At 60.2% G+C, this 53859-nt stretch carries 61 protein-coding genes (2 of these 61 only partly in view); 31 read left to right on the top strand and 30 right to left on the bottom strand.

Translation table 11 applies throughout. From position 1 onward, the window contains the following. Together Q1A44_RS11780 and Q1A44_RS11775 are read left to right on the top strand one after the other, a co-directional pair. Positions 1-881, top strand: partial view of a tetratricopeptide repeat protein gene (locus Q1A44_RS11780; RefSeq protein ID WP_299624868.1) — the 3' portion only. It extends 847 nt beyond the left edge of the window; 881 of the gene's 1728 nt are visible here — the last part of the coding sequence; the start codon falls outside the window, past its left edge; it ends in the stop codon at positions 879-881. After that, positions 868-1791 (top strand): 4-(cytidine 5'-diphospho)-2-C-methyl-D-erythritol kinase, encoded by a 924-nt coding sequence (locus Q1A44_RS11775; protein ID WP_299624865.1) that lies wholly within the window; start codon positions 868-870, stop codon positions 1789-1791. The genes Q1A44_RS11780 and Q1A44_RS11775 overlap by 14 nt, the downstream gene beginning before the upstream one ends. On the opposite strand, the gene Q1A44_RS11770 is transcribed toward Q1A44_RS11775, so the two are convergent. Continuing rightward, positions 1767-2771: a polyprenyl synthetase family protein gene (locus Q1A44_RS11770; RefSeq protein WP_299624862.1), complete on the bottom strand. Its 1005-nt coding sequence runs from the start codon at positions 2769-2771 to the stop codon at positions 1767-1769. The two genes, Q1A44_RS11775 and Q1A44_RS11770, sit on opposite strands and share 25 nt — an antisense overlap. Positions 2772-2821: 50 nt before the next feature. Between Q1A44_RS11770 and Q1A44_RS11765 the strand changes: the two genes are divergently transcribed. The 3 genes from Q1A44_RS11765 to Q1A44_RS11755 all read left to right on the top strand — a co-directional run bounded on the left by Q1A44_RS11765 (position 2822) and on the right by Q1A44_RS11755 (position 4034). Continuing rightward, a complete protein-coding gene (locus Q1A44_RS11765) occupies positions 2822-3037 on the top strand; it encodes a DUF2007 domain-containing protein (protein WP_299624859.1) in 216 nt (71 codons plus the stop codon). Then, a complete protein-coding gene (locus tag Q1A44_RS11760; protein WP_299624856.1) occupies positions 3015-3758 on the top strand; it encodes a methyltransferase in 744 nt (247 codons plus the stop codon). Before Q1A44_RS11765 ends, Q1A44_RS11760 begins: the two co-directional genes overlap by 23 nt. Positions 3759-3869: 111 nt before the next feature. After that, on the top strand, positions 3870-4034 hold the full coding sequence (locus Q1A44_RS11755; protein WP_299624853.1) for a DUF465 domain-containing protein: 165 nt from the start codon (positions 3870-3872) through the stop codon (positions 4032-4034). On the opposite strand, the gene Q1A44_RS11750 is transcribed toward Q1A44_RS11755, so the two are convergent. The 5 genes from Q1A44_RS11750 to Q1A44_RS11730 all read right to left on the bottom strand — a co-directional run bounded on the left by Q1A44_RS11750 (position 4035) and on the right by Q1A44_RS11730 (position 9220). After that, the gene (locus tag Q1A44_RS11750; RefSeq protein WP_299624850.1) at positions 4035-4901 is read right to left on the bottom strand and encodes an EamA family transporter; all 867 of its coding nucleotides are present in this window, start codon (positions 4899-4901) and stop codon (positions 4035-4037) included. Beyond that, positions 4898-5845, bottom strand: a complete 948-nt coding sequence (locus Q1A44_RS11745; protein WP_299624847.1) for a transcriptional regulator GcvA — start codon at positions 5843-5845, stop codon at positions 4898-4900. Before Q1A44_RS11745 ends, Q1A44_RS11750 begins: the two co-directional genes overlap by 4 nt. A 353-nt stretch (positions 5846-6198) precedes the next feature. Next, the gene (phbB, locus tag Q1A44_RS11740) at positions 6199-6921 is read right to left on the bottom strand and encodes an acetoacetyl-CoA reductase (protein WP_299624844.1); all 723 of its coding nucleotides are present in this window, start codon (positions 6919-6921) and stop codon (positions 6199-6201) included. A gap of 163 nt (positions 6922-7084) precedes the next feature. Beyond that, positions 7085-8260, bottom strand: a complete 1176-nt coding sequence (locus tag Q1A44_RS11735; RefSeq protein ID WP_299624841.1) for an acetyl-CoA C-acetyltransferase — start codon at positions 8258-8260, stop codon at positions 7085-7087. A 126-nt stretch (positions 8261-8386) separates the two neighbouring features. Further along, positions 8387-9220: an EAL domain-containing protein gene (locus Q1A44_RS11730; RefSeq protein ID WP_299624838.1), complete on the bottom strand. Its 834-nt coding sequence runs from the start codon at positions 9218-9220 to the stop codon at positions 8387-8389. Positions 9221-9352: 132 nt separating this feature from the next. Between Q1A44_RS11730 and Q1A44_RS11725 the strand changes: the two genes are divergently transcribed. Both Q1A44_RS11725 and rpsD read left to right on the top strand, forming a co-directional pair. Further along, positions 9353-9928 (top strand): DNA-3-methyladenine glycosylase I, encoded by a 576-nt coding sequence (locus Q1A44_RS11725; RefSeq protein ID WP_299624836.1) that lies wholly within the window; start codon positions 9353-9355, stop codon positions 9926-9928. A 132-nt stretch (positions 9929-10060) separates the two neighbouring features. After that, the gene (gene rpsD, locus Q1A44_RS11720; protein ID WP_299624833.1) at positions 10061-10681 is read left to right on the top strand and encodes a 30S ribosomal protein S4; all 621 of its coding nucleotides are present in this window, start codon (positions 10061-10063) and stop codon (positions 10679-10681) included. 66 nt (positions 10682-10747) lie between these two features. On the opposite strand, the gene Q1A44_RS11715 is transcribed toward rpsD, so the two are convergent. Continuing rightward, on the bottom strand, positions 10748-11149 hold the full coding sequence (locus tag Q1A44_RS11715) for a phage tail protein (RefSeq protein ID WP_299624830.1): 402 nt from the start codon (positions 11147-11149) through the stop codon (positions 10748-10750). Positions 11150-11317: 168 nt separating this feature from the next. On the opposite strand from Q1A44_RS11715, the gene Q1A44_RS11710 reads away from it, so the two are divergent. Beyond that, positions 11318-11788 carry a DUF2867 domain-containing protein gene (locus Q1A44_RS11710; protein ID WP_299624827.1) on the top strand — a complete coding sequence of 157 codons (471 nt, stop codon included), beginning with the start codon at positions 11318-11320 and terminating at the stop codon, positions 11786-11788. On the opposite strand, the gene Q1A44_RS11705 is transcribed toward Q1A44_RS11710, so the two are convergent. After that, entirely contained in the window at positions 11785-12534 is a 750-nt protein-coding gene (locus Q1A44_RS11705; RefSeq protein WP_299624824.1) for a helix-turn-helix transcriptional regulator, read from the bottom strand. The two genes, Q1A44_RS11710 and Q1A44_RS11705, sit on opposite strands and share 4 nt — an antisense overlap. Before the next feature lie 111 nt (positions 12535-12645). Between Q1A44_RS11705 and Q1A44_RS11700 the strand changes: the two genes are divergently transcribed. The 4 genes from Q1A44_RS11700 (at position 12646) to Q1A44_RS11685 (ending at position 15878) form a co-directional block, all read left to right on the top strand. Beyond that, positions 12646-13065, top strand: coding sequence for a hypothetical protein (locus tag Q1A44_RS11700; RefSeq protein WP_299624821.1), 420 nt, complete (start codon positions 12646-12648; stop codon positions 13063-13065). Positions 13066-13153: 88 nt separating this feature from the next. Further along, on the top strand, positions 13154-14242 hold the full coding sequence (gene hisC, locus Q1A44_RS11695; protein ID WP_299624818.1) for a histidinol-phosphate transaminase: 1089 nt from the start codon (positions 13154-13156) through the stop codon (positions 14240-14242). Beyond that, the gene (locus Q1A44_RS11690) at positions 14239-15150 is read left to right on the top strand and encodes a prephenate/arogenate dehydrogenase family protein (RefSeq protein ID WP_299624815.1); all 912 of its coding nucleotides are present in this window, start codon (positions 14239-14241) and stop codon (positions 15148-15150) included. The genes hisC and Q1A44_RS11690 overlap by 4 nt, the downstream gene beginning before the upstream one ends. Continuing rightward, positions 15147-15878 (top strand): extensin family protein, encoded by a 732-nt coding sequence (locus tag Q1A44_RS11685; protein WP_299624812.1) that lies wholly within the window; start codon positions 15147-15149, stop codon positions 15876-15878. Before Q1A44_RS11690 ends, Q1A44_RS11685 begins: the two co-directional genes overlap by 4 nt. 83 nt (positions 15879-15961) lie before the next feature. On the opposite strand, the gene Q1A44_RS11680 is transcribed toward Q1A44_RS11685, so the two are convergent. After that, complete coding sequence (locus Q1A44_RS11680) at positions 15962-16960, bottom strand: DUF2125 domain-containing protein (protein ID WP_299624809.1); 999 nt, start codon at positions 16958-16960, stop codon at positions 15962-15964. Between the two features lie 66 nt (positions 16961-17026). Between Q1A44_RS11680 and Q1A44_RS11675 the strand changes: the two genes are divergently transcribed. The 3 genes from Q1A44_RS11675 to Q1A44_RS11665 all read left to right on the top strand — a co-directional run bounded on the left by Q1A44_RS11675 (position 17027) and on the right by Q1A44_RS11665 (position 21313). After that, complete coding sequence (locus tag Q1A44_RS11675) at positions 17027-17557, top strand: gamma-glutamylcyclotransferase (protein WP_299624806.1); 531 nt, start codon at positions 17027-17029, stop codon at positions 17555-17557. A gap of 73 nt (positions 17558-17630) precedes the next feature. Next, positions 17631-18827, top strand: a complete 1197-nt coding sequence (locus tag Q1A44_RS11670) for a biopolymer transporter ExbB (RefSeq protein WP_299624803.1) — start codon at positions 17631-17633, stop codon at positions 18825-18827. A gap of 2 nt (positions 18828-18829) precedes the next feature. Further along, a complete protein-coding gene (locus Q1A44_RS11665) occupies positions 18830-21313 on the top strand; it encodes a peptidoglycan -binding protein (RefSeq protein ID WP_299624800.1) in 2484 nt (827 codons plus the stop codon). A 3-nt stretch (positions 21314-21316) separates the two neighbouring features. Here Q1A44_RS11665 and Q1A44_RS11660 read toward each other — a convergent pair whose 3' ends face one another. The 3 genes from Q1A44_RS11660 to gloB all read right to left on the bottom strand — a co-directional run bounded on the left by Q1A44_RS11660 (position 21317) and on the right by gloB (position 25561). Continuing rightward, complete coding sequence (locus tag Q1A44_RS11660; RefSeq protein ID WP_299624797.1) at positions 21317-22276, bottom strand: M23 family metallopeptidase; 960 nt, start codon at positions 22274-22276, stop codon at positions 21317-21319. Then, positions 22276-24597: an ATP-dependent Clp protease ATP-binding subunit ClpA gene (gene clpA / locus Q1A44_RS11655; RefSeq protein ID WP_299624794.1), complete on the bottom strand. Its 2322-nt coding sequence runs from the start codon at positions 24595-24597 to the stop codon at positions 22276-22278. Before clpA ends, Q1A44_RS11660 begins: the two co-directional genes overlap by 1 nt. Before the next feature lie 196 nt (positions 24598-24793). Next, positions 24794-25561: a hydroxyacylglutathione hydrolase gene (gene gloB / locus Q1A44_RS11650; protein ID WP_299624791.1), complete on the bottom strand. Its 768-nt coding sequence runs from the start codon at positions 25559-25561 to the stop codon at positions 24794-24796. 71 nt (positions 25562-25632) lie between these two features. Between gloB and Q1A44_RS11645 the strand changes: the two genes are divergently transcribed. Beyond that, on the top strand, positions 25633-26376 hold the full coding sequence (locus tag Q1A44_RS11645) for a hypothetical protein (protein ID WP_299624788.1): 744 nt from the start codon (positions 25633-25635) through the stop codon (positions 26374-26376). Here the strand turns inward: Q1A44_RS11645 and Q1A44_RS11640 are convergent. Genes Q1A44_RS11640 through Q1A44_RS11630 form a run of 3 tightly spaced genes read right to left on the bottom strand, consistent with a single transcriptional unit; the run spans position 26373 to position 28719 of the window. Then, positions 26373-27938: a calcium-binding protein gene (locus Q1A44_RS11640; RefSeq protein ID WP_299624785.1), complete on the bottom strand. Its 1566-nt coding sequence runs from the start codon at positions 27936-27938 to the stop codon at positions 26373-26375. The two genes, Q1A44_RS11645 and Q1A44_RS11640, sit on opposite strands and share 4 nt — an antisense overlap. 55 nt (positions 27939-27993) lie before the next feature. Continuing rightward, on the bottom strand, positions 27994-28146 hold the full coding sequence (locus Q1A44_RS11635) for a hypothetical protein (RefSeq protein WP_299624782.1): 153 nt from the start codon (positions 28144-28146) through the stop codon (positions 27994-27996). A gap of 6 nt (positions 28147-28152) precedes the next feature. Continuing rightward, the gene (locus Q1A44_RS11630) at positions 28153-28719 is read right to left on the bottom strand and encodes a DUF3859 domain-containing protein (RefSeq protein WP_299624779.1); all 567 of its coding nucleotides are present in this window, start codon (positions 28717-28719) and stop codon (positions 28153-28155) included. Between the two features lie 395 nt (positions 28720-29114). Here Q1A44_RS11630 and Q1A44_RS11625 point away from each other — a divergent pair, with 395 nt between their 5' ends. The 6 genes from Q1A44_RS11625 (at position 29115) to Q1A44_RS11600 (ending at position 34529) form a co-directional block, all read left to right on the top strand. Next, positions 29115-29675, top strand: coding sequence for a F0F1 ATP synthase subunit delta (locus Q1A44_RS11625; protein WP_299624776.1), 561 nt, complete (start codon positions 29115-29117; stop codon positions 29673-29675). Then, positions 29676-31214 carry a F0F1 ATP synthase subunit alpha gene (atpA, locus tag Q1A44_RS11620; RefSeq protein ID WP_299624773.1) on the top strand — a complete coding sequence of 513 codons (1539 nt, stop codon included), beginning with the start codon at positions 29676-29678 and terminating at the stop codon, positions 31212-31214. Between the two features lie 12 nt (positions 31215-31226). After that, positions 31227-32099, top strand: coding sequence for a F0F1 ATP synthase subunit gamma (locus Q1A44_RS11615; RefSeq protein WP_299624770.1), 873 nt, complete (start codon positions 31227-31229; stop codon positions 32097-32099). A gap of 18 nt (positions 32100-32117) precedes the next feature. Then, positions 32118-33542: a F0F1 ATP synthase subunit beta gene (atpD, locus tag Q1A44_RS11610; protein WP_299624767.1), complete on the top strand. Its 1425-nt coding sequence runs from the start codon at positions 32118-32120 to the stop codon at positions 33540-33542. Between the two features lie 87 nt (positions 33543-33629). Then, positions 33630-34055 carry a F0F1 ATP synthase subunit epsilon gene (locus Q1A44_RS11605; protein WP_299624765.1) on the top strand — a complete coding sequence of 142 codons (426 nt, stop codon included), beginning with the start codon at positions 33630-33632 and terminating at the stop codon, positions 34053-34055. A 123-nt stretch (positions 34056-34178) separates the two neighbouring features. Beyond that, a complete protein-coding gene (locus Q1A44_RS11600) occupies positions 34179-34529 on the top strand; it encodes an H-type lectin domain-containing protein (RefSeq protein ID WP_299624763.1) in 351 nt (116 codons plus the stop codon). Between the two features lie 67 nt (positions 34530-34596). Here the strand turns inward: Q1A44_RS11600 and Q1A44_RS11595 are convergent, their stop codons facing one another. From Q1A44_RS11595 to Q1A44_RS11585, 3 genes are read right to left on the bottom strand one after another with little or no spacing between them, the layout of a single operon-like run. After that, entirely contained in the window at positions 34597-35334 is a 738-nt protein-coding gene (locus Q1A44_RS11595) for an amino acid ABC transporter ATP-binding protein (RefSeq protein ID WP_299624761.1), read from the bottom strand. Continuing rightward, positions 35321-36130: an amino acid ABC transporter permease gene (locus tag Q1A44_RS11590; protein ID WP_299624759.1), complete on the bottom strand. Its 810-nt coding sequence runs from the start codon at positions 36128-36130 to the stop codon at positions 35321-35323. The genes Q1A44_RS11595 and Q1A44_RS11590 overlap by 14 nt, the downstream gene beginning before the upstream one ends. Further along, the gene (locus Q1A44_RS11585; protein WP_299624757.1) at positions 36127-36945 is read right to left on the bottom strand and encodes an ABC transporter substrate-binding protein; all 819 of its coding nucleotides are present in this window, start codon (positions 36943-36945) and stop codon (positions 36127-36129) included. The genes Q1A44_RS11590 and Q1A44_RS11585 overlap by 4 nt, the downstream gene beginning before the upstream one ends. A 192-nt stretch (positions 36946-37137) precedes the next feature. Between Q1A44_RS11585 and Q1A44_RS11580 the strand changes: the two genes are divergently transcribed. Then, positions 37138-37584, top strand: coding sequence for a GFA family protein (locus Q1A44_RS11580; protein WP_299624755.1), 447 nt, complete (start codon positions 37138-37140; stop codon positions 37582-37584). Here Q1A44_RS11580 and Q1A44_RS11575 read toward each other — a convergent pair. Continuing rightward, positions 37581-38054, bottom strand: a complete 474-nt coding sequence (locus tag Q1A44_RS11575; protein ID WP_299624753.1) for a GFA family protein — start codon at positions 38052-38054, stop codon at positions 37581-37583. The two genes, Q1A44_RS11580 and Q1A44_RS11575, sit on opposite strands and share 4 nt — an antisense overlap. Beyond that, positions 38029-39048 carry a ribose-phosphate pyrophosphokinase gene (locus Q1A44_RS11570; RefSeq protein ID WP_299624751.1) on the bottom strand — a complete coding sequence of 340 codons (1020 nt, stop codon included), beginning with the start codon at positions 39046-39048 and terminating at the stop codon, positions 38029-38031. Before Q1A44_RS11570 ends, Q1A44_RS11575 begins: the two co-directional genes overlap by 26 nt. Before the next feature lie 106 nt (positions 39049-39154). On the opposite strand from Q1A44_RS11570, the gene Q1A44_RS11565 reads away from it, so the two are divergent. Next, positions 39155-39754 (top strand): 2-hydroxychromene-2-carboxylate isomerase, encoded by a 600-nt coding sequence (locus Q1A44_RS11565; protein ID WP_299624749.1) that lies wholly within the window; start codon positions 39155-39157, stop codon positions 39752-39754. Positions 39755-39909: 155 nt separating this feature from the next. Further along, positions 39910-40701, top strand: a complete 792-nt coding sequence (locus tag Q1A44_RS11560; protein WP_299624747.1) for an FkbM family methyltransferase — start codon at positions 39910-39912, stop codon at positions 40699-40701. Positions 40702-40704: 3 nt separating this feature from the next. On the opposite strand, the gene Q1A44_RS11555 is transcribed toward Q1A44_RS11560, so the two are convergent. The 6 genes from Q1A44_RS11555 to Q1A44_RS11530 form a co-directional block, all read right to left on the bottom strand. Continuing rightward, positions 40705-41742, bottom strand: a complete 1038-nt coding sequence (locus Q1A44_RS11555) for a low specificity L-threonine aldolase (protein WP_299624745.1) — start codon at positions 41740-41742, stop codon at positions 40705-40707. Further along, positions 41742-42212 carry a YcgN family cysteine cluster protein gene (locus Q1A44_RS11550; RefSeq protein WP_299624743.1) on the bottom strand — a complete coding sequence of 157 codons (471 nt, stop codon included), beginning with the start codon at positions 42210-42212 and terminating at the stop codon, positions 41742-41744. Before Q1A44_RS11550 ends, Q1A44_RS11555 begins: the two co-directional genes overlap by 1 nt. After that, a complete protein-coding gene (locus Q1A44_RS11545) occupies positions 42209-43141 on the bottom strand; it encodes a bifunctional riboflavin kinase/FAD synthetase (protein ID WP_299624740.1) in 933 nt (310 codons plus the stop codon). Before Q1A44_RS11545 ends, Q1A44_RS11550 begins: the two co-directional genes overlap by 4 nt. 117 nt (positions 43142-43258) lie before the next feature. Continuing rightward, on the bottom strand, positions 43259-43702 hold the full coding sequence (locus Q1A44_RS11540) for a MaoC family dehydratase (protein WP_299624738.1): 444 nt from the start codon (positions 43700-43702) through the stop codon (positions 43259-43261). 88 nt (positions 43703-43790) lie between these two features. Continuing rightward, positions 43791-44663, bottom strand: coding sequence for a TIGR01459 family HAD-type hydrolase (locus tag Q1A44_RS11535; protein ID WP_299624736.1), 873 nt, complete (start codon positions 44661-44663; stop codon positions 43791-43793). Positions 44664-44934: 271 nt separating this feature from the next. Continuing rightward, positions 44935-45855 (bottom strand): manganese-dependent inorganic pyrophosphatase, encoded by a 921-nt coding sequence (locus tag Q1A44_RS11530; protein WP_299624734.1) that lies wholly within the window; start codon positions 45853-45855, stop codon positions 44935-44937. 565 nt (positions 45856-46420) lie between these two features. Between Q1A44_RS11530 and Q1A44_RS11525 the strand changes: the two genes are divergently transcribed. Continuing rightward, the gene (locus Q1A44_RS11525; protein ID WP_299624732.1) at positions 46421-47095 is read left to right on the top strand and encodes a DUF2161 domain-containing phosphodiesterase; all 675 of its coding nucleotides are present in this window, start codon (positions 46421-46423) and stop codon (positions 47093-47095) included. Positions 47096-47212: 117 nt separating this feature from the next. Here Q1A44_RS11525 and Q1A44_RS11520 read toward each other — a convergent pair whose 3' ends face one another. Continuing rightward, entirely contained in the window at positions 47213-47710 is a 498-nt protein-coding gene (locus Q1A44_RS11520) for a helix-turn-helix transcriptional regulator (RefSeq protein WP_299624730.1), read from the bottom strand. Positions 47711-47773: 63 nt separating this feature from the next. After that, positions 47774-48055, bottom strand: coding sequence for a PepSY domain-containing protein (locus tag Q1A44_RS11515; RefSeq protein WP_299624728.1), 282 nt, complete (start codon positions 48053-48055; stop codon positions 47774-47776). A gap of 290 nt (positions 48056-48345) precedes the next feature. On the opposite strand from Q1A44_RS11515, the gene Q1A44_RS11510 reads away from it, so the two are divergent. The 3 genes from Q1A44_RS11510 to Q1A44_RS11500 all read left to right on the top strand — a co-directional run bounded on the left by Q1A44_RS11510 (position 48346) and on the right by Q1A44_RS11500 (position 51327). Then, positions 48346-48633 (top strand): co-chaperone GroES, encoded by a 288-nt coding sequence (locus Q1A44_RS11510; protein ID WP_039684223.1) that lies wholly within the window; start codon positions 48346-48348, stop codon positions 48631-48633. Positions 48634-48685: 52 nt separating this feature from the next. After that, positions 48686-50323, top strand: a complete 1638-nt coding sequence (groL, locus tag Q1A44_RS11505) for a chaperonin GroEL (protein ID WP_299624725.1) — start codon at positions 48686-48688, stop codon at positions 50321-50323. 155 nt (positions 50324-50478) lie between these two features. Next, complete coding sequence (locus tag Q1A44_RS11500) at positions 50479-51327, top strand: DMT family transporter (RefSeq protein ID WP_299624723.1); 849 nt, start codon at positions 50479-50481, stop codon at positions 51325-51327. Here the strand turns inward: Q1A44_RS11500 and Q1A44_RS11495 are convergent. Continuing rightward, positions 51293-51787, bottom strand: a complete 495-nt coding sequence (locus Q1A44_RS11495) for an NUDIX hydrolase (RefSeq protein ID WP_299624721.1) — start codon at positions 51785-51787, stop codon at positions 51293-51295. The genes Q1A44_RS11500 and Q1A44_RS11495 overlap by 35 nt on opposite strands. A 30-nt stretch (positions 51788-51817) precedes the next feature. Between Q1A44_RS11495 and Q1A44_RS11490 the strand changes: the two genes are divergently transcribed. Both Q1A44_RS11490 and Q1A44_RS11485 read left to right on the top strand, forming a co-directional pair. After that, positions 51818-52597 carry an alpha/beta fold hydrolase gene (locus Q1A44_RS11490; RefSeq protein ID WP_299624719.1) on the top strand — a complete coding sequence of 260 codons (780 nt, stop codon included), beginning with the start codon at positions 51818-51820 and terminating at the stop codon, positions 52595-52597. Next, positions 52584-53726, top strand: a complete 1143-nt coding sequence (locus tag Q1A44_RS11485) for an alpha-D-ribose 1-methylphosphonate 5-triphosphate diphosphatase (RefSeq protein WP_299624717.1) — start codon at positions 52584-52586, stop codon at positions 53724-53726. The genes Q1A44_RS11490 and Q1A44_RS11485 overlap by 14 nt, the downstream gene beginning before the upstream one ends. A 25-nt stretch (positions 53727-53751) precedes the next feature. Here the strand turns inward: Q1A44_RS11485 and Q1A44_RS11480 are convergent, their stop codons facing one another. Further along, on the bottom strand, positions 53752-53859 hold the 3' end of the coding sequence (locus tag Q1A44_RS11480) for a 5-(carboxyamino)imidazole ribonucleotide synthase (protein ID WP_299624715.1). The gene runs 960 nt beyond the window's last position; the window shows 108 of its 1068 coding nt (coding positions 961-1068); its start codon lies beyond the right edge, outside the window — the gene reads right to left on this strand; it ends in the stop codon at positions 53752-53754.

Below are 53859 nucleotides of genomic sequence, written 5' to 3'. Positions count from 1 at the left end.
ATGCCCGCCTTGCCCGCTATCTGCGCCCCGATCATGTGGATGCGCTTTTGCTGAGCGCCGAGTTGCTGGAATCGCTTGATCAACATGAACTGGCCAACGCTGCCTACAAGGAAGTGCCCGCCGATCACCCTGCCTTTCACGCCGCGGAACTGGGCCGGGCCGCGGCCTTGCGCCAGTCTGGCAAGCTGGATGCGGCGGTGGAAGTTTTGGAGCAACTGGCCAAGCGTTTTGGTGAGTTGCCTGTCGTCCATTCCACACTTGGCGACGTGTTGCGCCAGCAAGACCGGTTTGAGGCCGCGACTGCCGCCTATGACCGAGCCCTTGAGTTGAGCGACGAGACCAGTCAGGGCCAGTGGTTCCTGCATTATGCCCGCGCGATTTCGCTGGAACGTCTGGACGAGTGGCCGCGGGCCGAGGCGGATTTCCGCCGCGCGCTTGAACTGAACCCGGGTCAGCCACAGGTGCTGAACTACCTTGGCTATTCGCTGGTGGAAAAGCAGATCAAGCTGGACGAGGCCCTGGCCCTGATCGAAGAGGCTGTCGCGGCCAGCCCTGACAGCGGCTATATCGTCGACTCGCTGGGATGGGTGCTGTACCGCCTCGGCCGTTATGGCGAGGCCGTGGGCCATATGGAGCGCGCGGTTGAGCTGATGCCTGTCGATCCGGTGGTCAATGACCATTTGGGTGATGTCTATTGGGCTGTAGGTCGCGAACGCGAGGCCCGCTTTCAGTGGATGCGCGCCCTGAGCTTTGTCGACCCCGAGGACGTGGACGGGGAGGCCGATCCCGAACGGATGCGCCGCAAGCTTGAGGTTGGTCTGGACCAGGTGCTGGAAGAAGAAGGGTCCGCGCCTTTGAAGGTGACGGATGACGAAGGATAAGATCGGGGTCGAGGTTTTTGCCCCGGCCAAGATCAACCTTTGCCTTCATGTCACTGGCCAACGGAGTGATGGCTATCACCTTTTGGACACGCTGGTGGCCTTTGCCGATATTGGCGACACCGTCACCCTGAGTGTCGACGGCCCTGGTGGGTTGGACGTGTCCGGCCCGGAGGCCACCCCCGATCTGGCGGGAGATGGCAACATCATGTCGGCCACCGCCGCGCGGTTCTGGGGCGAGGAAGCCCTGTCCATGCATCTCGACAAGCAACTGCCCATCGCCTCTGGAATTGGCGGCGGGTCGGCGGATGCGGCGGCCACCTATCGCGGGGTTCTGGCGCTGCGCGCCGCTGTCGAAGGCAGGGACGCCCCGCGCGATCCGACCGCCGAGGATGCTGTGGCCCTGATGGAGATAGGCGCCGATGTACCTATGTGCGTCCCGAGCACCCCTGCACGCGTGCAAGGGATTGGTGAGCAGATCACGCCGATTTCCGATCTGCATCCTTACCCGATTGTGCTGGTGAACCCGCGTGTGCAGGTGTCGACGCCTACCGTGTTCAAGCGGTTGGCGCGCAAGGAAAACCCGGCCCTTGACCGGTTACCGCGTGACTTTGAGGATCGTGATCTGGTGCTCGATTGGCTGGGTGCGCAGCGCAATGATCTGCAAGCGCCTGCGCTTGAGGTCTGCCCCGAGGTCGGTGCGGTTCTGGAGGCGTTGGGGAAGGATCAGGCCTGTCGCCTGACGCGCATGTCAGGCTCTGGCGCCACCTGTTTTGGGCTGTTTATCCGGATGCATGAGGCCACCGCTGCCGCCGAGGCGATCAGCGCGACACATCCGGGTTGGTGGATCCGCGTCGGGCGGCTGAAGGGCGGTCGGCGCGCAGCGCCTCAGTTGATCCGCTCGACCACGTAATCGGCAAGCTCAATCAACGTGTCGCGCAAGTCGTGCGGTGGCAGAACGGCAAGCGAGGCTTTGGCCCTGGTGGCCCAGGTGATCGCGTCGTCCTTGGTCGCTTCAAGCGTGCCGTGGCGATGCAGCAGCGCCAAAGCATGTTCCAGATCGCCGTCGCCTTGCTGGCCCTTTTCGATGGTGCGCCACCAAAAGGCACGTTCCTCAGCGTCGGCCAATGCCACCGCCTTAATCACCGGCAGGGTCAGCTTGCGTTCGCGGAAATCGTCGCCCACGTTCTTGCCCGTAGCCGAGGATTGGCCCTGATAATCCAGCAGGTCATCGACAATCTGAAAGGCAATGCCAAGAGCGTCGCCATAATCGAACAGGGCCTGCACAGTGGCCTTGTCGGCCCCTGCGATGACACCGCCCACTTCGGTCGCGGCCGAAAACAGCGCCGCCGTCTTGCCGCGCACCACTTGCAGATAAACAGCCTCGTCGGTCGCCAGATCCTGGGCGGCTGTCATTTGCAACACCTCGCCCTCGGCAATCGTGGCGGAGGCGTCCGAAAGGATGCGCAACACGTCCATATTGCCCGTCTCGGTCATCAGCTGAAAGCTGCGGGAAAAAAGGTAATCCCCCACCAGCACGGATGATTTGTTGTCCCAGAGCAGGTTGGCAGTGGGCCGCCCCCGGCGCTGAGCGCTTTCATCCACCACATCGTCATGCAGCAGGGTCGCGGTGTGAATGAACTCGACCGTGGCGGCCAGATGCACATGATAGGGGCCGGCATAGTTGCACATGTGGGCCGTGGCCAGCGTCAGCATGGGGCGCAGACGTTTGCCGCCCGCCTCGACCAGATGGCGGGTCACTTCGGGGATGCGGGGGGCGTGTTTGGACGCCATGCGCTCGCGAATGAGGGTGTTCACGGCCTCCATGTCCGCAGCAAGCCAGGCGGCCAGACGGTCATGCGGTTTTGTGATCTCAGCTGCGTCCATGCTCATGCCCCCAAGCCCTCTCGACATTTAGGCCGCGATGCCCCTACATCCATGATATGAAGGAACTTTTGCGCAGCACCGACCCGACGATTATCGCATTCGCCTCGGCCCTTCTCGAGGGCGAGGATATAGACTGCTTTCAGATGGACGTAAACATGAGCATCCTCGAAGGCGGCATAGGTATTTTCCCGCGCCGTTTAATGGTGCGCGAAGGGGATCACGCGGCCGCGTTGCGGGTGATGACGGATAATGACATCGACCTCGGATACTGACCTGACCCGCGACGCCTTTCTGGGTGGTAAGCTGCATTTGTGGCAGCCCCGACGGGGGTATCGGGCGGGGGTTGATCCGGTTTTGCTGGCCGCCTCGGTGCCTGCAAAGGCGGGGCAATCGGTGCTGGATTTGGGCTGTGGTGTGGGGGCGGCGGCCTTGTGTCTGGGCGCGCGGGTTCCGGGCCTGCGCTTGCTGGGGGTCGAGCGGCAGGCGGGTTATGCGGCTTTGGCGGCGCGTAATGGTTTGGATGTGGTGACGGCGGATTTGAAGGGCTTGCCCTTTGCCGTGCGCGAACAGAGTTTTGACCACGTACTCGCCAATCCGCCCTATTTTGATCGTGGGGCGGGCCACAGTGCCGAGGACCCGGGGCGCGAAGGGGCATTGGGCATCGACACGCCATTGGCGGATTGGGTCGATGTGGCGGCACGGCGCCTCGCGTACAAGGGGCACCTGCACATGATCCACAGGGTGGAGCGGGTGCCTGATATTCTGGCCGCCGCCGCCGGCCGCTTGGGCAGTTTTCAAATCTGGCCGCTGTGTCCACGCGCTGGAAAACCGGCTGAGCTCGTGATTTTCCGGGCACGCAAGAGCGGGCGGGCAGAATTTCGCCTGCACGCGCCTGTCATTTTGCATCAGGGCGCGGCCCATGTGGCGGATCGCGACAGCTACCGCCCTGAAATCCAATCGGTTTTGCGCGATGGGGCACCGCTTTTTGATTAATCTGTCGTTAAGGGTCTGCGCGCTAGCCTATCCATATGCTGCGCCTGCGGCGTGACACAGCGCAAATTCTGTGGTTCGATGGAGGTGCACTTTATCAGCAAGGAGTACTGCATGAGCGTGACAGCCCATCTCGAAGAGTTGAAAAAGAAGCATCGGACCCTGAGCGAACAAGTCGATCTGGCGCAACGGTCCCCCGCAGCAGACACGATCGAAGTCGCTGCCATGAAAAAGCAAAAACTGAAGCTGAAAGAAGAAATCACCCGATTATCGGGGTGATCACCCGTTTCTGAGGCTGGCGCGCGCCGCAAGGAGCGCCCCGGCGGTGATCAGGATGGCCGCTAGGGCCAGTGTCCAACTGGGCGCGGCCACACCGGCCACCACCAGAACAAGTGTCGACAACAAGGGCGCTGCGTATGACGCGGTGCCCAACATCTGGATGTCGCCCCGTTTGACGCCGATATCCCAGACGTAAAAGGCCAAGCCGACCGGGCCGAGGCCCAAAAGCATCATACTTGCCCAGCCCAAGGCGCCTTCGGGCCATGCCGTGACTTCAAAAGCGAGGTGCAAGGGCAGTGACAGGAGCGCGCTGGCGATGCAGAACACCGCGACGGAAGCCGTTGGGACCGTCCCGAAACTGCGCGAAAGCACCGAATAGCTGGACCATGTCATGGCGCAGGCAGCGGCCAAGAGGTAGCCGCCCAAAGCGGTGGGGTCAAAGCCCGCCCCGCCTCCAGAGATGATCAAAGCCGCCCCGGCAAAGCCGACCAGCGCGCCGATGATATGGCCGCTGCGCAACTGTTCGCCCGGTGAAAGACCCGACAAAAGTACGATCAGCAAGGGCCACAGGTAGGCGATCAGGCTCGCCTCGGCTGCCGGGGCAAGGCGCAAGGCCGAAAAATAGAGTGCGTGATAGCCGAACAGGCCCAACGTGCCGAGGATATAGACGCGCGGTGGGACGTGGCGCAGTTGCCCAAGGCCGCCGGATGCTGCTGTCCAGATCAGGCCCAGTGTCCCGCCGATGAAAAAACATACGGCGTTCAGCAAGAAGGGGGGCGTCGGAGCGGCGCCCACGGTAAACAGTGCCAGCAAACCCCAGAGCAGGACAGCAATGAAACCAATCAGCGTGGCGCGATGTTTGCTCATCCCTGCGCTAAATCCGCAGCGGCGATCAGCGTCATAGCCTCTGTGATATGGGAAGTTTTGTCGATTTCGGCCATCATCCAATCCCGAAAGGCTGCGATTTGCGGGCGTTCTTCAGCGCCTTTGGCACAAAGAAAGCGAAAACGCACGCCTGTATTCAAGCCAGTGGGGAAGGGCATGACCAGACGCCCGTCGGCGATGTCTTTGACCACGAGGGCACGTCTGCCAAGTACGACACCCACGCCCGCCAATGCGGCGTCGATGGCGTGATCGGCCTGGCTGAACCTTGGACCGTGGGTCGGCGCAAAGTCGGTACCCATGGCGCGAAACCATGCCTCCCAGTCGCTGCGCGGTTCGATAAAACTGATGCTATCGTCAAAAATAAGAGGCGCTTTGGTCAGGCTTTGCGGTGTGGGATGTTGCGCGGCCATGGCCGGGGTCATGACGGGGCACACCCATTCTTCGGCCAGAGGGACGGAATAGAGCCCCTCATCCGCGCCGCGTCCAAAGCGGATGGCAACGTCAATCGCGTCCCGCCCAAAGTCCATCAATTTGAGGGACGCGGAAAAGCGCAACTCGACCTCGGGATGCGATTGGGCAAACTCGTAGAGGCGCGGGGCCAGCCACTTGGCTGTAAACGCTGGCCCTGCAGTTACGGTAAGTGTTTGATTGTCTTGCGTTCGTTCCGCGGAACGCCATGCCGCGGCCAGTGTTTGAAATCCGTCTGATGCGCCGGGGGCAAGGGCCTTGCCCGCATCCGTCAGCTCGACCGCTCTGTTCAACCTGCGAAAAAGGGGGGCACCGAGATGCTGTTCTAGTGACTTGATCTGGAACGACAAGGCCGCCGGCGTGACATGCAATTCGTCCGCTGCCTTGGCAAAGGACATATGGCGCGCGGCGGCATCAAAGGCGCGCAAGGCGGTCAGTGGGGGAAGGCGATCCGGCATATCACTTAAGTATACCTTATGTGAAGCGGTGAAAAGTCTCGTTTGTCGCAGGGCATGGAAAGGCGCATATCAGTCTCAAGACGAACAAGCGCCAAAGGATGACAACGATGATCGAAGCCACAACCAACCCCGCCGCCCGCAACGCCATGGTGAACGCACACGAAGAGCGCGCCAAAGCCATGAAAGACGCCTGGAACTGGCTGTTTGGGGCCAAGACTTCCCGCTGATGGTGGCCACCATCTTACGGGATTTGAAAAGGGCCGGTGCGTGATGCACCGGCCCTTTTTTCAACGCCTGTTTAACGTCGGTATTACGTCGGTATCGCGTCGGTGTTTTGCCCGACGCGGCACCGATTAGACAAAGAATTGCGCGCCGTTGGCCGAAATGGTCGACCCGTTGATAAAGCCCGAATCGTCCGATGCCAGAAACACCACGCAACGCGCGATTTCTTCTGGCTCGCCCAGACGGCCCGCGGGGATCTGTGCGATAATGCTTTCGCGGACCTTTTCCGGAACCGCCATCACCATGTCCGTGCCGATATAGCCGGGGCAGATCGCGTTGGCGGTGATGCCTGCGCGCGCACCTTCCTGAGCCAGCGATTTCACGATGCCCAGGTCGCCCGCTTTGGTTGCGGCATAGTTCACCTGGGCGAACTGGCCTTTCTGACCGTTGATCGACGAGATCACGATGACGCGGCCGAATTTGCGCTCGCGCATGCCGGGCCAAATGGGGTGCACTGTGTTGAAGACGCCGGTTAGGTTGGTGTCGATGACCTGGTGCCACTGCTCTGGCGTCATGCGGTGGAATGGGGCATCGCGGGTAATGCCCGCATTGGCCACAACAACGTCAATCGGGCCAAGATCGGCCTCGACTTTTTCGATGCCCGCTTTGGATTCGTCATAGTCGGCGACGTTCCATTTGTAGGTCTTGATGCCCGTCTCGTCCGTGAACTTGGCGGCGGCTTCGTCGTTGCCCGCATAGGTGGCGGCGACGGCATAGCCTGCGTCTTTGAGGGCGGTTGAGATGGCGGCGCCGATGCCTCGGCTGCCTCCGGTGACAAGGGCTGTGCGGGACATATGGAATTCCTCCGTTAGGTGTTTACACTTGTTTCGCGCATAACGGTTGTGCGCGCAACATTATTACGCGTGATTTTCGCCGATATGCTTTAGGGGGTGTTAGGCGGCGCGGGGGTGCGCCGCCTTGATCTGGATCAGTCGCGCTGAACCTCAATCCGAGCGCTTATGGGCGCTCAAGGCACATGGCAACGCCCATGCCGCCGCCGATGCAGAGCGTGGCGAGGCCTTTCTTGGCGTCGCGGCGCTTCATCTCGAAGAGCAGGGTGTTGAGGATCCGGGCGCCGGAGGCACCGATGGGGTGGCCGATTGCGATGGCGCCGCCGTTCACGTTCACGATGGCCGGGTCCCAACCCATGTCCTTGTTCACGGCACAGGCCTGGGCGGCGAACGCCTCATTGGCCTCAACCAGGTCGAGGTCTTCGGGCTTCCAACCGGCTTTTTCCAGTGCTTTGCGGCTGGCGTAGATTGGCCCGACACCCATTATGGATGGGTCGAGGCCGACGGTGGCGTAGCTTGCGATGCGCGCCAGCGGCTCGATCCCGCGTTTTTCCGCGTTCTCGGCTGTCATCATGAGGGCCGCGGCGGCCCCGTCATTCAGGCCTGAAGCGTTGGCGGCTGTGACCGAACCATCCTTGGTGAAGGCGGGGCGCATTTTTGCCATCGCCTCAAGGTTGGCGCCGTGGCGGATGTATTCGTCAGCATCGACCACAATGTCACCTTTGCGGGTCTTCACTGTGAAGGCTGTGATTTCATCCACAAATTTACCGGCTTTCTGGGCTGCTTCGGCTTTGTTCTGCGAAGCCACGGCGAATTCGTCCTGCGCTTCGCGGGTGATCTGCCATTGGTCGGCAACATTTTCAGCCGTTTGACCCATGTGATAGCCGTTGAACGCATCCCACAAACCGTCGCGGATCATGGTGTCGATATATTGCATGTCGCCCATCTTATGGCCTGCGCGCAGCGATGCGGCATGGGGGCTGAGGGTCATGTTTTCCTGGCCGCCGCCAATCACGATATCCGCATCACCCAGTTGGATGTGCTGGGCGGCAAGGGCCACGGCGCGCAGACCGGAACCGCAAACCTGGTTGATCGACCATGCGGCTGCCTCTTTGGGAAGGCCCGCGTTGATGTGCGCCTGGCGGGCAGGGTTTTGCCCTTGGGCCGCTGTCAGAACCTGACCGAGGATCGTCTCGGACACTTCGGATTTGTCGACGCCTGCGCGCTCTACCACGGCTTCGAGCACGGTGGCGCCCAGATCATGTGCGGGCGTGTTGGCGAAAGAGCCGCCAAAGCTGCCAACGGCAGTCCGGGCAGCAGAAGCGATCACGATATTGGTCATAGGGTCAGGTCCTCTGTCAGTTAAGGCGAGGACTGTCCGAGACTTGCACGTTGTGCGGGCCCCAGATTGCCCCGCGTCGCGGGACCTTTACTGCATTTGCCGCGCTGCGGCAACGGACAGGGTGTCTCAGGCGCGCATACCCGCTTTGACCGCACCTTTGCCACCGTCAAACAGCCAATCGGGTCGGATGCTGGGCGCGTCGAAGTAATAGCCCTGCAGGCAGTCGGCCCCCATAGCCGTCAGCATGTCGACATCTGCCTGTTGTTCGACCCCTTCGGCGACGATCAGCATATCGAAGTGCTGAGCGATCTGGATGATCGCTTGCGTCAGCACCTGCGTGTCGGGGTCATTTGCGATCCCGTTGCAGAACATCATGTCGATCTTGAGCACATCAAAGAGGAAATCCTTGAGATATCTCAGCGCGGTATAGCCTGCCCCGAAGTCGTCAAGCGCAAAGGAAATGCCCCTGCGGCTGAGCCGTGCCATGAAGTCGATGACGAGTTCCGGCTGATCCATCGCCGAGCTTTCGGTGATTTCGAGGATCAGGCGTTCGCCAAGCGTCGCATCCTTTTTCAGCCATCGGTTCATGACCTGCATCCAACGCTGATACCCGATGGAGCGGGCGGACATGTTGATGGAGAGGCGCACAGATGGGTTTTCGTGCAACGTCCTGAACCCCATGTTCAGCGCGACGCAGTCAATTTCGCGGCCCAGTTCGGCGCGTTCAACCACAGGCATGAAATCTTTGGCCGGAATCACCCGCCCCGTTTCGTCCATGACGCGAATCAGTCCCTCGTAAAAGCCGACGCGCCCGGGATCGCGTGCCACCACTACCGGCTGATAGGCCAGCATCGTTTGCTGATGTTTGACCGCTTGCGCCACCATGTCCAGCGTGCTGCGATCGCGCGATGATACGGCGGCGTTCAGCGGATTATCGGCCCCCGGAGGGATATTCATCATTCGTTGTTTCTGCATGGTCTGGCAGCGACCCCCTGGCACAATTCCTCTGGTCACAGTGAAACAGAAGCCGTAAAAAATCCTTAATGTTGGCATTTTGTTCTAATTTTCTGCAATCACTAAAAAGGGCCTGGTATGGATGGACGTTGTGGCTGGGCGGGGCCTGAGCAGATCTATGTGGAGTATCACGATACAGAGTGGGGCGTGCCCGAATATGATGCCCGCACCTTGTGGGAAAAGCTGATTCTGGATGGGTTTCAGGCGGGCCTCAGTTGGATTACCATATTGAAAAAGCGTGATAATTTTCGAAAAGCTTTTGCCGGATTCGATCCCGATACCATTGCGGAGTGGGGCGAGGCGGATGTGGCCCGCCTGCTGGCTGATCCGGGCATTATTCGTCATCGGGGCAAGATCGAGGCCACCATTCACAATGCCCGGGCCTATCAGGAACTGCATGCCCGCGTGGGTTTCGATCAGTTTTTATGGAAGTACTTTGACGGCGTTCCTTTACAGAACGCCTGGCCGGTTCAGGCCGACGTGCCGCCCTTCACGCCCTTATCGACCCAGATTTCGAAGGACCTCAAGAAAGCGGGCTTCAAATTTTGCGGCCCCACGATTGTGTATGCTTTCCTGGAGGCGACGGGCCTTGTGAACGATCATATCGTGACCTGTCATCGGCATGCCGAATGCGCGGCTCTTGCGAGGCGTTGACACGGCCAGCGCGACCCTTATAAGCGCGCACTCATTGGTGTTGGTGGTCCCCGCGAGGGGGTTCCTGTCGTCCCGGCAAAATCCGGGGAGAGGACAACGCCCTTTGGAAACCTGAACCGAAGGAGATCAGCCGTGACAAAACGCACGTCTGCCAAGTACAAACTCGATCGCCGCATGGGCGAAAACATTTGGGGTCGCCCCAAATCCCCCGTCAATCGTCGTGAATATGGCCCCGGCCAGCACGGTCAGCGCCGCAAGGGCAAGCTGTCGGATTTCGGCATTCAGCTGCGCGCCAAGCAGAAGCTGAAGGGCTATTACGGCGACCTGACCGAAAAGCAGTTCCGCCGCATCTATGCTGAAGCGGAACGTGTCAAAGGCGACACCGGTGAAAACCTGATCGGCCTGTTGGAGCGTCGCCTGGACGCCGTTGTCTACCGTGCCAAGTTCGTGCCGACCGTTTTTGCGGCCCGTCAGTTCGTGAACCACGGCCACGTGCGTGTGAATGGCAAGAAGGTCAACATCCCCTCGTACCGCGTCAAAGAAGGTGACGTGATCGAGGTCCGTGACCGGTCCAAGCAACTGGCTGTCGTCCTTGAAGCGACCCAACTGCCCGAGCGTGACGTGCCTGACTATATGGACGTGGATCACTCCAAACTGACAGCCACATTCGTGCGCACCCCCACATTGGGCGATGTGCCCTACCCAGTGGTGATGGAACCGAATCTGGTCGTCGAATTTTACGCCAAGAACTAAGATTTAGCGGGGTCTGCCCGCTGCCAAAGATCATGAGGTCGTCCCATTTGGGGCGGCCTTTTTCGTTCAAGCGTCGCGCGTGATGCCGTTGTGGACCATTGTAACCTCTTCGATGGCTTGGCCTCGCGTCATCGCATCAAGGGCGCCCTTGCGCATCGCAGTCGGGGCAGCGCCATTCACGGTCCAGCTTGCGATTGCCGCGCCATCTGCGCCCAGCAACTCGATTTTCAGTGCCTTGGTCTCGACTTTGCCGGCAAACACCTGATCCGCCCAGTCAAAGATCGGGTGGGACGCAGGCAAGACGCTTTTGCGCAGGTAAAACAACTGGTTTGTTTTGGGCAGCGTCAACGTCTTGGCAAGGGCGGAGCCTCTGCCGGGTTGAAGATCAAGCGGCTGGTCCGAGACGTCGAACCCCTCAACTTCAAGGAAGGACATTTCCGCGCCCTCCCAGCTTACTTTAAAAGCCATTTGGGTCGGCGGCCACGCAGCATGTGAACCTGGGGGATTGTCGTGTGTCATGAGAGGCGTCCCGTTGCCAGAATTTCGCGCATGATGCGCGCGCCGTGGCCACTTGTCACGCTGCGGGTGCAACGGCACTTCGCTAGCCTTTGCTCAGAACAACGCGGAGGGTCCACTATGCCTGTGACACTAACGTCTTTACCTGAGCAGAGCGCCCTGCACACTTATGTGGGCGAGGGCGATTTTCTGGATTGCTATTCCGTACCCAGCAATATGCCCGCGCGTCCTGCGGCGGCGATCATTACGGCCTTTCCAGGGTGGGCGCGGGCGCTTTTGCAGGTGCGACGCCTGATCACCGCGCCCTTTGGTCTGTCACAAGATGGGCCAGAGGCAGAAGACAAGCTGGGGCCCTTTCCTGTTGAGCTGGATACGGGCGATGAGGTGATTGCCGGGTTTGACGACAAGCATCTGAATTTTCGTGTCTCGGTCTGTTCGCAAGGTGGGCGGGTGTCGCTGGCCACTTGGGTGCATCCCCACAATACCGGTGGGCGCCTTTATCTGGCGACGATCATGCCCTTTCACATTCTGGTGGTTCGCAATGCGCTGGCCCGTGTGGCCCGCGCCGACCTTGGTGCGACCCCGGCCTAGTTGTCAAAAGCGCGCAGTAACGCGGCGGATGCCTCATCCGCTGGGAAATAAAGCTCGACCTTGAGATCGGCGAGGGCCACGTCCTCGGGTGTGCCGAATTGGGCGATGGTGGCAAAGATCGACAGATGCGCGTCGCCCAGGTTCAGGATTGTCGGGATGACTGGGCTGGTGGGCGCCCCTTTGGGCTGTGGCACCTGGCCCAGATGATCGGCGGCGCGGTCCAGTTCGGGCACGCCGCCTTGCGCCGCACTTTCGGTGCGCAGCCTTTGGCAAGCGTGATGGGCGACTTGAGGCCAGTTTTTGATTACTTCTGAAATATGGTCGGACATCACCAGATCCAGAAGGCTGTTTCCAACGCGCACCCCCAGCATCGCATACAGTTTTTGCGCAGGCGCGTTCATTTGCAGCACCGTCCAGAGCCGGTCGACAGCCAGCGCAGGGTAGGGGGCATGGGCCGTCAGAATATAGTCCACCGCATCCCGAATCGGTGCCATATCTGCCGCGTCCCAGGGCCTGCCCGGATAGCGCGCGGCAAAGCCCGCGTGGGTCAGCATTTGGTTACGGGCATCCAGTGGCAGCGCCAGCGCATCGCCCAAACGGCTGATCATGTCGCGGCTGGGTTGCGACCGCCCGCTTTCCAGGAAAGAGATGTGGCGGGCCGAGACATTGGCCTCTCCGGCCAGGTCAAGCTGGCTGAAACGGCGGGCTTTGCGCCAAGTGCGCAGGGTGCTGGAAAACTCGGTCATGGCCCGAGCCTAGACCTAAAAAAGCCTGCCGTCAGTTACCTGTGAAGTAATTGCCTGAATGATCCGCCTCCCGCTAGGTGCCTCGGTAACTGGAAGCAGGAGGCTCTACCGATGACACAGTCCTTTCACAAATTCTGGCTCAAGATCACTGCGATCGTTGTGGGCTCTTTCGGGCCTGTCTTTTTCCTCGGCACAATGTTGGCCACGTCAGAGCCAGCGCGCTGGTCATTGGATCTGTTGTCTTGGCCGCTGGATGGCGCACCCACCTATGACGCTTATGGCACCCGGTTTCTGTCAGCTTTGACGGGCGGGTTTTTGTTTGGCTGGGGCGTGATGATCTGGTGCTTGCAGGCCTGGGTTTATGATGCCGCACCCGAGGGCGTGCGCCGCAGCGTTCTGGTGGGTCTGGGGGCGTGGTTCGTTCTGGACAGCGCAGGGTCAATTGCGTCGGGCACGACGTCGAACGCGCTGTTCAACGTGCTGGTCCTGTTGGTGGCTGTTGGCCCGCTCTGGCGGCCCGCCAAGGGGTGAAGTTCGCCACTGGCGGCAGGCGGGTCGATTTGGCTCTGGTCAGGCGGGGGCGTGCGCCCTAAAACCGCTCTGACCTTCGGAGGCAGACATGACCCGCATCACGGCACAACCCGGCATAATGGACATCGCGCTTTATCAGGGCGGGCAGTCGCATTTGGCTGGTGTGACGGATGTGCTCAAGCTCAGCTCGAACGAAAATCCGTTGGGCGCACCGCCTTCGGCGGTCGAAGCTCTGGGTGCTGCGGCGTCAGGTCTGCACCTTTATCCTTCAACCGATCACGCAGCCCTGCGCTCGGCCATTGCCCAGACTTGGGGCCTTGAGGCGGACCGGCTGATTTGCGGCGTGGGGTCAGACGAGGTTTTGCAATTCGTGACCCAGGCCTTTGCCGGACCGGGCGACGAGATCATCTATACTGAACATGGGTTTTCCATGTATCCGATCTTGGCCAACATGGCTGGGGCTACGCGTGTGTGCGTGGCCGAGCATGAGCGGGTTGTGGACGTGGACGCGATCCTTGAGGCCGTCACCGATCGGACCCGAATAGTGTTGCTGGCGAATCCGGCGAACCCCACGGGCACCTTGTTGCCCATGGAGGAATTGGAGCGATTGGCAGATGGCTTGCCCGACTACGTGATCCTGGTCATCGACGGGGCCTATGTCGAGTTCGCGGTGGGCTACGATGGCGGCATCTCGTTGGCCCGTGACCGCGATAACGTGTTGGTGACGCGGACCTTTTCCAAGATTTACGGGTTGGGCGGGCTGCGCATCGGCTGGGGTTATGGCCCGCAAGCAATGATCGACGTAATGACGCGAATCCGGCAGCCCTTTAACCTTTCGGTGGTGCAATTGGCCGCAGCCGAGGCGGCGGTGCGCGATACCGCTTGGGTCGAGAAATGCGTGGCTTTGAATGTAGAGCAGCGAGCGCGGCTGACGGGCGCATTGCGCCAGCTTGGACTGGCCTGCGACGAGAGCCATGCAAACTTTGTGCTGGCCCGCGCCGAAACTGTGGAAGAGGCGGACGCAGCAGAGGCCGCGTTGAATGCCGATGGTATCCTGATCCGGCGCGTTGCGGGCTATGGCTTTCCCGAGGGGTTGCGGATCACAGTGGGCGATGCGGAGCAGACAGGCCGCGTGATCGCGGCGTTGACGCGCTGGCGTGAAGGGGCTGCGGCATGATCTATGAACGCGTGGCCCTGATCGGGCTGGGATTGATCGCCTCGTCGATGTTCTGGGCGATGAGGCGGGATGGGCTGGCTGGTGAGGTGACAGGCTATGCCCGAACGCAAGCCACGCGCGACACGGCCCGGCGCATTGGTTTGTGCGACCGGGTTTGTGACAGCGTGGCCGAGGCGGTTGAAGGCGCGGACCTCGTCGTTTTGTGTGTGCCCGTGGGGGCCATGGGCGCGGTCGCCGCCGAAATGGCACCGCATCTGGCACCGGGTGCAACAGTCACGGATGTGGGGTCGGTCAAGCGCGAGGTGATCGATGTGGTTGGGCCTCATTTGCCGCCGCATGTGCATTTTGTCCCGGGCCACCCGATGGCTGGCACCGAACACTCGGGGCCCGAATCGGGTTTTGCCGAACTTTTTGAAAAGCGCTGGACGCTGTTGGTGCCGGTAGAGGGCGTGGATGTGGCTGCGACCGCCAAGCTACGGCAGTTGTGGGAGGCCATGGGCGCCTTTGTCGAGGAAATGGAGCCAGAGCACCACGATCTGGTCTGCGCGGTGACCAGCCACGCGCCGCACCTGATCGCCTACACGATGGTGGGCGTGGCCGATGATCTGCGGCGTGTGACCGACAGTGAGATCATCAAATTCTCTGCCGCGGGCTTTCGCGATTTTACCCGCATTGCAGCCAGCGATCCAACCATGTGGCGCGACGTGTTCCTCACCAACAAGGATGCGACGCTGGAAATTCTGGGCCGCTTTACCGAGGAGCTGTTTGCCCTCCAGCGCGCGATCCGAATGGGCGATGGTGACCATTTGCACGACTATTTCACCCGCACGCGTGCCATTCGGCGCGGCATCATCGAAGCGGGACAGGACACGGATGCCCCCGACTTTGGGCGCGGGGCAAAACGATGAAGGGCGCGACGCTCGTACTGGCGCTTTTGGCAGGCGTGGCGACCGCGGCACCCGAGGCGTCCATCCGCCCCGTTGCCCGTGCAACGCAGGCGGTCCCAGTGGCGACCGAAGCCGCGGCACCGGCGCATTTCTTTGCCTCGCTGCGTCCGACCTTGCGTCCACGCGCGATTGTCCAGCAGGCGATGGCCCGCCGAACGGCGCGGCGCAAAGGTCAGGTCTGCGGCGATCCGGACTTGCAAGGCGAAGCTGTCGGCGCCGTTCCGGGCCGGATAAATGGCTGCGGGATCGAGGACGCGGTGCGCCTGCGCTCAGTCGCTGGCGTGAGCCTGAGCCAACCTGCCCTCATGGATTGTAACACGGCCAAGGCCCTGAAAAAATGGACGGAACGCAGCGCCAAAAAACGTTTGCGCAATGTCGGCGGTGGCCTGGTGCAATACCGTGTCGCGGCCCATTATGCCTGCCGGACCCGCAACAACCAGCCCGGCGCGCGCATTTCCGAACATGGCAAAGGACGGGCCATCGATATTTCGGGCTTTGTCATGCAAAACGGGACCCGGTTGACAGTGTTGAATGACTGGAGTTCGCGACATCGTCGCGCGTTGCGCGGTATGCACCAGGATGCCTGCGGGCCGTTTGGCACGGTTTTGGGCCCGAATTCCGACAGGTTTCACCGTGATCATTTTCACTTTGACACGGCACGCTATCGCAGTGGGCCCTATTGCCGGTAGCCTGGCCATGAGACCTTGTTTGGGTCATTGCCCCGGCCTGCAGCTCCCTACAGGAGTGCTTGCAAACGGAAGTACGGAACGCTTCAGCGCAGGACGAGCGGTGGTAGACGTGCGATCGGGATAAAGCCCAGTGCAAGCACGCCGTTTTTGACCGCCAGGGTCACGTCAAGCGTTTCGGCGTTGCCCGAAGCCCCTGCCAGGGCTTGCAGGATGCCTTCGGCCTGGCCGCGCACGCCGCGGGGCAGAGCGCCTGAGGTTTCCGCCAGATCCAGCATGCTGCGCCAGTTTTGCGCCTGAAGCGACAGAGTTCCATTGGCCAGGCCCGCGGTGTCCACCTTCAGATCAGCGGCAAAATTGAGTTGCAGGTCGCCCCATTTGGCCTCGGCCCGGTGCAGCGTGATCTGGCGCGGTTGCGGGCGTCGGGTGTCCAACGCGGTGCGGTCCCACGGAGTGTCAAAAGTTACAGCTGCCATGACCTGAAGACTGTCAAAACGGCGTGCAAAGCCATCGGGCAGGCGCAAGGCCCGGCGGGGGCCGTCGCCGGGTTCAAAGCTGGTGGCCCGCGCCACGAGGTCATAAGTCGGCCCGTCAGTTTGGGTCATGGTAAGCGTCAGATCATCTGCCGCGATCAAAGGCCCGCCTGGGTCTGCCAGCGCCCATGGCCCAGAGGTCCATCCCAGCGCCTCAAGTTCGAGGGCAGAGCCGGGGTGCAGGTTCATCTCGATTACGCTGTTCTGCATGGTCAATGTGTTGCGGCCCAGCGGGGAGGCCAGAAGGATCGGCCTATCGTTCAGCGTGACCGTCACGTCGCCAGGCCACCAGGCGGGGGCAGCGATGTCGAGGCGCTCGGTCTGGATCGCGAGGCCTGCTTCGGGATCAGCCAATGCCAGATCGACAAGGCCCGTTTGCAGCGAAAGGGGAAATCCACCGGCTTCAATCGCGGTCACATCGGCTTGCCACCCTTCGGACACGCGGGCGTCCAGCCAGGCAGCGATACCGCCGCGCAGACTGTTGGACGCAATCACCCACCAGCCGACCCAGATCAGGGCCATCACGATCACGATTCCGGTCAGTTTGCGCATGGCTTGCCCTTTCCCTCTGGTCAAAAATCGGGTCTATCGCACCGGATAGGGAAAGGACCAGCGCGAATGACGATGTGGGTGTTTGGATATGGCAGTCTGCTTTGGAACCCCGGCTTTGACGTGGCCGAAGAGGTAATGGCGCGGCTGCCCGGCTATGCCCGGTCGTTCTGCATGCGGTCGATCCACCACCGGGGGTCAGAGGCAAAGCCGGGCCTTGTGCTGGCCTTGGACGAAGTGGAAGGGGCCGAATGCCATGGTGTTGCACTGCGCGTGGCACCGGGTACAGAGGACGCGACGCTGGCTTATTTGCGCGAACGCGAGTTGGTATCGGCGGCCTATCTGGAAAAGATGCTGAATGTAACGCTGTCAAACGGTGAGGCGGTCACGGCCGTCACTTACGTCATTGATGTCGAGCATGTGCAATATTGCGGTGGTTTGCCGCTGGAAGAACAGGCTCGGATCATCGCTCATGCCCATGGGGGCCGGGGCCCGAACAGCGAATACTTATACAACACCGCCGACCATTTGCACGCATTGGGTGTGGCCGATCCCGATCTGGATTGGCTCGCGCGCCGCGTTGCAGCGATTTCGCCATAAATCCTTGGCGCTTTTGCAGAAAACCCATTAGATTAGCGCCAGAGCAGAGCAAATAAGGGGTCAGGAGCCAGATATGGCACAGGCCACACCCGAGGCGCAGCCGCACTTTTCCCAGCCGGTGCAGCAGATTTTGTTGATGATCATCGTCCTTGGCCTGTCGGGCTTTGGCGTAGTTCTGGCCTTGCCGCGCGTTTTGCCGGTGTTCGAGGCGAACCCCTACCTGAACGGGTTCATCCTGTTTGTCTTTGCCGTGGGCGTCGTTGCCTGTTTCTGGATGGTGTTTCAGCTGATCCGGTCGGTGCAGTGGATCGAGCAATTTGCCAGCGAGGGCCCCAACGCGTCGGGCAAGGCGCCGCAGCTTTTGGCGTCTTTGGCCTCGCTCTTGCGGTCGCGCGGATCGCGGATGCAATTGAACGCGACTTCAACGCGGTCGATCCTCGATTCAGTTGCCACACGGATCGACGAGGTGCGCGAAATCACGCGCTACATCGTCAACTTACTGATTTTCCTGGGTCTTCTGGGCACTTTTTATGGTCTGGCCACAACGGTGCCTGCGCTCGTCGACACAATCCGAAGCCTTGCACCGCAGGATGGCGAGGCCGGGTTTGCCGTCTTTGCCCGCTTGATGAGCGGACTGGAAGAGCAGTTGGGCGGTATGGGCGTGGCCTTTGCTTCTTCCCTTCTGGGACTTGCCGGGTCGTTGATTGTGGGTCTTTTGGAGCTTTTTGCCGGACACGGCCAGAACCGGTTTTACCGCGAATTGGAAGAATGGCTGAGCTCGATCACGCGTGTCGGATTTGCCGCCGAAGGGGAGAGCACGGGCGAGCCGAACGCCATGGCAGGCGTCATTGATCATCTGGCCGAACAGATGGAAAGCTTGCAAACCATGTTCACCCAGTCAGACATCAGCCGCTCAATGGTGGATGAAAAGCTGGGTAAATTGGCCGATTCCGTCGAACGCCTGACGCTGGAGATGCAGGGGCAAGGCAGCGGGACGGACGCGCTTGACCGGATGGTCGAGGGGCAGGAACGCCTGATTGCCACGATTGAACGGCAAGGCGTGGGCGATGGCATCGATGCCGAAAGCCGGATGCGGCTGCGGTCCATCGACGTGCAAATGCTCCGCATTCTTGAGGAAATCAGTGCAGGTCGTCAGGAAACCATGGCCGAGTTGCGCACTGACATATCCGCACTTGCCTCGGCTCTCAGCCAGCCGCGCGGCCAGAACCGCAAACGCGGTGGTGGCGGTCAGGGCGAAGGGAACGGCTGAGCATGGCACTGTCGCGGCGCACAGGGCAGCGGTTTCAGGCCTCGATCTGGCCGGGCTTTGTCGATGCGATGACGGGTCTTTTGCTGGTGCTGATGTTTGTGCTGACCATATTTATGGTCGTGCAGTTTGTTCTGCGCGAGACCATCAGCGGGCAGGAAACCGAACTGGATCAATTGGCAGGCGAAGTCGCGGCGTTGGCCCAGGCCCTTGGTCTGGAAGAGCGCCGGGCCAATCAGTTGGACGCCCGTTTGTCCGCCCTGAATACGTCGCTGAGCGATGCGCAGTCGGAGGTGGAGAGCCAGGCCGCTCAGATCGCCGCTTTGACGTCCGAGCGCGATGCGCAGGCAGCGGCCCTTGTCACGGCAGAGACGCGCATCACCAGTTTCGAAGCGCAAGTGGCGGCTTTGATCGCAGAACGGGATGGCGCATTGCAAACCGTTGCAGGTCTGGAAGAGGAGCAAAGCCGCATTCTGTCAGAGCAGGAGGCGTTGAACCTGGCTCTGGCGCAGGCGCGCACAGAAGTGGATGCAGGTCTGGAAGCGGCACGATTGGCGGCGGCCCGTACAGAGGCGTTGCAGGCGCTGATTGACGATCTGCGCAGCCGCAACGCCGATAGCGCGGATCAAGCGGCCACATTACAGGCCGATTTGGAGGCCGCGCGCGATGCGCTGACCGCCGAAGAGGCAGCGCGTTTGGCCGAGGCCGCCGCAGCGGAGGCCCTGCGGGAGAGGTTGGCGAATGCAGATGCAGAGCTGACCGCGATGACCTTGGCGCTGGAAGCGCAACGGCAGGAGGCCGAGGATACGCTGACACTGCTCGCAGCAGCCCAAGCGGCAGAGCAGGATCTGGATGCGCAACTGGCCGCCGCCCTTCTGGCGGTGGACTTGGCGGATGGAAGTGCCACTGCGGCGCAAGCTCAAATCGTTGATCTTGAGGCTCAATTGGCGACGGCCTTGGCCGACCTTGATGGTGCACGCGCCGAAAATACGGCCCTAGCGGGCGAGCGCAGCAGCCTTGAAGCACAATTGGCGGCCGCCTTGTTGGATGCCGAAGGTGGCGCGGCAGCGGCGGCTGATCTTGAGGCACAACTGACCCGCGCGCTGAATGCCTTGGACACCCGCAGCGCAGAGGCCGCGACACTGGAAGCGCGGTTGCGGGCGGTGGAGGATGCGCTTGAAGGGCGCACCGTCACGACGGCGGAATTGCAAACGGAGTTGAGCGCGGCGCAAGCAGCGTTGGAAGCACAAGGCGCAGTTGTGACCGATCTGGAGGGGCAATTGGCCGACGCCCAGGCGGGGCGCGCCGCCTCTGACGCAGAGGTGGCTGATTTGTCGGCGCGGATGACGGCCCTTGAAGCGCGGCTTGAGGCGTCGAGCCTGGAATTGAGCGAGATACGCGATCGTTTGGCCGCAGCATTGGCGGCGCGCGTGGCAGCCGAAGGGCAATTGGCTGCGCAAGGCGATGACCTTGAGGCGCTGCGCGTGCAGTTGGCCGCAGCCGTCGCGGCCCGTGACGCGGCCTTGACCGATGCCGAAGCGGCGGGCAGCAGCAATGAAGAGGTGCGCGCACAACTGGCGGCTGCGCTGGCTGCGAGATTGGCCGCTGAGACAGAGTTGGGTGCTTTGGGCGAGGACGCCGCAGATGTCCGCGCGCGGCTGGCCGCTGCCCTCGCTGAAAAGGCCGACACTGAAGCGGCTCTGGCGGCGCAAAGGAGTGAGGCGGATCGCCGGGCAGCGATGTTGGCGGCGGCGCGCGAAGCGCTGAGCGCTGAGGAAGCGGCAACGCTGGAAGCGCAGCGTCAGACGGCCCTTTTGAACCAGCAAGTTGCTGCCTTGCGCGAGCAACTGGGCCAGTTGCAGGCGTTACTTGATGATGCGGTGGCACGGGATGCGGCCCAGGATGTGCAATTGCAGTCGCTGGGCGCCGATCTGAACACTGCGCTCGCCCGCGTGGCGGCCGAAGAGCGGCGCCGCCGCGAGTTGGAAGAGGCCGAACGGTTGCGCCTTGAGGCGGAAGCGCAAGATCTGGAACGCTACCGTTCTGAATTCTTTGGGCAGCTGCGCGATGTTCTGGGCGCGCAGGAAGGCGTGCAGATTGTGGGCGACCGGTTTGTGTTCTCGTCTGAAGTCCTATTCCCACCGGGCGGGGCTGAACTGTCTGAGGCAGGCGAAGCAGAAATAGCCAAGATTGCTGGCATCCTGCGCAGCATCGCCGACGACATCCCACCCGAAATTGACTGGGTTATCCGTGTGGATGGGCATACCGACAATGTACCGCTCTCGGGCTTGGGTGAGTTTGCGGACAACTGGGAATTGAGCCAAGGGCGTGCCTTGTCGGTTGTGAAATATATGGTGAATTTCCTCGGGATTTCGCCGACCCGTCTGTCGGCAAACGGGTTTGGGCAGTATCAGCCGCTGAACCCCGCAGATACCGCTGAAGCGCGGGCCCAGAACCGGCGGATTGAGCTTAAATTTACAGAGAAATAAGCGTTACGGTGCGACCGTGACATGCGCCCAGCGGTTGGCGATTAAGACACCGTCGCGGCGTAACGTGATTTGTCCGGTATAATCGCCAGGTGCCCAGCCGCCTTGTGGAGCGCGCTTGCCAAAGGCAGGCAGCTGGCTTTTGCGTGGATCGGTCATGCGGCGGGTGTTTGTGAACACTTCGCCCTCGGGGCCCGTGGCCGTGATCGTGAGAGTGTCGCCATCCTGGGCAAAGCCGGCCTCGGCATAGACAACCATGGCATCCATGGGGCGCAGCATGTCGCGTCGGGCCGTGCCCTCGCGAAGCGCGTCATAGTCGGGGACACCATCTGAAAATCCGGCCAGCCGTAAAAGGGTGTCGTGATAGTCTGGGGTTTCTGCCCAAAGCGATGCGCCGCTTGTGCTGTCACAGGTCTCGGCACCATCGGGGCGGAACGGATCGACGCGCGCGCCGTCCTTGATGACGGTCAGGTGCAGGTGCGGATGGGTGGTTTGCCCGGATAGGCCAATCTGTCCAAGGACATCGCCAGTCGCGACCATGTCACCGGGACGGACTGATACGGAGGTTTGGCGCAAGTGGCAGTAAAGGGTCTGATAGCCACCTTCATGTTGGATCAGTACAGCATTTCCGCAAGCATTGTCCTCGGTCACGCCCGCCATGCGGAAGTCATCAGCCATGCTGTCTCGGATGCGCTGAACCCTGCCGGGGGCGGCGGCCAGCACATTGGTCGGATTGCCGGAGATATCAAAGTCGAGCGTCGCGATGTCGGTGCCGCGGTGGCTGTCGCGAGTGTTCAGCCCACAGGTATAGTCACGGGCTGTGCCGTCGCTGGCGTCACGATCCGTGTAATCTTCGATGAAACAAGTCTCACCAAGCGTACACTCAACAGGGAAGGAAAGAGAAAACTCCCCCGCCGCAGGGAATGCAGCGAGGGAGAAAAGCGCCGCCACATGGGCGGTGCGCATCAGTCTGCGGTCAGCAGCGGTGGTTTGTCGCCAGAGAGGCGCGGCTTGTCCGGGCCTTCCAGCCGCAGGTCCAACTCGCCGTCCTTGATGCCGACCTTGACCACGCCACCTTTCATCAATTTGCCAAAGAGCAACTCTTCGGCCAGCGGTTTCTTGATGTGTTCCTGGATCACACGGCCTAGAGGGCGTGCGCCCATCTTGTCGTCGTAGCCCTTGTTGGCGAGCCATTCGGCAGCCGGTTTGGTCAGCTCGATTGTCACGTTGCGGTCCATCAACTGGGCCTCAAGCTGCAACACGAACTTTTCGACCACCTGCAAGATCACCTCTTTGGGCAGCGGTGCAAAGCTGATCACCGCGTCCAGGCGGTTGCGGAATTCGGGCGTGAACGTCCGCTCGATTGCGGCGGTATCCTCGCCCTCGCGCCGGTCACGCCCAAAGCCGATGGCAGCCTTGGCCATATCTGAGGCCCCCGCATTGGACGTCATGATCAGGATCACGTTGCGGAAATCCACGGTGCGTCCGTTGTGGTCGGTCAGTTTGCCGTGGTCCATCACCTGCAACAGGATATTATAGACATCCGGGTGCGCCTTTTCCATTTCGTCCAGCAAGAGGACGCAGTGGGGGTGTTGGTCCACACCGTCGGTGAGCATGCCGCCCTGGTCAAAACCAACATAGCCGGGAGGGGCCCCGATCAGGCGCGACACCGCGTGTTTCTCCATGTATTCCGACATGTCAAAGCGCAGCATCTCGACGCCCAAAGTGTCTGCCAATTGCTTGGCCACCTCGGTTTTCCCTACACCGGTCGGCCCGGCAAACAGATAGTTGCCGATGGGCTTTTCAGGCTCTCGCAAGCCCGCACGGGCCAGCTTGATCGCAGAGGCCAACGCGTCGATGGCGTTGTCCTGGCCAAAGACGACCCGTTTCAGAGAGGCTTCAAGATCCTTGAGCGTGGCCGCATCGTCCTTGGACACGTTCTTGGGCGGGATGCGGGCGATTTTCGCGACTACATTCTCGATCTCTTTGGTACCGATGGTCTTGCGACGTTTGGCAGCGGCAACCAGATGCTGGGCCGCGCCCGCCTCGTCGATGACGTCGATGGCGCTGTCGGGCAGCTTGCGGTCGTTTATGTAACGGCTGGCCAGTTCCACGGAAGTCCTGATCGCATCAGCGGTGTATTTGACGCCGTGATGATCCTCGAAATAGGGCTTGAGCCCCCGCAGGATTTTTGTGGCATCCTCGACCGAAGGCTCGTTCACGTCGATCTTCTGGAACCGGCGGGACAGCGCGCGGTCTTTCTCGAAATGCTGGCGGAACTCTTTGTAAGTGGTGGAGCCCATGGTGCGCAGCTTGCCGCCCTGCAACGCAGGTTTCAGCAGGTTGGAGGCATCCATGGCACCGCCAGATGTCGCACCCGCACCGATCACGGTATGGATTTCGTCGATGAAGAGGACCGCGTCCTTGTGATCCTCAAGCTCGGTTACGACAGCCTTGAGCCGTTCCTCAAAGTCACCGCGATAGCGGGTGCCAGCCAGCAATGCGCCCATGTCGAGCGAATAGATCGTGGTGCCGGAGAGCACTTCGGGCGTTTCGCCCGCGACGATCTTGCGCGCGAGCCCTTCGGCAATGGCGGTTTTGCCCACACCGGGGTCGCCCACCAAAAGCGGGTTGTTCTTGCGGCGGCGGCAGAGCACCTGAATGCAGCGCTCAACCTCAGAGTCGCGTCCGATCAGCGGGTCGATGTCGCCTTCGCGGGATTTCTCGTTCAGGTCCACGCAGTATTTGGCCAGCGCGGATTCCTTTTTCTCGCCCTCGGTCACGCCTTGGGCCTCTTCCTCGCCCTCGGGCGCGCCGGAAACGGGCCGCGCCTCGCCAAAGGCGGGGTCCTTGGCCACGCCGTGGGCGATGAAGTTCACGGCGTCATAGCGGGTCATGTCCTGTTCTTGCAGGAAATAGGCGGCGTTTGATTCGCGTTCGGCAAAGATCGCGACCAGAACGTTGGCCCCGGTCACTTCGGTGCGGCCAGAGGATTGGACGTGGATCGCGGCGCGTTGGATCACGCGTTGGAATGCTGCGGTTGGCACAGCCTCGGACCCATCGATGTCCGTCACAAGATTGGACAGGTCGTCATCGACGAACTCCACCAGCGTTGACCGCAGGTCGTCGATGTCCACCGAACAGGCCTGCATCACGCGGCGGGCGTCCGGTTCCTCGACCAATGCCAGAAGCAGGTGTTCGAGAGTTGCAAATTCGTGCCGGCGTTCGTTGGCCAGCGCAAGCGCCTGATGGATCGCTTTTTCCAGTGTGGTCGAGAATGAAGGCACGGGCGTGCTCCTATCGATCGGGGTCGGGTGGGGGGCATCAAGGAATGTCGAGGCCCCATACCAACCATGGCCTCATGTACTTAAGTTTGGTTGAACAACGCGAAGCTTCAAGGATTTTCTTTGCTTTTCTGCTCACAATCTGTGTGAGCGGCGCGCGTTTGGTGGTGATTTGGGCGCGATCCGCGTCAATCCGACCCTAGAAATTATCCTTGCGGGTGCGGATTTCGGTGAACACGTCGGTGGCGTTGGCGCCGGTCATGCCCAAATGGGCCTGGATGGCGGGGTCGTGGGCGCGCAGAAACGGGTTGGTTGCCAGTTCTTCGGACAAGAGGGACGGCACAGTCGGGAGGCCAGATGCGCGTTTGTCGGTCACATCCCGGACCCGCGATATAAGGTCGGGATTGTCCGGATCAATGGTCAGGGCGAATTTGGCGTTTGCGGCAGTATATTCGTGGCCCGAACAGACTGTGGTGTCGCCGGGCAGCGCCACCAGCTTTTGCAGGCTATCCCACATCTGTGGCTTTGTCCCTTCAAACACCCGCCCGCACCCCAAGGCCATCAGGCTGTCAGCAGTGAACACCAGTTTGGAGGCGGGGAAGTGGTAGGCCACGTGGTGGATCGTGTGGCCAGAGACGTCAATGACCGATCCCGTTTCGGACCCGATTTGCACCGTGTCACCATCGTTCAGCGCCAGATCAAGCGGCGGCAGGCGGTGCGCATCGGCGGCCGCCCCGATGACCCGGGCCGGATGTGCGGCGAGGATTTCGGCCAACCCGTCAACATGGTCATAGTGATGGTGGGTGATCAGCACGTCCGACAGGGTCCAGCCCTTTTCGGCCAGGACGTCCAGTATTGGGCCGGCCTCGGGTGCATCGACCAATGCCGTCGCCCCGGTTTTGGCGTCATGGATCAGGTAGGCATAGTTGTCGGACAGGCAGGGGATCGTGGACAATTCGAAGGGCATGGCAAATCACCTCATGTACTATAGGTTAAGGCAAAGGTGACGTGGGGCAGGCCAAAGGGCAAGGGGCGGCAATGCATCTCGACGTGCAGGATTTGCGAAACTTCTATTATCGCAGTGCGCTTGGGCGGGCGGCCCAGGCCTCCATGCGTCGTCGGATGATCGAGCTTTGGCCCGAGGCCAAGGGGCAGACGGTGGCGGGCTTCGGCTTTGCCCTGCCTTTGCTGCGTCCCTATCTGGCGGATGCGCGGCGTGTGGTCGCTCTTATGCCCGGGCCTCAGGGGGTGATGCCCTGGCCGCCCGATGCCCAGAACGTGTCGGTGTTGAGCGAAGAGACGCTCTGGCCCATCGAGACAGGGCACGTGGACAAGCTGATCATGCTGCACGGGCTTGAGACATCCGAGCGGGCCTATGATTTGTTGGAGGAGGCATGGCGGGTGCTTGGGCCCGGCGGCAAGGCGCTCTTTATCGTGCCGAACCGGGCGGGCCTGTGGTCCCGGCGTGATCGAACGCCGTTTGGCTTTGGGCGGCCCTATTCGGCCAGTCAGCTTGAGACACAATTGCGCAAACATCAGTTCCTGCCCGAGCGCCATGTGGGCGCGCTCTATCAGTTTCCGTCGTCCAAGCGGGTTTGGATGAAATCGGCGGCAATGTTCGAACAGGTGGGTCGGGTGATGCCGGGGATGATCGCGGGGGGCGCGTTCATGGTCGAGGCGTCCAAGCTGGTGTATCCACCCAAGGGCAAGGTCAAGCGCAGCACCGCCAAAGCCCAAACGGCCCCGCAAGGCGTGACCGCCCCGATTGCCGGGCGGTTCTAAGAGGTCAGAACGATATCTGCTTCGGTGATGCCCGTCGTGCCGTCGAGACGGATAACTGCGGTGCCAGGCGCAAGACCGGACGGCGCGGAATAGGTCACGCGAATGTCTGTAAACGCCCCATTTTCATCCTCGACGATCTCAAGATTGGTGACGGTTTCGTTGCCAAACGACCCGATCTGCAGGACGTCCTCGCTCGGGTCAAAATCGGTAATGCTGAGATACGGTGCCTCGGACGCGCCAAAGACGTTGCGGGCCTGCACGTTGATTGTGTCTGCACCGGCCCCGCCGGTGATGGTTGCTGGCCCTTCCTCATCGTCATAAAAATTATAGACGTTGAAGAGATCGTCGCCTTCACCGCCGCCCCCAATGCCGCCTTCACCGATTTGAAGCGTGTCGTTGCCCATCCCACCAAAGCCGGTCGCACCCGCATTGACGCTCAGGACATCGTTGCCCGCGCCCCCAAAGGCTTGTGAGCCGACACCGCCAATGGTCAATTGATCATCGCCGGCCTCTCCCAACAGGGTGGCCTGACCGTCACCTGATGCATCTATCGTGTCGTTGCCGTCACCACCGCTTGCTTGGCCGCCATACATCATGACTGCGTCGTCACCCGATCCAGCATCAATGGTAGCATTGGACGTGCTAACTACGTCGTCCCCGTCACCCGCGTCGATCACGACGGCCGGTTCATCCCCGTTGATCACGAAAAAACCAGGCCCGGTTTCCCCAAAGACCCCCTCGATAGTATCGTCACCCGAACCGCCGGTCAGAGTTGCGTCTGCATGTTCCGCAACGAGAATGTCATCGCCATCCCCGCCGTCCAGAGCGAGCCCCTCTGTCCCGGTGGTCAGCCAATCCGCGCCCGCGGTGCCTGTCGTGCTTTCGGTTACAATTTGCTCGGGCACGCCATCGCGGGTCACGATATAGTCCTCGTTCAAAAAGCTGATCAATTCATCGCCATCTGTGTTGGCCTCAAGGTAGTGAACGGCCAACTCGCCATTGGTGGTTAAGGTAGGCAGCCCGTCACGCATCGTTCCCGGTTCAGGCAGCGGGCTGCCGTTGTCAGGCAAGTCAAGTGGTGCGGTACCTAGCAGTTCGAGGCCGAAATGCGCTTCGAAATCTGCCAACTCGAATTCATTGGGCGGGCCGCCATAGTCAAGCTGCCCGGGGATCGCGTCACGATTTTCGTACCCTTCATCTGACAGGTCCACGCCCTCGGGCACGAGATAGTACCGGGCCTCGTAGGTCGCATAGAAAGTGTCCGGATCTCCAGTGTCTTCGGAGTCGACATAGATGATCGAGGCGATTGTGCCGGTTTCGTCGTCGCCCAACTCAATTTCGATACCGTCCGGGGTCGTGCTGAATGTTGCACCGACATCCAAGTCTTCGTCTGGGTCGTCTGGATCGACCGGCGTGTCGGGTACTTCTGGCGTGTCGGGAGTATCAGGAACATCAGGCTCATCCGGTGTTACTGGGGCATCCACGGTCTCATCCGAACTGTTGGACACCGCCCCTAGAAAAACAGAGCCCGTAATCAATGCCAGTAACGCAAAAGGTCCCATCGTGCTACACTCCGATCAAGTTTCCCTCATATCTTGCGGTTGACGCCAATTAGAGTCAAACCCACTCAAGCATTGATGCTGGGATGTTAATGATCCGCCGAATTGCGGCAAATTGAGGAGAAAGCGGCAACAATTGATTTGATGAAACACTGAGGGTTGCGCGATCACGCAGACCGGCAAGACTTGAAACAGAGTTCAGATCAGCCATGCAACATCAGGATCGTGGAAGGGTGTCGGGAAAACAGGTGTCCATTACATGTTGGGCCTTGTCTGGCGTTACCATGGTAAAAGTCTGTTGCAGCAGCACGCGATCACCATCAGCCAGGCGAAAGGTCCAGAGACCAGGCACTTCTTCAAATTTGTCCTCCAGCCCATAGCCGAAGGCTTTTTTATCTCCACCAACGACATTCAAAGACCAAGTCTGGCGGGTTGTGCGCTGTGGGCCCATGGGCGGGTGGGTGACGCTGGCGGTCAGCGTCGTGGGCGGGGTGTCAGGTTGGACCGAAAACGCGATCATCAAGGATAACCCTACTTGGGTCGGCGCGGTCAGCGTTTCGATAAGGATCGGTGTGCCGGGGCTGGTGTTTACGATGACTTCGCCATCGACAGTGTCTTGCCCGGAAACAATTTCGCCATCTGGCAACGTGCAGTCGATGCCATGGCTCAGGTACGTCAGGGGCGGGCGCAGGATGAACTCCGGTACTTCGGCCAATGCCTGAAAAGCGACAGTGACGCAAAAGCCGGTGCTGAGGGCGCGCAAAACGCATGATCTCAAAAACATTAAAAGACTTCCGGGGCAAAGCAGGAGAAAACCGCTGGGGTGAAACGCTAGTCAGAGGGGTGTGACATGTCAAATCGCGCGCACAAAAGGCATGCTTGCGACAACCGCGCATCCGGTCGCCGCAGACAAATTGCACAGGAATCGCGCCCAAACGCCTGCGTTTTGTGACGGATTCCTGACAAAACCTGTGGTGCAAACGGTCGCACTTTGGCTAAGCTTATGAAAACGCTCAATAAGTGCCTATAACCTACATCACGAACATATGTTGCGGGGTGCGAACCCCTCTGCTACATCCCCCCTGATTTCCAAGCCTTGGCCCAAATCAAGGCGTTTCAACGCCCCCGGATCGCGCTATGTGGTGTGACCACCGGGGCCAAGACATCGAAAGGGTGGACGTGTCCGAACCAGCTTCGATTTCCACAGGTATTGCGGCCCGCTATGCGACGGCTGTGTACGAGCTTGCCAAAGAGGGCAAGGACGTCAAAGGGCTGGAGGCTGACATCTCTGTTCTGGCCACTGCCATGGCGGAAAGCGCGGATTTCAATGCGCTGATCAACTCGCCGGTCTATAGCCGCGCGGATCAGGCAGCCGCCATCACTGCAATTGCCAAGAAATCGGGGGTGAGCGCGTTGATGACCAATACGCTGGCCCTCATGGCTGACAAACGTCGCCTCTTTGTGCTGCCGCAACTGGTGCAGACCCTGCGCGAGGTGATTGCCACCGACAAAGGCGAAGTGACCGCAGACGTCACCTCCGCAAAGGCGCTGACCAAGGCGCAGTCGGACAAACTTGCCAAGACGCTCAAGGCCCGCATGGGCAAAGACGTCACTATTAATGCTTCCGTCGATGAAAGCCTCATCGGCGGTTTGATCGTAAAAGTGGGCTCGAAGATGATCGACACGTCGATCCGCTCCAAGCTCTCTTCCCTCCAGAATGCAATGAAAGAGGTCGGATAAATGGGTATCCAAGCAGCAGAGATTTCTGCAATCCTGAAAGACCAGATCAAGAACTTTGGTCAGGAAGCAGAAGTGGCCGAAGTGGGCCGCGTTTTGTCCGTGGGCGACGGTATTGCCCGCGTTTATGGCCTCGACAATGTCCAAGCCGGTGAGATGGTCGAATTCCCCGGTGGTATTCAGGGCATGGCGCTGAACCTGGAAGCCGACAACGTCGGTGTGGTTATCTTCGGGTCTGACCGCGACATTAAAGAAGGCGACACCGTCAAGCGCACCAACTCGATCGTCGACGTGCCTGCGGGTGACGAACTGCTGGGTCGTGTTGTGGACGGCCTTGGCAACCCGCTGGACGGCAAGGGCCCCATCAAGACAGCCGAGCGCCGCATCGCGGACAGCAAAGCCCCCGGCATCATCCCGCGCAAATCGGTACACGAGCCAATGGCGACCGGCCTCAAGGCCGTTGACGCTATGATCCCAATCGGTCGTGGCCAGCGCGAGCTGATTATTGGTGACCGTCAGACCGGCAAGACCGCCGTTGCTCTGGACGCGATCCTGAACCAGAAATCCTATAACGATGCGGCGGGCGATGATGAGAGCAAGAAGCTCTACTGCATCTATGTTGCCGTTGGCCAAAAGCGGTCCACAGTGGCCCAGCTGGTGAAGAAACTCGAAGAATCCGGTGCGATCGAATACACGATTGTTGTGGCTGCAACCGCGTCCGACCCGGCCCCCATGCAGTTCCTGGCGCCTTACGCCGCGACCGCCATGGCGGAACATTTCCGCGACAATGGCCGACACGCGCTGATCATCTATGATGATCTGTCCAAGCAAGCCGTCTCCTATCGCCAGATGTCCCTGCTGCTTCGCCGCCCACCCGGCCGCGAAGCGTACCCAGGCGACGTTTTCTATCTCCACTCCCGTTTGCTGGAACGGTCTTCGAAGCTGAACGAAGACAACGGGTCTGGTTCGCTGACGGCGCTGCCGATCATTGAGACCCAAGGCGGCGACGTGTCGGCCTTTATTCCGACAAACGTGATTTCGATCACAGACGGCCAGATCTTCCTTGAGACTGAACTGTTCTATCAGGGCATCCGACCTGCCGTGAACACCGGTCTGTCGGTGAGCCGCGTTGGCTCTTCGGCCCAAACCAAGGCCATGTCGTCGGTCGCGGGTCCTGTGAAACTGTCGCTGGCTCAGTACCGCGAAATGGCGGCCTTTGCGCAGTTCGGTTCCGATCTGGATGCAGCCACGCAGCAGCTGCTGGCCCGTGGTGCCCGTCTGACCGAGCTGATGAAGCAAGCTCAGTATTCGCCTCTGACCAACGCCGAGATTGTCTGCGTCATCTTTGCAGGCACCAACGGTTACCTGGACAAGGTCGACGTCAAGGACGTAGGTCGTTATGAGGCAGGCCTGCTCAAGCATCTGCGCTCGAACCATGCAGACTTGTTGGCCGACATCTCGGACAATGACCGCAAGGTGAAAGACGAACTGGCGGACAAGATCAAGGCGGCTCTCGACGCGTTTGCTTCCGATTTCGCATAAGGAGATCGGGCAATGCCAAATCTCAAGGACCTGAAAAACAGGATCGCGTCGGTCAAATCGACCCGCAAGATCACTAAGGCCATGCAAATGGTGGCCGCCGCGAAACTGCGGCGGGCACAGGAAGCGGCCGAACAGTCGCGCCCCTATGCCGAGCGGTTCAATGCCGTTATGGCTGGTTTGGCGTCGTCTGTGGGTGGTTCGGACAGCGCGCCCAAACTGCTGAGCGGTACGGGATCGGATCAAGTGCACCTGCTGGTCGTCATGACATCCGAGCGGGGACTGTGCGGTGGTTTCAACACCAACATCGCCAAGCTGGCCCGTGCCAAGGCAACCGAACTGCAAGCGTCAGGCAAGACCGTTAAAATTCTGACTGTCGGCAAAAAAGGCCGCGATCAGCTGAAACGTGATTTTGGCGATAACTTCGTCGGGCACGTAGACATGTCGGAAGTTAAACGGATGTCCTATGCGGATGCGCAGGGCGTGGCCAAAGACGTGCTGGGTCGCTTTGATGCGGGCGAGTTCGATGTGGCGACGATCTTTTTCGCGCGCTTCCAGAACGTTGTGACTCAGATCCCGACAGCACAGCAGATCATTCCGTTCGAAGTGCCCGAAGGGTATGAGGCGGCTGACACGCTCTATGATTACGAGCCCGACGAAGAGGCCATTCTGGCCGATCTTCTGCCGCGTGCGATCACCACGGCGATCTTTTCCGCGCTGCTGGAAAACGGCGCCTCGGAACAGGGCGCACGGATGTCCGCGATGGACAACGCGACACGCAATGCGGGCGACATGATTGATCAACTGACCATTCAGTACAACCGCTCGCGTCAGGCTGTGATCACCAACGAGCTGATCGAAATTATTTCTGGCGCGGAAGCGCTGTAAGAAAACCGGAGACGAAACATGGCAAACGCTAAAGGCAAAATAACACAGGTCATCGGGGCCGTCGTTGACGTGAAGTTCGATGACCACCTGCCAGAGATCCTGAACGCGCTGACCACCGACAACAACGGCAACAAACTGGTCTTGGAAGTGGCGCAGCACCTGGGTGAAAACACGGTGCGCACCATCGCGATGGACAGCTCCGAAGGTCTAGTCCGCGGCCAGGAAGTGACCGACACGGACGGCCCCATCATGGTGCCCGTCGGTCCCAAGACCCTGGGCCGCATCCTGAACGTCGTGGGCGAGCCCGTTGACGAAGGTGGCCCGGTTGATGCCGAGGAACGCCGCCCGATCCACGCGGACGCGCCTGCGTTCGCTGAACAGTCCACTGAATCCGAGATCCTGGTCACAGGCATCAAAGTGGTCGACCTGCTGGCCCCCTATTCCAAGGGTGGTAAAATTGGCCTCTTCGGCGGTGCCGGCGTGGGCAAGACCGTTCTGATCATGGAACTGATCAACAACATCGCCAAAGTGCACTCGGGCTATTCCGTGTTCGCGGGTGTGGGGGAACGGACCCGTGAGGGCAACGACCTCTACCACGAGATGATCGAATCCAACGTTATCAAGCCGGACAACCTCGAAGAGTCGCAGGTTGCCCTGGTGTACGGCCAGATGAACGAACCTCCCGGTGCACGTGCACGCGTTGCTCTGACCGGCCTGACACTGGCCGAACAGTTCCGCGATGCGTCCGGTACCGACGTTCTGTTCTTTGTCGACAACATCTTCCGCTTTACCCAAGCCGGTTCCGAAGTGTCGGCCCTGCTGGGTCGTATTCCTTCTGCTGTGGGTTACCAGCCAACGCTGGCCACCGACATGGGTGCGATGCAGGAACGGATTACATCGACAAAATCCGGTTCGATCACCTCGATCCAGGCCGTGTACGTGCCTGCGGACGACTTGACCGACCCTGCGCCTGCCACAACCTTTGCGCACTTGGACGCCACAACCGTTCTGTCGCGTGCGATTTCCGAGCTGGGTATTTACCCTGCTGTGGACCCGCTCGACTCGTCGAGCCGTCTGATGGACCCGCAGATTGTGGGTGAAGAGCACTACAAGGTGGCCTCGGACGTGCAGCAGATCCTCCAGCGCTACAAATCGCTTCAGGATATCATCGCGATCCTCGGGATGGACGAACTGTCGGAAGAAGACAAACTGACCGTGTCGCGCGCCCGTAAAATCCAGCGCTTCCTGTCGCAGCCTTTCGACGTGGCCAAGGTCTTCACAGGCTCTGACGGTATCCAGGTGCCTTTGGAAGACACGATTGCCTCGTTCAAGGCAGTTGTGGCCGGTGAATATGATCACCTGCCCGAGGGTGCGTTCTATATGGTTGGCGGTATCGACGAAGTGATTGCCAAAGCCGAGAAAATGGCTGCGGACGCTGCTTAAAACGTGCGGCGGGGTGAACCCCGCCCTACATCTTAACCTCCGGGCATGGGGCGGGGTTCACCCCGTCGGCCCGTTAAGGAGACCGATATGCAATTCGAATTGGTATCCCCCGAGCGGAGCCTTGCATCCCTGGACGCGGCATCGGTGCAGATCCCGGGTGCAGATGGTGACATGACCATCATGTCCGATCACGCGCCGACCATCACCACCTTGCGTCCCGGTGTGCTCCGGGTTGAGGCGGCAGGCACGACCCATGAATACGTCGTGACAGGCGGTTTCGCCGAAATTGGTGCGCAGGGTGTGTCGGTTCTGGCCGAACAGGCTGTGGCCAAGGGCGACATGACCCAAGACCAGATGGATGCAATGTTTGAAGAGGCCCAAGACGCCTATACCCGCACCAAAGATGCGGCTGGCAACGAACCAGGCCTGGTTGACGATGCTGCCAAATTGCTGGCTGACATGGTCGCTGTTGGCGGCGAAATTGGTCTGAGCACCAAGCAGCCCAGCCTCTAAAGCAGAAAACTCTCATCAGTTATGACGAAGGCCTTGCATTTTGCGGGGCCTTTTTCATTTTTCGGGCCTTAAATTGCCGCTTTCACGTGTTAGACCCTTAGGCGGAATGACAAAGACGGCGCAATGAAAAGACTACGCAACCACCTGATCGGCGTTGATCAGGGTGACACGGTTCTCTTCTCTGACTTTGAGGACGGCGGCGAGATGTGGACGGGCCGCGGCCAGCGCGACCGCCGCAGGCGCATTGCGTTTTCCGAGCCTTTCCGGTCTGTCCCGGTGGTGCAGGTGGGTATCTCTATGTGGGATGTGGACAATGAAACACCGCTGCGGGCAGATGTTGCGGCCGAAACCATCACTGAGGATGGATTTGATTTGGTGTTCCGTACCTGGGGTGACACCCGTGTGGCCCGTGTCCGGGTGGCGTGGATGGCAATGGGCGAATTGCGCCAGGTGGATGATTGGGATCTTTATTGATCCTTTTGATGTATTTGCCGACCGCCCCCCTTCGCGGAAGACTTTTTAAGAACAAAGACGGTGGACCCTAACGCAGGATGCTTGCCAGGAACTTGCGGGTCCGTTCTTTTTCCGGTGCTGAGAAAATCATGTCTGGCGGCCCTTCCTCGGCTATGACCCCTTGGTCCATGAAACAGACCCTGTCGGCCAGTTCGCGCGCAAAGCCCATTTCATGCGTAGCCAGCACCATTGTGATCCCTTCATCGCGCAGCTTGCGCAGTACGTCGAGGACTTCACCCACCAGCTCGGGGTCGAGGGCCGAAGTGATCTCGTCAAAAAGCATGGTTTGCGGCTTCATCGCGAGCGCCCGGATCACGGCCACCCGTTGCTGCTGCCCGCCTGACAACTGATCGGGGTATTTGCGCATATGTGCGCCCAGCCCAAACCGTTCGAACAGCGCCTCGACCCGGGGGCGCAGGCTATCCTCACGCTCGCGCAGCACGCGGCGGGGTGCGAGGCAGACATTGTCGAAATTGGTCATATGGGGAAAGAGGTTGAAGCTTTGGAAAACAATCCCGATCTGTTGGCGGATCGGGCCAAGGTCAAAGCCCGGTTCTGCAATGTCGATCCCGTCCAGCAGGACCTGGCCATCATCCACGGGCTCCAGCCCGTTCATGCAGCGTAACAGGGTAGACTTGCCAGAACCCGACGCACCGATGAGGCACAGCATTTCGCCGCGCCCCACATCGAGGTCGATGCCTTTCAGCACGGCCACATCGTCAAAGGATTTCGTTACGCCGCGCAGCGACAATCTAGGACCTGGCATTGCGATCCTTGTTCATCAGGTAGTCGGCATAGCGGGTGGCAGGCACCGTCACGCAGAGGAAAATGACGGCGGCGACAACATATGGCGTGAAATTGGCCAGGAGAGATTTGAAGATGCCGGCCTGGCGCAGGATCTCCACAGGGCCGATAAAGGACAAAAGCGCCACATCCTTTTGCAGAGCCACCAGCATGTTCATATTGGCAGGTACCACACGGCGGATCGCCTGCGGCAGAATCACATAACGCATTGTGTCCCGTTCGCTGAGCCCCAGGCAGATGGCCGCGTTGCGTTGGCTGGCATGGATGCTTTCGATGCCGGAGCGCAGCACTTCGGCTACATAGGCCGAATAGGTCAATACCAGCGCTACGGTGCCCCAGATATAGGGCGAATTCCACGGTCGCGGCAGGCCCAAGCCCGGAATGCCGAAGCCCACCAGATAGACGAGCAGGACCACCGGGATGCCGCGAAAGAGGTCAACGTAAACAGCGCCGAAGATCCGCAAAGGAAAGAGCGCAGGGTTGTTGGTGCCTCGTGCCAGTGCAATGGCCAGTCCCATGGCAAAGATCATCGGCACCGACCAGGCAAAGATCGCCACGTCCAGCAGGAAGGCTCGGGCAAGATCGGGGAAGGTGCGCAGGAAAATCTCGCCATCGAAGAACGAGGCGCGTACGGCCTCCCACCCCGGGGCGAGTGGCACCAGCACAATAACCAAAAGCAGCACAGCAACTGTGCTGCCTCCGGCAATCAGATTGGCACGGCGTCGCTGCCGTGCCTCATAGGCCGCGCGTCGGGTCACTTGATCAAGGGTACGCCTGTCGCTTCTTGCAGCCACTCGGCTTCGATCGCGGCAAGGCTTCCGTCTGCTTTCAATGCGTCGAGCGCTTCATCCACGCAGGCCTTGAGCGCGGAGCCTTCGGGCATCAGCGCACCGAACTGGTCGGGGTTTTCGGCAGCGGCGGGATCGAACTGACCCAGGATTGCGCCATTGTCCATCAGCACGGCTGATGTGAAGAGCGCGGTGGGCAGGTCAAACAGGGCGGCATCAATCTGGCCCGCCTGCATGGCCGCGATTACGTTGGCATTGTCGTCGTAGACCAGCGGGCTTTTGGTCGGTTGGATTTGTTCCATCACGACGGGCAGGGCCGTGGTCGAGGCAACGACGCCCCATTGCACCTCTTTCAGGAAGGCCATTGTGGCCGACGTGCCACCCGCGACAAAGATGTCCTGGGTGGTCAGGACGGCCTGTGGCGCTGTGTAATAAGGGGCGGAGAAATCGACGACTTTGTCCCGCTCGGCGGTGATCGAAAACTGCTGCATGTTCAGATCAAAATCTTTGGGCCCGGGCTGGATCGCCTGATCGAAGGAGGTCCGGGTCCATGTTACGTCTTCGGCGGCGAATCCCATTTCTTCGGCAAGGGCATAGGCGACGGCGGCCTCGAACCCTTCGCCCGCCTCGGGCGCGTCATTAAGAACCCAAGGGTAGTAGGCCGGGTTGCCTGTGGCTATGGTCAGCTTGCCTTCCGTCAGGGTCTTGCCCGCGGCACAGTGGCCTGCGGCCATGGCACTGCCTGCGATAAGAGTGGCGGCAACGGCGGCGATTACGGTTTTCATCAGTGAACTCCCCATTTGGTTTTGCGGGCATCATCCGCAATGGGGCGGGGGCTGTCCAGCGTGTTCGCGTGTCGCGCGGTGCATAAGATGGCGTGGCGCTTAAGAAGTACGTTCATGGATTTGGTGACGGGTTAGGGATACTCATGCCGACGCGCGCCGCCTATGCTGGATCGGTACATCACGGAGGTAGACATGGATTATCACGCAGAATGCTATTGCGGTGTCGTCAAGCTGGCGATCCAGGGGGATCCGGTTGTGCAATGCTATTGCCATTGTTCCAGCTGTCGCAAGTGGTCCGGCCAGCCGGTGACGGCCTGTATTCTTTGGCCTGAGGCGCAGGTGAATATTGTGGCGGGTCGGGATCAAATGCACCGACATTCCAATACGGATCATCCCGAAGGCGGCAAGTTCAGTTGCAAGATCTGTGGTGGTGCCATCGGGACGTTTTTACCGGGGTCACGGATGTATGACATATTCGGTGGCGTGTTGAGGGATTTTACGTTTCAGCCGTCGTCGCACATCAATTATCAGGAACGGGTGTTTGACCTAGTCGATGGCTTGCCCAAATTTCGCGACATGCCCGAGATGGCAGGCGGCAGCGGCGTGATGTTGAACGAGGCCGAGCGGCTCGCCCCTTAAGTGTCGTGATCGGGATGCTGGTGTGACTTCACAGACACATTCCAGACGTCGTCCTCAACGCGCATCGCCTCGGGTTTCACCGGAATGTCGGGCAGGGTGTCAAAGAAGTGCCGCCTGTGGCTGGGATTGACCTGCACGGTCGGGGGCGCAAGGTCGGGGTTGTCGAGCGTGCCGATGGCCACTTCGATCAGGGTCTCGTGCTCATAGGTAAGCGGCGTACCGCAAGCGCTGCAAAAGCCGCGCCAATTGGTGGTCGAGCTGTGAAAGATGGAACGGTTGCCGCGTGTCCAGACGATGTCACCGGCCTCTACCAAAGGGGCAAAAAGGCCACCAAACGCCTTTTGGCACATGCGGCAATGGCAGATCGACGCGACGCCAAGCCGCCCTATGGCGTACCGCACAGCACCACATTGGCAACCACCCGTGGCCGGCGTGCGGGTCACATCACTCAGCTGCGTACATGCCGTCATAGATCGGGCTCAGCGTTTCAGCCTCAAAGAGCGACGACACAGAGGTGCCGTGCCAGATGTTCAGGATGGCCTGGGCAAAAACGGGGGCCGTGGGCACGATGCGGATATTCGGGGCACCTTTGACGGCGTTGGTGGGCTGAATGCTGTCGGTGATGACCAGCGACTTCATCACCGAATTGGTGACCCGTTCGACTGCAGGGCCCGACATGACGCCATGGGAGATATAGGAATGGACCTCATTGGCACCGTTTTCGGTCAGCACTTCGGCGGCCTTGCAGAGCGTTCCAGCGGTATCGACCATGTCGTCCACGATCAGGCAGGTCTTGCCGCTCACATCCCCGATCACCGTCATCTCGGCGATCTCGCCCGGTTTCTCGCGCCGTTTGTCCACGATGGCCAGAGGCGCGCCGAGGCGCTTGGCCAATTCGCGAGCACGGGCCACGCCGCCCACATCGGGTGACACGATCATCAACTCATCCATGCGGCCCGCAAATTGGGTCTTGATGTCGAGGGCAAAGATCGGAGAGGCGTACAGGTTGTCCACCGGGATATCGAAAAAGCCCTGGATCTGGGCCGCGTGCAGGTCCATTGTCAACACCCGCTCGATGCCCGCACCCACAAGCATGTTGGCCACCAGTTTGGACGAAATGGGCGTACGCGCCTTGGTGCGGCGGTCCTGACGGGCATAGCCGAAATAGGGGATCACGGCGGTGATGCGTGCGGCGGAGGACCGACGCAGGGCATCGCACATGATCAGCAGTTCCATCAGATTGTCGTTGGCGGGGTTCGACGTGGGCTGGATAATGAACATATCCTCGCCGCGTACGTTCTCGAAGACCTCGACGAAAATCTCGCCATCATTGAACCGCTCGACCCGGGCTTCGACGAGGCCCACATTGACGCCCCGATGCAGCGACATGCGCCGTGCGATGGCTTTGGCCAATGGCAGGTTGGCATTGCCCGAAATCAGCTTGGGCTCTTCGATTGTTGGCATGATGTCCCCCTGCGCAACACGATTGTGACAGATTCGTGATGTTGACACCGCTTAGCACGGGGGTACGGTCCCGCGAAACAGTTGACCCCCCAACCGGAGATTTAAAATGGCCCATATCGACTATTATTTCGCGACCCTGTCCCCTTATACCTATTTGGCAGGCACACGGTTTGAAGAGGTTGCGGCCAAACACGGGGCGACTATCACCTACAAACCGCTCGATGTCATTGCGCTGTTTGGCCGGACGGGGGGAACGCCGCCCAAGGATCGCCACATCAATCGCATCGAGTATCGCGCCCAGGAGTTGGTGCGCCAGGCCAAGAAATACGACATGCCCTTCAACCTCAAACCCGCGCATTGGCCAACCAATGCGGCCCCGTCCTCTTATGCCATCATCGCGGCGCAAAACGCGGGCGGCGGCGACTTGGGCAAATTGGTGCACGCCATCCTGCGGGCTGTCTGGTCCGAGGAAAAGGACATTGCAGAGGATGCGGTGATCAAGGCAGCGCTGACCGAGGCGGGCTTTGACCCTGCATTGTCCGACAGCGGGCTGCTGACCGGTGCCGAAACCTATGCCGCCAACCTCGAAGAGGCGGTGGACAAAGGCGTCTTTGGCGCACCGTTTTATATCGTGGACGGAGACCAGCGGTTCTGGGGCCAGGACAAGATCGAAGATCTGGATGCGCACCTGTCCGGCACGTTGTAAAGCGTTGATGTGGCGGCCCACGCGCCGCCACATATCAGGAAACAATCGCACCATATGCGATCCATAGTTTCCATAATGCAGGCCCATTCTCGCCACGTTTCTCTGATTGTTTGTCTCCAGTTTGAAACAAAAACGCGGAAAAGCGAGCGGAACAAATGGGTCTACAAGAACCTCACCTCAATCACCTGATCGGCGCGGCGGTGGCCAATCCGCCGCCTGTCCCTCAGTTCGAATATGACATCGTCGCGAACGAATACGGATTCTATTGCGTGCCACACGACTTCAAAGGCCGCGAAGTGCCCGAGATTTTGGCCAATGGGGGCGTATACGAACCTGCAACACTGGGCTTGATGGCGCGGCTCTTGCGCCAAGGTGGCGACGTGATCACGGGGGGCACCTTTATCGGTGATTTCCTGCCTGCGCTCAGCGAGGCGCTAACGCCCGGTGCCCGCCTGCACACATTTGAACCCAACCCGATCGCCCGTGAGGCGGCCCTGTTCAGCGCGTGGCTGAACGGGTTGCGCAATATCGACATGCACGACTGTGCGGTGGGCGAAGCGCCGGGGGCGTTGCATTTGCAGGTGGCCAAGCCCAATGGCAATTCCATGGCCGCGCGCGCAAAAGTCGTCGATGAAGCCGCCGAAGGCGAAACCATCACGGTAGAGACCAAGACACTTGATAGTCTGGTGGACACGAGCCGCCAGGTGGCTTTGATCCATCTGGATGTGGAAGGGCATGAATGGCCGGCCATTCTGGGCGCGCGCCAGATCATCGCGACCCATTCGCCATGCATCATCGTTGAGGCAGAACGCGGCTGGAAACGTCGCAACATCGAGGCAGGCCTGGCAGAGCTTTTCCCGTTGGCCGGCTATCGCCGCGCCGGTCTGATCGAACGCAACGCGATCTATATGCCGCAAAATGCACGTGGCCTGTTTCGGAGTGTGTAGGGGTTAGAAAAGGGACAAGAACTGGTCCACCTGTGCAGGCGTACAGGACCAATCGCACACAAGGCGGGCGGCGAGTGTCTCGTCCGGGTCAGTGCCGTCCAGTGTCCCTTCCCAAATATAGTATTTGGCGCCTGCCTCGTGCAGGCGCTGATGCGTCGCCCGCGGAAAGCTGGCAAATATCATGTTTGCCTGGGGTTCATGCAAAAAGTCAGCGCCCGCATCGCGCAAACCTGCCGCCAGACGGGCGGCGGCGTCGTTGGTCTGTTCGGCCAATTCCAACCACAGCCCGTTTTCCAGATAGCCCGCCATCTGCGCCGACAAATAGCGATGTTTCGAGAAAAGATGGGCCGCACGCTTGCGGCGCAACTCAAACTCCCAAACTTTGTCAGGGTCAAAGAAGACAACTGCCTCGACACCCATGCAGCCATTTTTGGTCCCGCCCAGGCAAAGCACATCCACGCCTGCACGCCACGTCATCTCAGCCGGGGTGCATCCCAACGCCACCAGCGCATTGGCAAAACGGGCCCCATCCATATGGACGGGCAGGTCATAGTCCTTGGCCACGGCTGTCAGGTCCTTGAGGGTACGCAGGTCGTAAACGCCGCCCCTTTCGGAAGCCTGCGTGATCGACACCGGACCCCGTTGTGGCCCATGCACGCCGCGCACCTCTTGGGCGGCAATGGCCCCGCGCAGGGCGGCAGGCGTCATTGTGTCACCACCAGGCACGAGCGTCAGTTTGGCCCCACCTGAGTAAAATTCAGGCGCGTTGCATTCGTCTTCTTGGATATGGGCGACGGGACTGCAAAACACGGTCTGCCAGGGCTGCGCATAGCAGGCCAGCGACAGCGCGTTCGCCGCTGTGCCTGTAGCGACCAAATAGACCGCTGCCTCTGGCGCTTCAAACTGGGTGCGGATCGCCTGCCGGACCTCGTCCATGATCGGATCGGCCCCATAAGACATCGCATAGCCGTCATTGGCGGCAATGACCCGTTCCATGATCTGTGGATGGACGGGACCTGCATTGTCAGAGGCGAAAATCATCAGGTCGGTTCCTCTATGATGTGATCTTCCCAATCGTCATCTGCCACCTCAAATTCGCTGACCGTACGCCCCTGCATGGAAACGCCAGCCGCATGCACGCTGTCGGCGGTGCCAGAGATCAGCGGGTGCCAGTCGTACAAAGGACGACCTTCGTTCAGCAGCCGATAGGCGCAGGTCTGAGGCATCCAATACATATGGCTGTCGATGTTCGACGGTTTCAGGACGATGCAATCGGGCACAAATTGGTGGCGGGTTTCGTAATGTGCGCAATGGCAGGTGGCGTCGTCCAGCAAGCGGCAGGCCACACGGGTCAGGGCGACCTCGCCGCTGTCCTCGTCCTCCAGCTTGTTCAGGCAGCATTTGCCACAGCCATCACACAGCGCTTCCCACTCCGTTTCGGTCATTTGCTTTAGGGATTTCCGCTCCCAAAAGCGGGGGGATAACCCGTCGCGCCGGATTGGGTCCGTCATATGGCCGCCAGAATGGCTCGGGCCTGCGCGCTGTCGGCATCCATCTGGGTGATCAACGCATCCAGTCCGGCAAATTTCTCCTCACCCCGCAGGTAATCGACCAAGGCAATGGACAGCGGCGTGCCGTAAAGGTCGCCGGAAAAATCAAAAATGAAGGTTTCCAGGTTAGGGCGGTTTTCGCCAAACATCGGGCGCACGCCCATAGAGGCAACACCGTGATACTGGCCTTGGTGCGGCCCTTCCAACACGTCCGCAAGAACGGCATAGACCCCAAATGCAGGCGGGTGCAGCCCGTCAATGGACATATTGGCCGTGGGATAGCCCAGTTCGCGACCGCGTTGTTCGCCACCGATCACCGGCCCTTCGATCCGGTGCCAATGGCCCAGCATCGCGGCGGCATCGCGCGGGCGGGCCTCGGTCAGGGCCTTGCGGATCGCTGTGGAGGACACGGTCGCCTCCGATTGCGCCAAAAGGGGGGCGATGGTCACGCCAAATCCCATCTCTTTGCCAAATTGCACCAGATCCTGCGCTGTCCCGGCCCTTTTTTGACCAAAGCAGAAATCAGCGCCGACAACCACATGCGCGAGACCCAAACCGTCGCAGATAACACGCTGCGCGAAGTCACGGGGGCTGAGGGCGGCAAGGCCCGCGTTGAAGGGCAATTCATATAGACGCTCAACGCCGAGCTTTTCCAAGCGGCTGGTGCGTGCTGCCTGGCTCATCAGTCGGAATGGCGGCGCATCGGGGGCAAAATAGACGCGGGGATGCGGCTCGAAGGTCAGAACGCCCAAAGGGGCGTCGGCGACAGCAGCACGGGCCAGATCAATCACGGATTGGTGGCCCAGATGCACACCGTCGAAATTTCCGATGGCCGCAGTGGCTCCGCGGTCTTCGGCTTCAACAAATTGATAGTCGCGCACGATCCTCATGCGCCATGCCTAGCCCCGCGCAGGCGCAAGGGCAAGAACGCGACCGAACGTTCTTTTGGCAGCAATTATTCCGAAGGAGGCCACAGTCGTGGGCACAGGCCCCTAATCCAAGCCCGATCAGTCGAATTTGCGCGAGGGTGCCAAAACGGTTGCCTCACCGATCAGGACTTTCTTGCCGTCGACACTACAATGGCAATCCAGCTTCACGCGGCGCTTGGCAAAGTCGATGTCCACCACTTTCACCTCGGCATAGACCATGTCGCCGGGGCGCACAGGGGCCAAAAACTTCAGAGACTGCCCCATGTATACAGTGCCGTGACCCGGCAATTGTTCCCCGATCACGGCAGAGATCAGGCCAGCCGTCAGCATCCCGTGCGCAATGCGCCCAGCGAAGATCGTGTCGCGTGCATAGTCGTCGTCCAAGTGCACCGGGTTCCGGTCGGTCGAGATCTGGGCAAACATCTCGATATCTTCGTCGGTCACGACTTTGCGCAGGTGACGGGCCATGCCCATCTCGATGTCTTCGATGCAAATTGTGCCGCGCGGTAGATTGTCCAACATTTGACGCTCCGGTAATTTTCTGACGCATTGATTGTCTATTACGCAAGGTTATTACTTTGCATGTGCAGAAAATCAAGGGAAAAGAAGGTCAGCGAAGATGTCCTATTGCAAAGGTCGGTGCGGATTTTTCCTTTTCCAAATAGGCCTTTAGAAGATCGGGGTCAGGTTGGTGCGTCGTTTTCGTCTCGGCGGCTGCCAAACCACCCGAAATAAACAGGGAATCAATGTCTTCGCCCATCGCGCCCGCAATGTCGGTCAACACGCCATCGCCGATGGCCAATATCGCGCTGTCGGGCACATCCACCCCCAACTCCATCAGGCGCCGTCGTGCCAGATCATAGATCGGTGGATGGGGTTTGCCGAAATAGAGGCTCTCGCCCCCCATCTCGGTATAAAGTTGCGCCAAAGCACCTGCGCACCATTCGCGCACGTCGCCCCGGTCCACCACGATATCGGGGTTGGCGCATAGCAGCTTCAGACCCAGTTGCTTTGCCATGAGAAACTCAGGCCGCATGACATCCGGGTCGGCCATCGGGTCGCGCGGACCAGTGCAGACGATGCCCTTTGCTTGCTCCAACGGCACCATTTTAACGTCGATCGGCTCCTTGATAACGCCGATGGGTTCAAAGAATTTCTCCTCCCCCGGTTGCCCAATGAAATAGACCTCTTCGCCCACAAGGCCGCGGAACATGGCGGCGCGGGCGCTGTCGCCAGAGGTCGCAATCGTGTCCCAGGCGTCATCCGGAACGCCAAAGTGGACAAGTTGTTTGGTCACACCGGCGCGGGGGCGCGGCGAATTGGTGACCAGAACCACCTTGCCGCCCTTGGCGCGGTAGGCTTGCAAAGCCGCGACCGCCTCGGGCAGAGCGTGAACGCCGTTGTGCACGCAGCCCCAAAGGTCAACGAACAGCGCATCGTAGCGGTCGGAAATTTCGGACAATGCGGAAATGATCTGGGCCATGGGCACGCCTTTGCAATTGAGTTGCACGCGGTCTGCCACAGCCCCGGCGTCAGGGAAAGGGCCGAGGGGTCGGTGGCGCAGGGCCCCTGCGCCTTACGAGCACGCTTTAACCAACGCGGGTAGCTTTCTCCGTGCTGGAAAAATCCCGGGGGAGGCCGCAGGCCGGGGGCAGCGTGCCCGGAATGTCACAGCCGAACGACAAAGGGCGGACCACTCGGTCCGCCCCTGCATTTTCACCTGATAAGGCGAACCCCTGGTCCGCCACCCAATTTCAGACTTTGAGGCTTGGGATAATCTGTTTTTTCCGGCTCATGATGCCGGGCAGGACGACGCTGTCGCCAGAAACGGTCGCGCCAAAGCTTTTCTCTGCGACGGTTTTGGTCATCTCGTTCGGGACAAGCATCGTCGCTTCTTCGTTCAGGATGTCGATGACGAAAAGCAGGACCTGATCCGCGCCGTCTTCCTTAGCAACGTCGACCATGGAGGCCATCAGGCTGTCTTTGCGGTCCAACACCAGCTTGGGCGCAGTTGTCTCCAGAACGGAAACGCGGAAGGCCGTGCCGTCAACGGTATATTCCTTGCTGTCCATGCGCAGAAGCTCCGCATCGGAAAAGGCGGAGACGTCAGATTTTGCCTCAAACATTTCGGAGGCATAGGCGCTCAGGTCAATCCCAAGATCCTTGGCCAGACCGTGGGCGATGGCTTTGTCTTCTTGCGTTGTGGTGGGCGACCGGAATTCCAGCGTGTCGGACAGGATGCACGACAGCATTGCGCCTTTGATCCAAGCGGGGGCTTGGGCCATGTCCTTGCCGATCATTTTCCACATGATGGTGGCTGTGCAGGCCAGTGGTTCGATCCGGATGTCGATCGGGCCTTTGGTTTCGAGGCCGCCGACCAGTTTGTGGTGGTCGATGATTGCGGTGATGTCGGCGTCATTGATCCCGGCAGGCAACTCGGCGGGGTTGTTTGTATCGACGATGACGACCGGCTGTTCTGCGTCCACATCCGAAATGATCCGGGGTTTGGGCAGGTCCCATTTCTCCAGCACAAAGGCGGCCTCGGTGTTGGGCTCGCCCAAAAGTACGGCCTCGGCGTCGCCGCCTTTGATCTCATTGAGGTACCAGGCCCAGATGATGGCAGAGCCGGTGGAATCGGTGTCGGGAGATTTGTGGCCGAAAACAAGAGTGGTCATGGCGGGATGTCCTTTAGACGCGTGTATTTTGCGCCCTTATAGCAGGGCGCGTGCGCATGTCACGGGGGCGTGACCCTGTCCAAATGTCGCGGTGCAGGATTGACCGGATTTGGAATGCGGGCTACGATTCAGGCCTGTCAAAAGGAGTGCCCTGCACATGGATAAACTGGCTTAACCGCTCGACCCTTTGGCGCCGTTGGCGCCACGGCCTTTTGAGACAGGAGTGACCTGACAATGGACTTTTTGGCCTGACCCGCAACGCGGGATCATTGCTGCCGCCGCAAGGCGATCTTTTCCATCCTTTCAGACACGACGAGGCACAGCATGCCCAGAAACACACCCAAACCCCGCAAGGTGGGGACCAGCCGTGCTATGGCGGACCCAAGACCTGCGCCCATGGGGCGCAAAATCCCAGCACGCGCACCACTGCGCCATTCCCGGCCACAGACCAAAGGAGGCCGGCCGCCCCGCATTCCGGGGCGCATTGGCGGGCGCTAGGGCTTGTCAGCGGGCCGTGCGTGGGTTTTCCTCGCATGGCCCAATCTGCACTCACCAAGGAGTTGACGTGGCCGAACGCGAAACCGACCTCTACCCACCTGTCAAAGCCTTTCTTGAGGCGCAAGGGTATGTCGTGAAGTCAGAAGTGGGCGCGGCCGATGTTGTGGCCATCCGCGGTGCGGAGCCGCCCGTGATCGTCGAGTTGAAGCTTGGGTTTTCTCTGACGCTTGTGCACCAGTGTGTCGCCCGACTTAAGGTGAGCGATGACGTTTACATGGCGATTCAGCGTGGCAAGGGAAAGCGGTTTTTGAAGGCGACCAAAGACATGACGACGCTGTGCCGTCGCTTGGGTTTGGGATTGATGACGGTGCGTCTGTCGGATGGTCTGGTGCAGGTACATTGCGACCCTGGCACTTATACGCCCCGCAAGAACACCAAGCGTCAGGGTCAGCTGTTGCGCGAGTTTGCCCGGCGCCAGGGTGATCCGAATGACGGGGGGCAAACGCGCTCCGGGCTGATTACGGCTTATCGCCAGGATGCGTTGAAGCTTGCCGTATATCTGTTTGAGGTGGGTGCCAGCAAAGGGGCAGATGTTGCCCGTGAGACAGGTGTCGCGCGGGCCACCACCATGATGCGTGATGACCATTACGGGTGGTTCGAAAAAGTCGAGACTGGCGTTTACGGATTGACGCCGTCCGGGGCAGATGCCGTCGCCGGTTCGGCAACCGTTTTGGGATCGTAACGGACTTCGACACGAAGTCCGGCTGTTTTCCGACACGGAAAACATCAGCGCGCTGCAGTAATGTCTTGCGCGGAAACCGTGTCGGTTTCCTGCCGTTTTTCGCGTCGAAAAACGCCTCTAGCGGGCGGGGAGCAATGTCTCTGCCATCAGGTCGTCCAAAAACAGGCTGAGAAGTTGCAGACGCCCGGACACATCCGCTTTGCGGTAAAGCGCGGCACACTGTGCTTTGACCGTCCCTTGGGCCGTATCCCGCAATGCCGCCATTTCCGCCACCGAATACCCTTTGAGCGCCATGACGGCGACAGAACGTTCCGCCTCTGTCAGCGCCCATTCGTCAAAGCGTAACTCCAGCAGCTCGGCAAAAGCGCCGGATGCGACTTTCAGTTGATCGGTGATCCGATCTTCGCGGCGCATCATTGCGCGCAGTTCTGACCATGTGAAGGCCAGGCCGAAAAACAATGCAATTGTCACCACCCCTTCCACAATATCGCTTTCTGCGAGCGCATTTTGATAAGTCGGCATGACCAGATCAAAAAACGTGTCGCTCAAAAAATAGACGCAACAAACGGCCTGAACGGCAAACAGGGTCCATAGGATGGTACGGCGTGTGGGCATGTCGGTCTTCCGTAAATTAGGGGCCGCCCGGACCACTCCGGGCGGCCGCAACTGAACGACAGCTTAGTCGTCGTCGCCGCCCGCGTCATCCTCATGCTCAATCTCGGTGATCAGGCCAGTGTCCATGGCCACTTCGATTTCGTAGGCGACCCCATCCAGGGTCACTTCGGCCTCAATTTCGTCGTCTTCGATCTCGATCTCTTGCACCTCATAGCCCATGCCGGTCAAAGCTGCACGCACGTCAGCATCCGTTGTGCCCAAGGGCTGGCCCAACTCCAGACCTGCGAAAGCGGCGGCAGGCACGATCAGGGCGGCGAGGATGGCGGGTTTTGTAAAATAGGTCATCAGAAGTCTCCTTTGGTCATTGTCTGACTGCACCGCGTCAGTGCGGCTGGGGATGATCTGTGCGTGGGGTTGGGCAATCAGAATGCGCCCTTTGGCTGATCCGACACAGACTAGGCCGAAGGTTTATGGTGCATTTCATGAAAATATTTCGACGGATGTCCCGAGCGGAGCGTTGACTCCGCGGGGCGACCTGCCTAACTACCGCTCGTTATCACTCGAATGCGTTGAGTGCTAACGGTCTCGAACGCCGGGACCAAGAGAGAAACTTTGAGCCTTAAGGAGCTGCAAAGATGGCATTGAAACCGCTTCATGACCGCGTGCTGGTACGCCGCACGGAAAGCGAAGAGAAAACCGCTGGCGGACTTATCATCCCCGATAGCGCCAAGGAAAAGCCCAGCGAAGGCGAAATCGTCGCCGCAGGCCCCGGTGCCCGCAAAGACAGCGGCGAGCTGATCGAAATGGGTGTCAAAGCTGGCGACAAAGTGCTGTTTGGCAAATGGTCCGGCACCGAAGTCACCATCGACGGCGAAGAGCTGCTGATGATGAAGGAAAGCGACATCATGGGGATCATCGAGTAAGCGCACCGCGATTCTCTGATCCTCTTCCCAACAATCTCAAAGGAGATAACACATGGCTAAGGACGTCAAATTCGACACAGATGCCCGCAATCGCATGCTGGCTGGCGTGAACACACTTGCCAACGCTGTCAAAGTCACACTGGGCCCCAAAGGCCGTAACGTGGTTCTGGACAAATCCTTCGGTGCACCCCGCATCACCAAAGACGGTGTATCGGTCGCCAAGGAAATCGAACTGGAAGACAAGTTCGAGAACATGGGCGCTCAAATGGTCAAAGAAGTGGCCAGCCGCACCAATGACGAAGCAGGCGACGGCACAACAACCGCCACTGTTCTGGCTCAGGCCATCGTCAAGGAAGGCATGAAATCGGTTGCCGCCGGCATGAACCCGATGGACCTCAAGCGCGGCATCGACCTGGCAACGGCCAAGGTTGTCGAAGCCATCAAAGCGGCGTCCCGCCCCGTTTCCGACAGTGACGAAGTGGCTCAGGTCGGCACGATCTCTGCCAACGGCGAAGCTGAAATCGGCCGCCAGATCGCTGACGCGATGCAGAAAGTCGGCAACGAAGGTGTGATCACCGTCGAAGAAAACAAAGGTTTGGAAACAGAGACCGATGTTGTGGAAGGCATGCAGTTCGACCGCGGCTACCTGTCGCCTTACTTTGTGACCAACGCCGACAAGATGACGACCGAGCTGGAAGACTGCATGATCCTGCTGCACGAGAAAAAACTCTCGTCGCTGCAGCCCATGGTGCCTCTGCTTGAGTCCGTGATCCAGTCGCAAAAGCCTCTGCTGATCATCGCCGAAGACGTTGAAGGCGAAGCGCTGGCTACTCTGGTTGTCAACAAACTGCGCGGCGGTCTGAAAATCGCAGCTGTCAAAGCACCTGGTTTCGGCGATCGTCGCAAAGCCATGTTGCAGGACATCGCGATCCTGACCGGAGGCCAGGTGATTTCCGAAGACCTCGGCATGAAGCTGGAGTCGGTGACAATGGACATGCTGGGCACCGCCAAGCGCATCCAGATCACGAAGGACGAGACCACGGTCATCGACGGAAATGGTGCGAAAGCCGAGATCGAGGCACGCGTAGCCCAGATCCGGGGCCAGATCGAAGAAACCACATCCGACTACGACCGTGAGAAACTGCAAGAGCGTGTGGCCAAGCTGGCTGGCGGTGTTGCCGTTATCCGCGTCGGCGGCATGTCCGAAGTGGAAGTCAAAGAGCGCAAAGACCGCGTTGATGATGCTCTGAACGCGACACGCGCCGCTGTTCAAGAAGGCGTTGTTGTTGGTGGTGGTGTTGCTCTGGTTCAGGCAGGCAAGTCGCTGGCAGACCTCAAAGGCGCCAACTCGGACCAGGATGTAGGCATCAACATCATCCGCAAGGCTATCGAAGCGCCTCTGCGCCAGATCGCCGAAAACTCCGGCGTTGACGGTTCGGTTGTTGCGGGCAAAATCCGCGAGAGCGATGACAAGAGCTTTGGCTTCAACGCGCAGACCGAAGAATACGGTGACATGTTCAAGTTCGGCGTGATCGACCCTGCCAAAGTTGTGCGTACGGCGCTGCAAGATGCGGCATCGGTTGCGGGCCTTCTGGTCACCACCGAAGCCATGGTTGCAGACAAGCCTGCCAAGGACGGTGGCGGCGCACCTGCAATGCCCGACATGGGCGGCATGGGCGGCATGATGTAAGCTTTGGCTTCATCACTGTGAATACTGGTAAAGGGCCGCGTTTTCGCGGCCCTTTTTCATGCGCGGCCTGTACGCAGAGCGTTGTCCGCACTTCATTCGGTTTTTCACGGCAACATGAGTTGCGCTTGTCCAATGCGTGGCGCAAGGTCCGCGACATGCGTCTGATCCTGCTTACTTGCCTCACCATGATTGCCTTTGCCTCCAATTCGGTCCTCAATCGGATGGCGGTCGACAGTGGGGCCATTGATCCATCCAGCTTTGCCATGATCCGCGTTCTGTCTGGTGCGCTGGCCCTATGCATGATCCTGACAGTGCGGGGCGGTGGTCTGCCTTTGTGGGCTCCGGGGCGGGCCATGGGGGCGATCAGTCTGGCCGCCTATATGATCGGCTTTTCGCTGGCCTACGCGACATTGGATGCGGGGCTTGGGGCGTTGATCCTGTTCGGTACGGTCCAAGTGACCATGTTTGGCTGGTCCGCCTTGCGTGGCGCGCAGCCGACGATGCGCCAACTGACCGGGGCAGGGGTCGCCTTTGCGGGGTTGTTGCTGGTGCTTTGGCCCCGCGACTGGGGCGGGGGCGATGCGTCGGGCACGATCCTGATGGTGATCGCGGGCCTTGGATGGGCCGCCTACACGCTGGCGGGTAAGGGCGCGCGCGATCCGCTGGCCGCGACAGCCGCGAATTTCGTGGTTGCGATGCCGTTGCTTGCGGTGTTGCTGGTGGGGTCGGGCCTGCACGCGGCCCCGTCCGGTGTCGCGCTGGCCATTGTGTCAGGCGCCGTGACATCGGGTCTGGGCTATGCCCTTTGGTACTTTGTTCTTCCACAGTTGGAGGGGCAAACGGCAGCCATCGTGCAACTGAGCGTGCCGATTATCGCCATTCTGGCCGGAGCGTTGCTTTTAGGCGAGCCCATTACCTTTATTATCGTGATTGCCGCGGTCCTGGTGCTGGGCGGGATTGCACTGGCCGTTACGTCGCCAAAGGCTCAAGCGGATCGTAGCTAGGGCCGTCTGCGCCAAATGCCACAGCGCCCAGACTGTCGGGCTTGTGCAGTGTTTCGGCCAATTCCGCATGTGTCAGCCAGCGCCGTTCGGTGACCACGGCCTCGCTGTCGGTCCAGACGTCGGGGCGGGCCGTACCGGGTACGATGGTGCAGCGAAAGAATACTTCGACCTGATGAAACTGACTGGGAGCATCGTGGTATTCGTTGACCAGACAGGGCGCGCCCACGGTGATTGTCAGGCCCGTTTCCTCGTGTACCTCGCGGGCCAGGTTGTCTGGCAGGCTGCTGCCTACCTCCACCCCGCCACCGGGGGCGCACATCAACGCGCTTTTGGCGGTGTGCCAGGCGTTGACCATCAGAATGCGACCGTCTTCGACAATGATGGCCCGAACGGCAAGACGTGGTGATTTGGGGCGCATGGGCGGACTTTCACAGGAATTGACGGCGGGTTTCCATTCCATAGGCCGGCGGTTGGGGGTATCTCAAGCGGTATGAGACAGGTTTTTGCCCTTTGTTTTGGTTTGATGATGACAGTGGGGGTCGCACGGGCCGAGTGTGTGATCCTGCTGCACGGACTTGCGCGGACCGAAGCGTCCTTCTTGTTGATGGAGCAAGCGTTGCTGGCTGAAGGTTTTGGCGTGGTCCGCCCCGGCTATCCGTCAACATCGGAAACGGTGCAGACCCTCGCCGCGGACGTGATCCCGAATGCGATGGCCGCTTGCGGTTCCGAGACGGTGCATTTCGTGACTCATTCCATGGGCGGCATCATGGTCCGCTATTGGTTTGCCAACCATCCCCGGCCCGCCAAGCTGGGCCGGGTTGTCATGCTAGGGCCGCCCAATCGTGGCAGTGAAGTCGTGGATGCGTTGGGCGATCTTGAAGTCTTTGGCTGGCTTAATGGCCCCGCCGGTGGGCAACTTGGCACTGGGCCTGATAGCCTGCCGCGGCGCCTGCCTGCGGTAGATTACCCTGTTGGTGTGATTGCGGGTGATCAATCTTTGAACCCGGTATTTTCGGCACTTTTGCCCGGACGTGATGACGGTAAAGTGTCTGTTCTGGCGACGCCCGTTGCAGGCATGGCGGACCACCTGACTTTGCCCGTCACACATACGTTCATGATGAACAATCCCAATGTCATCGTGCAGGTCCTGGCCTTCTTGCGCACAGGCGCGTTTGACCGCGATCTGCGCTGGGTCGACGCTGTGTTGGACCAACTTGGCTGCCCGGACGGCAACTGCTTTCAAGGGGACGGGCGGAATGCTGACAATTGATTTTGTGGGAGCAGAGGTTTTGCTTCCCTCTGGCTTGTCCCATGCGCCCTTGTCGATTTCGGACGGTTTAGTGGTGTCGCAAGAGGGTGGCCGCGCCGTTGATCTAAGCGGCTATCGCGTCTTGCCCGGCATTGTGGATGTGCATGGTGACGGTTTCGAGCGGCACCTTGCCCCGCGCCGCGGCGCGATGAAGCAAATGGGCGAGGGGTTGCGCGCCGCCGAAGCGGAGCTGGCCGCTAATGGGATTACCACCGGTGTTCTGGCGCAATTTGTAAGCTGGGAAGGTGGGCTGCGCGGCTATGAATTTGCGGATCAGGTGTTCACGGCCATGGCCGAGGTCGGCCCCGATCTGGTCACCGACCTACGCCCGCAATTGCGGTTCGAGACGCATATGCTCGACCTTTATGATGATTTGCCGGGGCATGTGGCCCGTTGGGGTGTTGAATATGTCGTGTTCAACGATCATTTACCCCACGACCGGCTGGCCGAAGGGCGCAAGCCACCTCGCATTACCGGGCAGGCTTTAAAGGCTGGTCGCAACCCGGAGGCGCATTTTCAGATGCTGCTTGATTTGCACGCGCGTTCCGATGCGGTAGACGAGGCACTGGCCCCGCTCTGTTCCGCACTTTTGGCTGCGGGTGTTCGGATTGGCAGCCATGATGACAACACAGATGCGCAGCGCACCGCTTGGCGGGCGCGGGGTGCGGCAGTGGCCGAGTTCCCCGAGACGCAGGGTGCAGCGGAAGCCGCGCGTGCGGGGGGCGATGCGATTGTGCTGGGTGCCCCAAATCTGGTGCGGGGCGGGTCGCATAAGGGCAACGCATCGGCCCTGGATCTTGTCATGATGGGGCTTTGTGACGCCTTGGCGTCTGATTATCACTATCCATCGCCGCGCCGCGCGGCCTTGATGCTTGCGCAAAGCGGTGTCTTGGATTTTGCCGATGCCTGGGCGCTTGTGTCGTCTGGGCCTGCGCGGGTGCTGGGTTTGACCGACCGTGGAACACTTGTGCCCGGGCAACGGGCCGATATCGTTGTTTTGGATGTAAAAGACCGCGTTGCCGCGACGCTGTCGGGCGGCCGCGTCAGTTACATGTCCGGCGACGTAGCAGACCGGTTCCTGGCGGGCTGAAAAACCGCCCGACAAGGCTGTGCGGTCAGGTTTGCACCCGGTTCACGTGCCCCATCTTGCGGCCCGGTCGCGCCTCTGCCTTGCCATAAAGGTGCAATGCCGCATTTGGTTCGCGCGCGATCTCTGCCACCCG

It is taken from the genome of uncultured Tateyamaria sp. (genome assembly GCF_947503705.1).
GTDB lineage: Bacteria > Pseudomonadota > Alphaproteobacteria > Rhodobacterales > Rhodobacteraceae > Tateyamaria.
Note: the sequence above shows the minus strand (reverse complement) of the source record. Positions and strands in the feature narration are given on the sequence as shown.

Coding starts and splice junctions, on each gene's coding strand:
- Q1A44_RS11775 (WP_299624865.1), top strand. CDS start 868: ATGACGAAGGATAAGATCGGGGTCGAGGTTTTTGCCCCGGCCAAGATC.
- Q1A44_RS11770 (WP_299624862.1), bottom strand. CDS start 2,771: ATGAGCATGGACGCAGCTGAGATCACAAAACCGCATGACCGTCTGGCC.
- Q1A44_RS11765 (WP_299624859.1), top strand. CDS start 2,822: ATGAAGGAACTTTTGCGCAGCACCGACCCGACGATTATCGCATTCGCC.
- Q1A44_RS11760 (WP_299624856.1), top strand. CDS start 3,015: ATGACATCGACCTCGGATACTGACCTGACCCGCGACGCCTTTCTGGGT.
- Q1A44_RS11755 (WP_299624853.1), top strand. CDS start 3,870: ATGAGCGTGACAGCCCATCTCGAAGAGTTGAAAAAGAAGCATCGGACC.
- Q1A44_RS11750 (WP_299624850.1), bottom strand. CDS start 4,901: ATGAGCAAACATCGCGCCACGCTGATTGGTTTCATTGCTGTCCTGCTC.
- Q1A44_RS11745 (WP_299624847.1), bottom strand. CDS start 5,845: ATGCCGGATCGCCTTCCCCCACTGACCGCCTTGCGCGCCTTTGATGCC.
- phbB (WP_299624844.1), bottom strand. CDS start 6,921: ATGTCCCGCACAGCCCTTGTCACCGGAGGCAGCCGAGGCATCGGCGCC.
- Q1A44_RS11735 (WP_299624841.1), bottom strand. CDS start 8,260: ATGACCAATATCGTGATCGCTTCTGCTGCCCGGACTGCCGTTGGCAGC.
- Q1A44_RS11730 (WP_299624838.1), bottom strand. CDS start 9,220: ATGATGAATATCCCTCCGGGGGCCGATAATCCGCTGAACGCCGCCGTA.
- Q1A44_RS11725 (WP_299624836.1), top strand. CDS start 9,353: ATGGATGGACGTTGTGGCTGGGCGGGGCCTGAGCAGATCTATGTGGAG.
- Q1A44_RS11715 (WP_299624830.1), bottom strand. CDS start 11,149: ATGGCTTTTAAAGTAAGCTGGGAGGGCGCGGAAATGTCCTTCCTTGAA.
- Q1A44_RS11710 (WP_299624827.1), top strand. CDS start 11,318: ATGCCTGTGACACTAACGTCTTTACCTGAGCAGAGCGCCCTGCACACT.
- Q1A44_RS11705 (WP_299624824.1), bottom strand. CDS start 12,534: ATGACCGAGTTTTCCAGCACCCTGCGCACTTGGCGCAAAGCCCGCCGT.
- Q1A44_RS11700 (WP_299624821.1), top strand. CDS start 12,646: ATGACACAGTCCTTTCACAAATTCTGGCTCAAGATCACTGCGATCGTT.
- hisC (WP_299624818.1), top strand. CDS start 13,154: ATGACCCGCATCACGGCACAACCCGGCATAATGGACATCGCGCTTTAT.
- Q1A44_RS11690 (WP_299624815.1), top strand. CDS start 14,239: ATGATCTATGAACGCGTGGCCCTGATCGGGCTGGGATTGATCGCCTCG.
- Q1A44_RS11685 (WP_299624812.1), top strand. CDS start 15,147: ATGAAGGGCGCGACGCTCGTACTGGCGCTTTTGGCAGGCGTGGCGACC.
- Q1A44_RS11680 (WP_299624809.1), bottom strand. CDS start 16,960: ATGCGCAAACTGACCGGAATCGTGATCGTGATGGCCCTGATCTGGGTC.
- Q1A44_RS11675 (WP_299624806.1), top strand. CDS start 17,027: ATGACGATGTGGGTGTTTGGATATGGCAGTCTGCTTTGGAACCCCGGC.
- Q1A44_RS11670 (WP_299624803.1), top strand. CDS start 17,631: ATGGCACAGGCCACACCCGAGGCGCAGCCGCACTTTTCCCAGCCGGTG.
- Q1A44_RS11665 (WP_299624800.1), top strand. CDS start 18,830: ATGGCACTGTCGCGGCGCACAGGGCAGCGGTTTCAGGCCTCGATCTGG.
- Q1A44_RS11660 (WP_299624797.1), bottom strand. CDS start 22,276: ATGCGCACCGCCCATGTGGCGGCGCTTTTCTCCCTCGCTGCATTCCCT.
- gloB (WP_299624791.1), bottom strand. CDS start 25,561: ATGCCCTTCGAATTGTCCACGATCCCCTGCCTGTCCGACAACTATGCC.
- Q1A44_RS11645 (WP_299624788.1), top strand. CDS start 25,633: ATGCATCTCGACGTGCAGGATTTGCGAAACTTCTATTATCGCAGTGCG.
- Q1A44_RS11640 (WP_299624785.1), bottom strand. CDS start 27,938: ATGGGACCTTTTGCGTTACTGGCATTGATTACGGGCTCTGTTTTTCTA.
- Q1A44_RS11635 (WP_299624782.1), bottom strand. CDS start 28,146: ATGGCTGATCTGAACTCTGTTTCAAGTCTTGCCGGTCTGCGTGATCGC.
- Q1A44_RS11630 (WP_299624779.1), bottom strand. CDS start 28,719: ATGTTTTTGAGATCATGCGTTTTGCGCGCCCTCAGCACCGGCTTTTGC.
- atpA (WP_299624773.1), top strand. CDS start 29,676: ATGGGTATCCAAGCAGCAGAGATTTCTGCAATCCTGAAAGACCAGATC.
- Q1A44_RS11615 (WP_299624770.1), top strand. CDS start 31,227: ATGCCAAATCTCAAGGACCTGAAAAACAGGATCGCGTCGGTCAAATCG.
- atpD (WP_299624767.1), top strand. CDS start 32,118: ATGGCAAACGCTAAAGGCAAAATAACACAGGTCATCGGGGCCGTCGTT.
- Q1A44_RS11605 (WP_299624765.1), top strand. CDS start 33,630: ATGCAATTCGAATTGGTATCCCCCGAGCGGAGCCTTGCATCCCTGGAC.
- Q1A44_RS11600 (WP_299624763.1), top strand. CDS start 34,179: ATGAAAAGACTACGCAACCACCTGATCGGCGTTGATCAGGGTGACACG.
- Q1A44_RS11595 (WP_299624761.1), bottom strand. CDS start 35,334: ATGCCAGGTCCTAGATTGTCGCTGCGCGGCGTAACGAAATCCTTTGAC.
- Q1A44_RS11585 (WP_299624757.1), bottom strand. CDS start 36,945: ATGAAAACCGTAATCGCCGCCGTTGCCGCCACTCTTATCGCAGGCAGT.
- Q1A44_RS11580 (WP_299624755.1), top strand. CDS start 37,138: ATGGATTATCACGCAGAATGCTATTGCGGTGTCGTCAAGCTGGCGATC.
- Q1A44_RS11575 (WP_299624753.1), bottom strand. CDS start 38,054: ATGACGGCATGTACGCAGCTGAGTGATGTGACCCGCACGCCGGCCACG.
- Q1A44_RS11570 (WP_299624751.1), bottom strand. CDS start 39,048: ATGCCAACAATCGAAGAGCCCAAGCTGATTTCGGGCAATGCCAACCTG.
- Q1A44_RS11565 (WP_299624749.1), top strand. CDS start 39,155: ATGGCCCATATCGACTATTATTTCGCGACCCTGTCCCCTTATACCTAT.
- Q1A44_RS11560 (WP_299624747.1), top strand. CDS start 39,910: ATGGGTCTACAAGAACCTCACCTCAATCACCTGATCGGCGCGGCGGTG.
- Q1A44_RS11555 (WP_299624745.1), bottom strand. CDS start 41,742: ATGATTTTCGCCTCTGACAATGCAGGTCCCGTCCATCCACAGATCATG.
- Q1A44_RS11550 (WP_299624743.1), bottom strand. CDS start 42,212: ATGACGGACCCAATCCGGCGCGACGGGTTATCCCCCCGCTTTTGGGAG.
- Q1A44_RS11545 (WP_299624740.1), bottom strand. CDS start 43,141: ATGAGGATCGTGCGCGACTATCAATTTGTTGAAGCCGAAGACCGCGGA.
- Q1A44_RS11540 (WP_299624738.1), bottom strand. CDS start 43,702: ATGTTGGACAATCTACCGCGCGGCACAATTTGCATCGAAGACATCGAG.
- Q1A44_RS11535 (WP_299624736.1), bottom strand. CDS start 44,663: ATGGCCCAGATCATTTCCGCATTGTCCGAAATTTCCGACCGCTACGAT.
- Q1A44_RS11530 (WP_299624734.1), bottom strand. CDS start 45,855: ATGACCACTCTTGTTTTCGGCCACAAATCTCCCGACACCGATTCCACC.
- Q1A44_RS11520 (WP_299624730.1), bottom strand. CDS start 47,710: ATGCCCACACGCCGTACCATCCTATGGACCCTGTTTGCCGTTCAGGCC.
- Q1A44_RS11515 (WP_299624728.1), bottom strand. CDS start 48,055: ATGACCTATTTTACAAAACCCGCCATCCTCGCCGCCCTGATCGTGCCT.
- Q1A44_RS11510 (WP_039684223.1), top strand. CDS start 48,346: ATGGCATTGAAACCGCTTCATGACCGCGTGCTGGTACGCCGCACGGAA.
- groL (WP_299624725.1), top strand. CDS start 48,686: ATGGCTAAGGACGTCAAATTCGACACAGATGCCCGCAATCGCATGCTG.
- Q1A44_RS11500 (WP_299624723.1), top strand. CDS start 50,479: ATGCGTCTGATCCTGCTTACTTGCCTCACCATGATTGCCTTTGCCTCC.
- Q1A44_RS11495 (WP_299624721.1), bottom strand. CDS start 51,787: ATGGAATGGAAACCCGCCGTCAATTCCTGTGAAAGTCCGCCCATGCGC.
- Q1A44_RS11490 (WP_299624719.1), top strand. CDS start 51,818: ATGAGACAGGTTTTTGCCCTTTGTTTTGGTTTGATGATGACAGTGGGG.
- Q1A44_RS11485 (WP_299624717.1), top strand. CDS start 52,584: ATGCTGACAATTGATTTTGTGGGAGCAGAGGTTTTGCTTCCCTCTGGC.